The sequence below is a fragment of the Microbacterium sp. 2216-1 genome (assembly GCF_046507855.1).
Lineage (GTDB): Bacteria > Actinomycetota > Actinomycetes > Actinomycetales > Microbacteriaceae > Microbacterium > Microbacterium esteraromaticum_C.
The window spans coordinates 803,204-860,236 of sequence record NZ_JBKFTM010000001.1 but is presented as its reverse complement, the minus strand read 5'-3'; the positions used below and the strand labels follow the sequence as shown (position 1 = coordinate 860,236).

The 57,033-nt window shown below is 68.3% G+C and carries 51 protein-coding genes (2 of these 51 only partly in view); 24 read left to right on the top strand and 27 right to left on the bottom strand.

The genetic code is table 11. From position 1 onward, the window contains the following. The 3 genes in view from aroA to bcp are tightly spaced (at most 25 nt apart) and all read left to right on the top strand, a layout consistent with a single transcriptional unit that may run on beyond the window. Nucleotides 1–1,013, top strand: the 3' portion of a protein-coding gene (gene aroA / locus ACLD0U_RS03875) for a 3-phosphoshikimate 1-carboxyvinyltransferase (RefSeq protein ID WP_410339889.1). 313 nt of this gene lie to the left of the window's left edge; only the last 1,013 of its 1,326 coding nucleotides appear in the window; the start codon falls outside the window, past its left edge; its stop codon occupies nucleotides 1,011–1,013. Next, nucleotides 1,010–2,050 (top strand): ribosome small subunit-dependent GTPase A, encoded by a 1,041-nt coding sequence (rsgA, locus tag ACLD0U_RS03870; protein WP_410339888.1) that lies wholly within the window; start codon nucleotides 1,010–1,012, stop codon nucleotides 2,048–2,050. Before aroA ends, rsgA begins: the two co-directional genes overlap by 4 nt. 25 nt (nucleotides 2,051–2,075) lie before the next feature. Next, nucleotides 2,076–2,552 (top strand): thioredoxin-dependent thiol peroxidase, encoded by a 477-nt coding sequence (gene bcp / locus ACLD0U_RS03865; RefSeq protein WP_410339887.1) that lies wholly within the window; start codon nucleotides 2,076–2,078, stop codon nucleotides 2,550–2,552. 47 nt (nucleotides 2,553–2,599) lie between these two features. Here the strand turns inward: bcp and ACLD0U_RS03860 are convergent, their stop codons facing one another. After that, complete coding sequence (locus tag ACLD0U_RS03860) at nucleotides 2,600–3,025, bottom strand: hypothetical protein (protein ID WP_410339886.1); 426 nt, start codon at nucleotides 3,023–3,025, stop codon at nucleotides 2,600–2,602. Nucleotides 3,026–3,224: 199 nt separating this feature from the next. Here ACLD0U_RS03860 and ACLD0U_RS03855 point away from each other — a divergent pair, with 199 nt between their 5' ends. Beyond that, entirely contained in the window at nucleotides 3,225–3,473 is a 249-nt protein-coding gene (locus ACLD0U_RS03855) for a WhiB family transcriptional regulator (protein ID WP_071641453.1), read from the top strand. A 74-nt stretch (nucleotides 3,474–3,547) separates the two neighbouring features. On the opposite strand, the gene ACLD0U_RS03850 is transcribed toward ACLD0U_RS03855, so the two are convergent. Both ACLD0U_RS03850 and ACLD0U_RS03845 read right to left on the bottom strand, forming a co-directional pair. Beyond that, nucleotides 3,548–5,026, bottom strand: coding sequence for a sensor histidine kinase (locus tag ACLD0U_RS03850; RefSeq protein WP_410339885.1), 1,479 nt, complete (start codon nucleotides 5,024–5,026; stop codon nucleotides 3,548–3,550). 48 nt (nucleotides 5,027–5,074) lie between these two features. After that, the gene (locus ACLD0U_RS03845) at nucleotides 5,075–5,497 is read right to left on the bottom strand and encodes an Rv3235 family protein (protein WP_179411263.1); all 423 of its coding nucleotides are present in this window, start codon (nucleotides 5,495–5,497) and stop codon (nucleotides 5,075–5,077) included. 125 nt (nucleotides 5,498–5,622) lie between these two features. On the opposite strand from ACLD0U_RS03845, the gene ACLD0U_RS03840 reads away from it, so the two are divergent. Beyond that, nucleotides 5,623–6,216 (top strand): hypothetical protein, encoded by a 594-nt coding sequence (locus tag ACLD0U_RS03840; protein ID WP_410339884.1) that lies wholly within the window; start codon nucleotides 5,623–5,625, stop codon nucleotides 6,214–6,216. Nucleotides 6,217–6,238: 22 nt separating this feature from the next. Here the strand turns inward: ACLD0U_RS03840 and ACLD0U_RS03835 are convergent, their stop codons facing one another. Further along, nucleotides 6,239–6,517, bottom strand: a complete 279-nt coding sequence (locus tag ACLD0U_RS03835) for a helix-turn-helix domain-containing protein (RefSeq protein WP_179411265.1) — start codon at nucleotides 6,515–6,517, stop codon at nucleotides 6,239–6,241. Nucleotides 6,518–6,616: 99 nt separating this feature from the next. Here ACLD0U_RS03835 and ACLD0U_RS03830 point away from each other — a divergent pair, with 99 nt between their 5' ends. Both ACLD0U_RS03830 and ACLD0U_RS03825 read left to right on the top strand, forming a co-directional pair. Next, entirely contained in the window at nucleotides 6,617–7,231 is a 615-nt protein-coding gene (locus ACLD0U_RS03830; protein ID WP_274368726.1) for an SAF domain-containing protein, read from the top strand. Next, a complete protein-coding gene (locus ACLD0U_RS03825) occupies nucleotides 7,228–8,439 on the top strand; it encodes a CpaE family protein (RefSeq protein ID WP_410339883.1) in 1,212 nt (403 codons plus the stop codon). The genes ACLD0U_RS03830 and ACLD0U_RS03825 overlap by 4 nt, the downstream gene beginning before the upstream one ends. Here ACLD0U_RS03825 and ACLD0U_RS03820 read toward each other — a convergent pair. Both ACLD0U_RS03820 and secA read right to left on the bottom strand, forming a co-directional pair. Beyond that, on the bottom strand, nucleotides 8,387–9,610 hold the full coding sequence (locus ACLD0U_RS03820; RefSeq protein WP_224817579.1) for a pyridoxal phosphate-dependent aminotransferase: 1,224 nt from the start codon (nucleotides 9,608–9,610) through the stop codon (nucleotides 8,387–8,389). The two genes, ACLD0U_RS03825 and ACLD0U_RS03820, sit on opposite strands and share 53 nt — an antisense overlap. A gap of 53 nt (nucleotides 9,611–9,663) precedes the next feature. Next, complete coding sequence (gene secA, locus ACLD0U_RS03815) at nucleotides 9,664–12,438, bottom strand: preprotein translocase subunit SecA (protein WP_206550132.1); 2,775 nt, start codon at nucleotides 12,436–12,438, stop codon at nucleotides 9,664–9,666. A gap of 212 nt (nucleotides 12,439–12,650) precedes the next feature. Between secA and ACLD0U_RS03810 the strand changes: the two genes are divergently transcribed. From ACLD0U_RS03810 to ACLD0U_RS03795, 4 genes are all read left to right on the top strand, one after another. After that, complete coding sequence (locus ACLD0U_RS03810) at nucleotides 12,651–13,244, top strand: PadR family transcriptional regulator (protein ID WP_206550133.1); 594 nt, start codon at nucleotides 12,651–12,653, stop codon at nucleotides 13,242–13,244. Then, nucleotides 13,241–13,960 carry an ABC transporter ATP-binding protein gene (locus tag ACLD0U_RS03805; protein ID WP_410339882.1) on the top strand — a complete coding sequence of 240 codons (720 nt, stop codon included), beginning with the start codon at nucleotides 13,241–13,243 and terminating at the stop codon, nucleotides 13,958–13,960. Before ACLD0U_RS03810 ends, ACLD0U_RS03805 begins: the two co-directional genes overlap by 4 nt. A 71-nt stretch (nucleotides 13,961–14,031) precedes the next feature. Continuing rightward, nucleotides 14,032–16,680, top strand: a complete 2,649-nt coding sequence (locus ACLD0U_RS03800) for an FtsX-like permease family protein (protein ID WP_410339881.1) — start codon at nucleotides 14,032–14,034, stop codon at nucleotides 16,678–16,680. Nucleotides 16,681–16,854: 174 nt separating this feature from the next. Further along, the gene (locus ACLD0U_RS03795; RefSeq protein WP_224817576.1) at nucleotides 16,855–18,180 is read left to right on the top strand and encodes a hypothetical protein; all 1,326 of its coding nucleotides are present in this window, start codon (nucleotides 16,855–16,857) and stop codon (nucleotides 18,178–18,180) included. A gap of 70 nt (nucleotides 18,181–18,250) precedes the next feature. Here the strand turns inward: ACLD0U_RS03795 and ACLD0U_RS03790 are convergent, their stop codons facing one another. The 6 genes from ACLD0U_RS03790 to mtrA all read right to left on the bottom strand — a co-directional run bounded on the left by ACLD0U_RS03790 (nucleotide 18,251) and on the right by mtrA (nucleotide 27,759). Further along, nucleotides 18,251–21,874 (bottom strand): phosphodiester glycosidase family protein, encoded by a 3,624-nt coding sequence (locus ACLD0U_RS03790; protein WP_410339880.1) that lies wholly within the window; start codon nucleotides 21,872–21,874, stop codon nucleotides 18,251–18,253. A 297-nt stretch (nucleotides 21,875–22,171) separates the two neighbouring features. Continuing rightward, on the bottom strand, nucleotides 22,172–22,825 hold the full coding sequence (gene hpf / locus ACLD0U_RS03785; protein ID WP_179411273.1) for a ribosome hibernation-promoting factor, HPF/YfiA family: 654 nt from the start codon (nucleotides 22,823–22,825) through the stop codon (nucleotides 22,172–22,174). A 111-nt stretch (nucleotides 22,826–22,936) separates the two neighbouring features. Next, the gene (locus ACLD0U_RS03780) at nucleotides 22,937–23,392 is read right to left on the bottom strand and encodes a ComF family protein (protein ID WP_410339879.1); all 456 of its coding nucleotides are present in this window, start codon (nucleotides 23,390–23,392) and stop codon (nucleotides 22,937–22,939) included. A gap of 296 nt (nucleotides 23,393–23,688) precedes the next feature. After that, the gene (locus ACLD0U_RS03775) at nucleotides 23,689–25,395 is read right to left on the bottom strand and encodes an LpqB family beta-propeller domain-containing protein (protein ID WP_410339878.1); all 1,707 of its coding nucleotides are present in this window, start codon (nucleotides 25,393–25,395) and stop codon (nucleotides 23,689–23,691) included. Further along, nucleotides 25,392–27,068 (bottom strand): MtrAB system histidine kinase MtrB, encoded by a 1,677-nt coding sequence (gene mtrB / locus ACLD0U_RS03770; protein WP_374222180.1) that lies wholly within the window; start codon nucleotides 27,066–27,068, stop codon nucleotides 25,392–25,394. Before mtrB ends, ACLD0U_RS03775 begins: the two co-directional genes overlap by 4 nt. Nucleotides 27,069–27,078: 10 nt before the next feature. Next, nucleotides 27,079–27,759, bottom strand: a complete 681-nt coding sequence (gene mtrA, locus ACLD0U_RS03765) for an MtrAB system response regulator MtrA (protein ID WP_206550140.1) — start codon at nucleotides 27,757–27,759, stop codon at nucleotides 27,079–27,081. Between the two features lie 163 nt (nucleotides 27,760–27,922). On the opposite strand from mtrA, the gene ACLD0U_RS03760 reads away from it, so the two are divergent. The 8 genes from ACLD0U_RS03760 to aqpZ all read left to right on the top strand — a co-directional run bounded on the left by ACLD0U_RS03760 (nucleotide 27,923) and on the right by aqpZ (nucleotide 36,293). Continuing rightward, on the top strand, nucleotides 27,923–29,245 hold the full coding sequence (locus ACLD0U_RS03760) for a hypothetical protein (RefSeq protein WP_410339877.1): 1,323 nt from the start codon (nucleotides 27,923–27,925) through the stop codon (nucleotides 29,243–29,245). Further along, a complete protein-coding gene (locus ACLD0U_RS03755) occupies nucleotides 29,242–29,898 on the top strand; it encodes a DUF4129 domain-containing protein (RefSeq protein WP_410339876.1) in 657 nt (218 codons plus the stop codon). The genes ACLD0U_RS03760 and ACLD0U_RS03755 overlap by 4 nt, the downstream gene beginning before the upstream one ends. Continuing rightward, entirely contained in the window at nucleotides 29,895–31,109 is a 1,215-nt protein-coding gene (locus ACLD0U_RS03750) for a DUF4350 domain-containing protein (protein ID WP_410339875.1), read from the top strand. The genes ACLD0U_RS03755 and ACLD0U_RS03750 overlap by 4 nt, the downstream gene beginning before the upstream one ends. Before the next feature lie 11 nt (nucleotides 31,110–31,120). Continuing rightward, complete coding sequence (locus tag ACLD0U_RS03745; RefSeq protein WP_179411903.1) at nucleotides 31,121–32,089, top strand: AAA family ATPase; 969 nt, start codon at nucleotides 31,121–31,123, stop codon at nucleotides 32,087–32,089. 1 nt (nucleotide 32,090) lies between these two features. After that, nucleotides 32,091–33,398: a DUF58 domain-containing protein gene (locus ACLD0U_RS03740; protein ID WP_224817569.1), complete on the top strand. Its 1,308-nt coding sequence runs from the start codon at nucleotides 32,091–32,093 to the stop codon at nucleotides 33,396–33,398. A 60-nt stretch (nucleotides 33,399–33,458) separates the two neighbouring features. Further along, nucleotides 33,459–33,899: a Fur family transcriptional regulator gene (locus ACLD0U_RS03735; RefSeq protein ID WP_410339874.1), complete on the top strand. Its 441-nt coding sequence runs from the start codon at nucleotides 33,459–33,461 to the stop codon at nucleotides 33,897–33,899. Continuing rightward, nucleotides 33,892–35,364, top strand: coding sequence for a catalase (locus tag ACLD0U_RS03730; protein ID WP_410339873.1), 1,473 nt, complete (start codon nucleotides 33,892–33,894; stop codon nucleotides 35,362–35,364). The genes ACLD0U_RS03735 and ACLD0U_RS03730 overlap by 8 nt, the downstream gene beginning before the upstream one ends. Nucleotides 35,365–35,498: 134 nt before the next feature. Further along, the gene (gene aqpZ / locus ACLD0U_RS03725; RefSeq protein ID WP_224817567.1) at nucleotides 35,499–36,293 is read left to right on the top strand and encodes an aquaporin Z; all 795 of its coding nucleotides are present in this window, start codon (nucleotides 35,499–35,501) and stop codon (nucleotides 36,291–36,293) included. 4 nt (nucleotides 36,294–36,297) lie between these two features. Here aqpZ and ACLD0U_RS03720 read toward each other — a convergent pair whose 3' ends face one another. Further along, entirely contained in the window at nucleotides 36,298–37,287 is a 990-nt protein-coding gene (locus tag ACLD0U_RS03720) for a stage II sporulation protein M (protein ID WP_224817566.1), read from the bottom strand. 16 nt (nucleotides 37,288–37,303) lie between these two features. Between ACLD0U_RS03720 and ACLD0U_RS03715 the strand changes: the two genes are divergently transcribed. After that, on the top strand, nucleotides 37,304–38,113 hold the full coding sequence (locus ACLD0U_RS03715) for an RDD family protein (RefSeq protein WP_410339872.1): 810 nt from the start codon (nucleotides 37,304–37,306) through the stop codon (nucleotides 38,111–38,113). 12 nt (nucleotides 38,114–38,125) lie between these two features. On the opposite strand, the gene ACLD0U_RS03710 is transcribed toward ACLD0U_RS03715, so the two are convergent. Next, a complete protein-coding gene (locus ACLD0U_RS03710) occupies nucleotides 38,126–38,332 on the bottom strand; it encodes a DUF3499 family protein (protein WP_179411904.1) in 207 nt (68 codons plus the stop codon). A gap of 85 nt (nucleotides 38,333–38,417) precedes the next feature. Here ACLD0U_RS03710 and ACLD0U_RS03705 point away from each other — a divergent pair, with 85 nt between their 5' ends. Continuing rightward, nucleotides 38,418–38,843 carry a hypothetical protein gene (locus ACLD0U_RS03705; protein WP_224817565.1) on the top strand — a complete coding sequence of 142 codons (426 nt, stop codon included), beginning with the start codon at nucleotides 38,418–38,420 and terminating at the stop codon, nucleotides 38,841–38,843. A 33-nt stretch (nucleotides 38,844–38,876) separates the two neighbouring features. Here the strand turns inward: ACLD0U_RS03705 and ACLD0U_RS03700 are convergent, their stop codons facing one another. From ACLD0U_RS03700 to manA, 4 genes are all read right to left on the bottom strand, one after another. Continuing rightward, the gene (locus ACLD0U_RS03700) at nucleotides 38,877–40,256 is read right to left on the bottom strand and encodes a DUF5719 family protein (protein ID WP_410339871.1); all 1,380 of its coding nucleotides are present in this window, start codon (nucleotides 40,254–40,256) and stop codon (nucleotides 38,877–38,879) included. Further along, nucleotides 40,253–43,183: a glycosyltransferase family 2 protein gene (locus ACLD0U_RS03695; RefSeq protein ID WP_410339870.1), complete on the bottom strand. Its 2,931-nt coding sequence runs from the start codon at nucleotides 43,181–43,183 to the stop codon at nucleotides 40,253–40,255. Before ACLD0U_RS03695 ends, ACLD0U_RS03700 begins: the two co-directional genes overlap by 4 nt. 63 nt (nucleotides 43,184–43,246) lie before the next feature. Beyond that, nucleotides 43,247–43,564, bottom strand: coding sequence for a WhiB family transcriptional regulator (locus tag ACLD0U_RS03690; protein ID WP_179411288.1), 318 nt, complete (start codon nucleotides 43,562–43,564; stop codon nucleotides 43,247–43,249). A gap of 163 nt (nucleotides 43,565–43,727) precedes the next feature. Beyond that, nucleotides 43,728–44,846: a mannose-6-phosphate isomerase, class I gene (gene manA / locus ACLD0U_RS03685; RefSeq protein WP_410339869.1), complete on the bottom strand. Its 1,119-nt coding sequence runs from the start codon at nucleotides 44,844–44,846 to the stop codon at nucleotides 43,728–43,730. Nucleotides 44,847–44,886: 40 nt separating this feature from the next. On the opposite strand from manA, the gene ACLD0U_RS03680 reads away from it, so the two are divergent. Both ACLD0U_RS03680 and ACLD0U_RS03675 read left to right on the top strand, forming a co-directional pair. Next, a complete protein-coding gene (locus ACLD0U_RS03680) occupies nucleotides 44,887–46,296 on the top strand; it encodes an O-antigen ligase family protein (RefSeq protein WP_410339868.1) in 1,410 nt (469 codons plus the stop codon). Then, nucleotides 46,293–47,612 carry an O-antigen ligase family protein gene (locus ACLD0U_RS03675; RefSeq protein ID WP_410339867.1) on the top strand — a complete coding sequence of 440 codons (1,320 nt, stop codon included), beginning with the start codon at nucleotides 46,293–46,295 and terminating at the stop codon, nucleotides 47,610–47,612. Before ACLD0U_RS03680 ends, ACLD0U_RS03675 begins: the two co-directional genes overlap by 4 nt. A gap of 10 nt (nucleotides 47,613–47,622) precedes the next feature. Here the strand turns inward: ACLD0U_RS03675 and ACLD0U_RS03670 are convergent, their stop codons facing one another. From ACLD0U_RS03670 to ACLD0U_RS03630, 9 genes are all read right to left on the bottom strand, one after another. Beyond that, nucleotides 47,623–48,354 carry an ABC transporter ATP-binding protein gene (locus tag ACLD0U_RS03670; protein ID WP_206550155.1) on the bottom strand — a complete coding sequence of 244 codons (732 nt, stop codon included), beginning with the start codon at nucleotides 48,352–48,354 and terminating at the stop codon, nucleotides 47,623–47,625. Then, on the bottom strand, nucleotides 48,354–49,169 hold the full coding sequence (locus ACLD0U_RS03665) for an ABC transporter permease (protein ID WP_410339866.1): 816 nt from the start codon (nucleotides 49,167–49,169) through the stop codon (nucleotides 48,354–48,356). Before ACLD0U_RS03665 ends, ACLD0U_RS03670 begins: the two co-directional genes overlap by 1 nt. Nucleotides 49,170–49,413: 244 nt before the next feature. Further along, entirely contained in the window at nucleotides 49,414–50,487 is a 1,074-nt protein-coding gene (locus ACLD0U_RS03660) for a glycosyltransferase (RefSeq protein WP_410339865.1), read from the bottom strand. Between the two features lie 60 nt (nucleotides 50,488–50,547). Further along, complete coding sequence (locus ACLD0U_RS03655) at nucleotides 50,548–51,999, bottom strand: LCP family protein (RefSeq protein WP_410339864.1); 1,452 nt, start codon at nucleotides 51,997–51,999, stop codon at nucleotides 50,548–50,550. Further along, nucleotides 51,996–52,463: a 5-(carboxyamino)imidazole ribonucleotide mutase gene (purE, locus tag ACLD0U_RS03650; protein ID WP_206551237.1), complete on the bottom strand. Its 468-nt coding sequence runs from the start codon at nucleotides 52,461–52,463 to the stop codon at nucleotides 51,996–51,998. The genes ACLD0U_RS03655 and purE overlap by 4 nt, the downstream gene beginning before the upstream one ends. A gap of 116 nt (nucleotides 52,464–52,579) precedes the next feature. Continuing rightward, a complete protein-coding gene (locus ACLD0U_RS03645) occupies nucleotides 52,580–53,704 on the bottom strand; it encodes a 5-(carboxyamino)imidazole ribonucleotide synthase (RefSeq protein WP_206550158.1) in 1,125 nt (374 codons plus the stop codon). Nucleotides 53,705–53,755: 51 nt separating this feature from the next. Next, entirely contained in the window at nucleotides 53,756–54,295 is a 540-nt protein-coding gene (locus tag ACLD0U_RS03640; protein WP_410339863.1) for a PH domain-containing protein, read from the bottom strand. A gap of 63 nt (nucleotides 54,296–54,358) precedes the next feature. After that, a complete protein-coding gene (locus tag ACLD0U_RS03635) occupies nucleotides 54,359–55,144 on the bottom strand; it encodes a biotin--[acetyl-CoA-carboxylase] ligase (RefSeq protein ID WP_410339862.1) in 786 nt (261 codons plus the stop codon). Continuing rightward, nucleotides 55,145–56,428, bottom strand: coding sequence for a CDP-glycerol glycerophosphotransferase family protein (locus tag ACLD0U_RS03630; protein ID WP_206550161.1), 1,284 nt, complete (start codon nucleotides 56,426–56,428; stop codon nucleotides 55,145–55,147). 95 nt (nucleotides 56,429–56,523) lie between these two features. Here ACLD0U_RS03630 and ACLD0U_RS03625 point away from each other — a divergent pair, with 95 nt between their 5' ends. Beyond that, nucleotides 56,524–57,033: the 5' portion of a glycosyltransferase family 2 protein gene (locus tag ACLD0U_RS03625; RefSeq protein ID WP_410339861.1), read on the top strand. 555 nt of this gene lie beyond the right edge of the window; only the first 510 of its 1,065 coding nucleotides appear in the window; the start codon lies at nucleotides 56,524–56,526; the stop codon falls past the right edge of the window.

Below are 57,033 nucleotides of genomic sequence, written 5' to 3'. Positions count from 1 at the left end.
GACAGGCCGGTACCGTGATGCGCTTCATCGCGCCGCTCGCGGGCATCGCCGACAAAGACGTGCATCTCACCGCGGATGAGAACGCCCTGCACCGTCCGATGGGCGCCATGATCTCGGCACTGCGCGACCTTGGCATCGACGTCGACGACAGCGGCACGTGGTCGTTGCCGTTCACGGTACGCGGTCACGGCCGCATCCGAGGCGGCAGGGTCGAGATCGATGCCTCCGGGTCGAGCCAGTTCATCTCAGGCCTCCTGCTGGCCGCGCCCAAGTTCGACGTCGGACTGCACCTGGTGCACACCGGCAGCACACTGCCGAGCGTGCCGCACATCGACATGACGATCGAGTGCCTCAGCCGCCGCGGCATCCGCATCGAGCGCCCCGCCGTCGGCGAGTGGCTCGTCGAGGCCGGCACCCCGCGCGGCAAGGACGTGGCGATTGAACCCGACCTATCGAACGCAGCCCCGTTCCTGGCCGCGGCGATGATCACGGGCGGCGATGTCACGGTCAGCGACTGGCCGTTGCACTCCACGCAGCCCGGCGCGTTGCTGCCCGACATCCTGCATGCGCTGGGAGCGCACAGCAGCCGGCATTCAGGGGCGCTGACCGTCCGCGCCGGCGACCGCATCCGCGGGCTCGAGCTCGATCTGTCGGCCGCGAGCGAGCTGACACCGACCATCGTCGGCCTGGCGGCGTTCGCCGATGCCCCGACGACCATCCGCGGCGTCGGGCACATCCGCACCCATGAGACCGACCGGATCGCCGCACTGATCGGCAACCTGCGCGAACTGGGCGGCGAGGCCGAGGAGCTGCCGGATGGTCTGCGCATCATTCCCCGGCCGCTGCACGGCGGCACGTGGCGCGCGCACCACGACCACCGCATCGCCACGACGGGCGCGCTGATCGGACTGCGGGTTCCCGGCGTCGAGATCGACGACATCGGCACGACCGCGAAGACGCTGCCGGAGTTCACCCTGCTGTGGGAGCGCATGCTGAAGGGCGCCATCGCGTGAGCTGGCTGGGCGACGACGAACTCGACGATGTCGAGGACTTCGACGAGAGCAGCATCCGCATGCGCCCGAACCCGAAGGCCAATCGCCCCCGCACCAAGCGCCGTCCGGCGCATGAGGATGCCCGGATCGGACGTGTCCTCGGAGTCGACCGGGGCCGCTACAGCGTCCTGATCGACGAGGACGGCCCGGATGAGCGCACGGTGACGGCGGCGCGCGCCCGCGAGCTGCGCCGTACCCCGATCGTCACCGGCGACAGGGCCCGTGTCGTTGGTGACACGTCCGGCGCGGACGGCACCCTCGCGCGCATCGTCGGGCTCCGCGATCGCACGTCGCTACTGCGGCGCAGCGCGGACGACACCGACCAGGTCGAGCGGGTGATCGTCGCGAATGCCGACCAGATGCTCGTCGTGGTCGCCGCAGCCGACCCCGAGCCCCGTGCCCGACTCGTCGACCGCTACCTCGTCGCAGCGTTGGATGCCGGCATCCGCCCTCTTCTCGCGGTGACCAAGACCGACCTGGCCGATCCTGCGGAGTTCCTCACCCACTTCGACGGCCTCGATCTCACGGTGTTCACCAGCGCGCGCGGTCAGATGCCCGTCGACGAGATCGGTGCCGAGCTGGTCGGGCATTCCACCGTCTTCGTCGGTCATTCCGGGGTGGGTAAGTCGACGCTCGTGAACGCTCTCGTGCCCGAGGCGCGCCGCGCGACGGGCCACGTCAACGAAGTCACCGGACGCGGTCGGCACACCTCTTCGTCGACGGTCTCGCTGCGGTACCGCGCCCCCGAGGGCAGCGGCTGGGTGATCGATACCCCGGGCGTACGCTCCTTCGGACTCGGACATGTCGACCCGGCGAACATCTTCGCGGCGTACACCGATCTCGCGCAGATCGCCGAGCACTGCCCCCGCGGATGCACACACCTGGCGGATGCCGTCGACTGTGCGCTCAATGAGGCGGTTGCCGACGGATCACTCAGCGAGACGGGCCGGGCACGCCTGGATTCGCTGCAGCGCCTGTTGACCACGTTCGGCGGCTGAACGGCGGGGCGGATAGGGTGAGTGTGTGACGAACGCGCGCCTGGAACCCGGTACCCCCGCCCCCGATTTCGCCCTGCTCGACCAACACAGCACGACCGTCAGCCTGTCGTCGCTGCGCGGCACGAAGGTGATCCTGTACTTCTACCCGGCCGCGATGACGCCCGGATGCACGACGCAGGCGTGCGACTTCCGCGACAGCATCTCGTCGCTGCAGAGCGCCGGATACACGGTGCTGGGCGTCTCGCGCGACATCCCGGAGAAGCTGCAGGCGTTCCGCGAGCGGGATCAGCTGACGTTCGAGCTGCTCAGTGACCCCGACCACTCCGTCCACAGCGCATATGCCGCCTGGGGCGAGAAGATGAACTACGGCAAGGTCGTCGAGGGCGTGATCCGTTCGACGTTCGTCATCGACGAACAGGGTGTGATCACCCACGCGCAGTACAACGTGAAGGCGACCGGACACGTCGCCCGGCTGCGCAAGACGCTCGGCATCGACGCCTGATCGTCTGCACCGATTCCTGTGTCAGGCGCTGCGGCGCCTGACACAGATCATTTCTCGTCGTCGGCGCGCCGCCCCGGATCGACCGACGGCAGCCGGGGATCGGACTCACCGTCGCGTCGTGTCGCCGAGATCAACACGATCAGCCCCACCAGCGCGGTTCCGCCGACACCGAGTGTGAAAAGCCAGATCCGCGGCTCGACCGTCAGGGACGCCAGGGCGAGAGCCAGCCCGAGCACCTGAATGACGATGCCACCCGAACGCGCCCAGGAGGCGCGACGCAGGGTGCCGACAGCGAAGGCCCACAGTGCGAGAGCGGTGATCAGCGTCAGCACGATCAGCGCGATCGCGCTCGTGGTGGATGCCGCACCTCTCGACCCGAGGGCGAACAGCTCGAACAGCGCGACGGCGGTCAGCGCGAGGCCTTCCACGGCCAGGACGATCGCGGCGAGGATGGCGGGGCCGGAAGGGCGCACACGAACTCCTTCCAAGAGTTGTCTGAAAACCCTTGATCTCAGCTTACTTCTGTAACAGAATAGACAAAGCCATGTGCTCCCACATCGGAGTGGGGCGGGCTGTTGCCTGCATGACCAGGGTAGCCGACCACCCGATCTGCTCCCTAACTCACCCACCGCAGACGCGGTGACCACACCGAACCCCTCAGAGGAGCAACCTATGGATTGGCGCGACAAAGCCGCCTGCCTGACCGTCGACCCCGAACTGTTCTTCCCCGTCGGGAACACCGGGCCCGCCGTCGACCAGATCGAGAAGGCGAAGGCGGTCTGCGCCACGTGCACCGTCACCGAGATCTGCCTGCAGTACGCCCTGGAGTCCGGCCAGGACTCGGGCGTGTGGGGCGGTCTTTCCGAAGACGAGCGTCGCGCACTCAAGCGCCGCGCTGCCCGCGCCCGCCGCGCCGGCTGACACCGAGCTCATACGAAGCGCCGGACACCCCTCGGGGGTCCGGCGCTTCGTCGTTCACGTCGAGCGGACGGTGCTCAGGCGACGATCCACCGCATCGGGATGTCGATGATCACCTGGGTACCCTCGCCCTCAGCGCCCTTCCATTCGATGGTGCCGCTGAGCTCACCCTGAATAAGAGTGCGCACGATCTGCGTCCCCAGCCCCTGGCCCACGCGCCCCTCCGGCAGACCATGCCCTGAATCGGTGACGGTCACGCGCAGGTGCTCTGCGGTGCGGGTCGCCTCGATGCTCACGACCCCTTCCTGTCCTGACAGGCCGTGCTCGACAGCGTTCGTGACCACTTCGGTCAGTGCGAGCGCGAGCGGCGTCGCGTATTCGCTCGGCAGCACACCGAAACGACCTTCACGCTGCGTGCGGGCACGCGTGTTCGGCGCGGAGGCCACCTCTGCAACCAGCTTCAGCACGCGGTCGAACACCTCGTCGAAATCGACGGTCTGCGCCAGCCCGCTGGCAAGGGTGTCGTGCACAACGGCGATCGACTCCACGCGCCGCATCGCCTGCGTCAGCGCCTCACGCGCCTCTTCGGAGTGTGTGCGGCGCGCTTGGATGCGCAGCAGCGACGCCACCGTCTGCAGGTTGTTCTTGACGCGATGGTGGATCTCGCGGATCGTCGCGTCCTTGGTGATCAACTCCTGTTCCTGGTGACGCAGCTCGGACACGTCGCGGCACAGCACGATCGCACCGATGCGTGTGCCGTGGTCCTTGAGCGGGATGGCCCGCAAAGACACGGTGACGCCGCGCGCCTCCATGTCGGTGCGCCACGGCGCACGGCCGGTCACGACCACGGGCAGCGACTCGTCGACCTGGCGCGACGGCGGCACGATCCGAGTGGTCACCTCGGCGAGTGATTCCCCCTCCAACTCGTCGTCGAACCCCATCCGGTTGAATGCCGACAGCGCGTTGGGACTCGCGAACGTGGTGATGCCGTCGACATCGAGACGGATGAGGCCGTCGGATGCCCGCGGCGCGCCGCGTCGGGGCGCCGTCGGCGCCGCAAGATCGGGGAACTCCCCCGTGGAGATCATGTGGAAGAGGTCGTTGGCGCATTCGTCGAAGCTGATCTGCTGCCGGGACGGCGTACGCACCTCACCGAGGTTCGTGTGCCTGGTCAGCACGCCGATGATCGTCCCCTCACTCGACCCCTGCGAACGCATGATCGGGACGGCACGCACACGCGTCGGCGTCTCCTCGAACCAGTCCGGCGAGGAGGAGTCCACGATCGCACCGGATTCGAAGGCCGCCTGCACCTGGGTGCGCCACTGCGGCCTCACCTTCTCACCGACCAGATCCCGGTAGAAGAGGGTTGCGGCGCCGCTGGGCCTCGAGTGGGTGACGGCGATGAACGAGCCATCGGGGGTCTCGACCCAGATCACCATGTCGGCCGACGCGAGGTCGGCCAGCAGCTGACCGTCACCGGCCAGCCGGTGCAGCCATTCGACGTCGGCGTCGGTCAGACGCCCCTGAGCGTGAACGAGATCGCTGAGTGTTGACACCCGTTCAGCCTACTGGTCGGCGCCCCACCGCCCGCGTTCGGCGACAGCTCACAGGACCGCGAGCGACGCAGCCCGCCAGCGCCCGTCGAGCCCCTCGAGGCGGATCGCGACGGCACGGGTGCGCCCGGGCCCGGCCACGACCACCGCGGCCTCGACGGCATTGTCAGTGGGCGAGCTCTGGTGCACGGACAGGATCTGGTAGCTCGGTCGCGTCGGGCTGAGTCCGCGCGCGCTGCGCGCCCGCGCCGCGAGATTGGCGCGCTTCACCAGGTTGCGGAATGCTTCTTCGCCGAACCACCGGGCCAGCTGATCGACCTCGCGCACTCCCGCGAGCACCTCGAGCACTCCGTAGGTGAGGCTGTGCAGCAGCGTGGTGGGATCGGGGAGTTCGCTGACCGAGGTGGGTTGTGGAGCGAAGTACTCACTCAACGTCGTCGTCATCTCGTGGTCCCCCCAGATACAGCTGGTCATCGATGCAATCGTGCGTAGCGAACGTCCCAGAAAGTAGAACACGTCCCCCTCGATCACGGAACCCGCCCCCGCAGATCTGTGGATAACTCAACCGCGCGCGGCGCCGGTGGCCTACTGTCGTTCCCGTGGAATGGGATCACCTCTTCGATGACCTCGAAGGACAGCTCGCTGCGGAGTGGGAGTCCGAGCGCGCCGCCTTGGATGCCGAGTCCGAGCGGCTGCGGATCTCCAAGCTCACCCTGCACGACCGGCTGCGATCGATGACCGCGGGCGAGAACCGCGTCCTGCTGGAACTGACCGGCGGCGAGCACTGGGATGCTGTGCTTCGCGTGATGGGTGCTGACTGGGTCGGGGTGAGTGCGAGCGGCGACCCTCGTCTGCGCCTGGTGCCGTTGAGCGCCGTCACCACCATCGGCAGCGACCACGGCGTACTGCTGTCGAGCCTGTCACCCGCGCACGGCGAGGCGGGTCTGCGCGAGCGCATGACGTTCGGGTTCGTGTTGCGCGATGTCGCGCGCCGTCGCACCCCGGTGACGATCGGTCGCGGGGATGCGGACCCGGTGCAGGGCACGATTGATCGAGCCGGCGCCGATCACCTCGACCTCGCGGTGCACGACGTGGGTGAGCCCCGCCGAACACGCGCCGTGCGCGGGTTCCGCAGCATTCCGTTCGCTGCCCTCGCCTGGGTGCGTTTGGAGAGCGCGAGCGGCGTCGTGTGAGCGACGCCGCCACGGACGATCGTCAGTTGCGACGGAACGGCGTGGTGCCCCACACCTCGGGAAAGCTGGCTTCGTCCGCCTGTCGCCACAGCGCCATGCGCCGTGCCTCCTCGGACTGCGCGGCCAGGTATTCGGCGATGCTGGATTCTTCGATGCGCCAGCGCGGAGGCGAGCCGAGCTGCGCCCCGCGCAACTGCCCCTCGTGCACAAGCGCGACCACGTCATCGACCTCGATGCTCAGCAACTCAGCGACCTGCGCGGGCGCGAGGAAGCGAGGTGCGGGATCGGATGCTTCGGGCATGCTCTCATTCTCCCCCCACCAGCGGGTCGCGGCACAGCGGGAACGCGGGCATGTGGATAACTTTTCTGCCACGCCCGCGGAATCTGTGACGATGTCTGCATGATGCACTCCCGCGCCCGCAGGCCCGTATTCGGCGATATCCGATTCGTGATCGGCGTCGTCCTGGTCATCGTCTCCGTCGCGGGCGTCTGGCTGCTCGTCTCTTCTTCTCGCCAGACCGCGCCCATGCTGCAGACCACCCGCACGGTCGTTCCCGGCGACACGATCGGCTCGGCGGATCTGCAGGTCGTCGAGGTGAGCCTCGGCGCGCTCGGCGACGAGTACCTGGCACCACACGACCTGGAGCCCGGGTCGATCGCGATGCGCACGATCCCCGAGGGCGAGCTGCTGCCCCGCTCCGCGGTCGGTGACGCGGCGGATGCCCGCTTCACCACCATCGTCGTCGGCAGCACGGCGGTGTCGGAGGGGATGACCGCGGGGACGAAGGTCGAGGTGTGGCATGCCCCCGCGCAGGAGGACGGACGCACATACGACGAGCCGAGGATCCTCGTCGGCGATGCCGTCGTCGTCACCGTCGCCGAGCAGGACGGGATGCTGTCGAACAGCCGCACCGACGTTGAGCTTGCCATCGAACGCAGCGCGGTCTCCGATGTACTCGCCGCTCTCACCGGCGGCGACGCGATCTCACTCGTACCGGCCGGAGCGGGCTCATGACCTCAGTGCTCATCGCCATCGCGCACGACGACGCCCGGATGCTGGCATCCGATCTCGAACTGGAGGGGTGCGACGTCCGCGCTGTCTCCCCCGATGAGCTGTCCGCTGTCTCACTCGCATCCTTCGATGCCCTTCTGCTGACGCCGAGTCGCACCCTGCTCACCGCAGATCTGGTCGGGGCCTGCGACCGCGCGGGCGTGCGACTTGTGCCGATCGGACCTGCCGACTCGCGTCTGGCTGCGCGGTTCGGGCTCCCCGCTCCCCTGCCGTACGACACGCCCGCTGCGCACATCGTCGCGACACTGTCGGCTCCGCCGGACGCCGCTTCCGCCGACTGCACGCCGCATCGCCCGCCCCGCGTGATCGCGGTGTGGGGTCCGCACGGTGCGCCGGGTCGTACGACGGTTGCGATCCAGCTCGCGGTCGAGCTGGCTCGCGCGGGCCGGCGCACCGCCCTCGTGGATGCCGACAGCGTCGCACCCTCGGTGGCGCTGCAGCTCGGGCTGGGCGACGAGTCGCCGGGACTCGCTGCGGCGTGCCGACGAGCCGAGCTGGGCAGCCTCGACGTCGCCGAGCTGACGCGTCTGGCGTCGATGGTCGAGACCTCGGGCGGCACTATCGACGTGCTCAGCGGGTTGAATCGGCCAAGCCGATGGCCTGAGCTGGCCGCAGGCCGTCTGCGAACGACCCTGAGTGTGTGTCGCACGTGGGCGGAGGACACCGTGGTCGATGTCTCCGCCGAGTTCGACGAGGACGATGATCCCCTCGACCCCGGTGCCCCGGCACGCCACGCGGCGACAGCGGCGGCGCTGCTCGACGCCGATGAAGTGGTGGCCGTGCTCTCGGCCGACCCACTGGGAGTGAGCCGCTTCATCCGTGGTCATGCCGAGCTGCGGCATCTGATCGGTGGGACGCCCGTCACCGTCGTGGCGAACCGCGTCCGTCCCGGTCCGCTCGGCATCGATGCGCGCGGCCAGGTGCGCCGCACTCTCGAACGCTTCGCCGGCATCGATGAGGTCGCCTTCGTTCCGCACGATGCCAGGGCTGCGGACGCTGCTGCACTGCACGCACGCGCGATCGCGGATGTCGCTCCCCGCTCTCAGCTGGTCGCCGCCGTCCGTCGGGTTGCCAACGCTCTCGACGTCCGGGCGCCAATTACTGCCGGTAGCTCGCCAAGAAGTTCCCGAGCCGCTCGACAGCCTCACTGAGCACGCGCGCTTCGGGCAGCGTCACGAACCGCAGGTGGTCGGGTGTCGGCCAGTTGAAGCCCGTGCCCTGCACGAGCAGGATCTTCTCGGACACCAGCAGGTCGTACACGAGCTTCTCGTCGTCGCGGATCTCATGCACGTTCGGATCGAGCCGCGGAAATGCGTACAGGGCGCCTTCAGGTTTGACGCAGCTGACCCCGGGGATCGAATCCAGCCCCTGCCACGCGATGTCGCGCTGCTCGTGCAGACGCCCCGACGACGCGATGAGCGCGTCGATGGACTGCACCCCGCCGAGGGCGGCCTGCACGGCGTGCTGGGCCGGCACGTTGGGGCACAGTCGCGTCGAGGCGAGCAACGTGATGCCCTCCAGGAATCCCCTGGCATGCGAGCGCGGACCCGTGATGACCATCCAGCCCGATCGGTACCCTGCCACGCGATAGGTCTTCGACAACCCGTTGAAGGTGAGGCAGAGCAGGTCCGGCGCCAGCGTTGCGGTCGGAATGTGCTCGACGTCGTCGAACAGGATGCGATCGTAGATCTCGTCGGAAAGCAGCAGCAGCTGGTTCTCGCGAGCGATCTGCACGATCCCCTCGAGCACCTCGCGCGAGTACACCGCGCCGGTGGGGTTGTTCGGGTTGATGATGACGATCGCCTTGGTCTTCGGTGTCACCTTGGCGCGGATGTCTTCGAGGTCCGGCTGCCAGCCGTTCTCCTCGTCGCACAGGTAGTGCACCGGGGTGCCGCCAGCGAGCGAGGTCATCGCCGTCCACAGCGGGTAGTCCGGCGCGGGGATGAGCACCTCATCATCCTCGTCGAGCAGTGCCTGCATCACCATCGTGATCAGTTCGGACACCCCGTTGCCGAGGTACACATCATCGGGGTCGAATCGCGGGAAGCCCTCGATCTGCTCGTAGCGGCTGACGACGGCCCGTCGCGCCGAGATCACACCCTTGCTGTCGCTGTAGCCATGTGCGCTGGGCAACGCGGCGAGCATATCGCGCACGATCTGGTGCGGAGCCTCGAATCCGAAGATCGCCGGGTTGCCGGTGTTCAGTTTGAGAATCTGGTGCCCCTCGGACTCCAGTCGCGCCGCCTCGACCAGTGCCTTGCCGCGGATCTCGTAGAGAACGTTTTTCAGCTTGGAGGACTGGTCCAGTGTGCGGCGGGTCATCCGCCAAGGATACCGGGGCGCGCGGGCGCCCCGGTCCACTGCTACCTCGGGGCTCAGTCCTTCTTGCGCTGCTGAGCCCGGCGCTGCTGGCGGTTCTGCGCGGGGGCCTCGCCGCCAGCATCCGCCGCCTGGCCGAAGGCACCACGCGCGTCGCCGCTATCGGCTGCCGCGCGCACGCGCGCGGTCGAGGCACGCTGCACCTGGCCGCGCTCGTTGCGCACCTCGACATCGCCGGCATCGTTGGGAGCCGAGTACTCCAGCTTCTGCTCGGGCTGCGAGTCGACGAGCCCCTTGGCCTCGACCTCGGTGTGGTCGTCGCCGGCCCGGCGCACCTGCACCTCGAGGTTGTAGAGGTAGCCGACCGACTCCTCCTTGATCTGCCCCATCATCGACTGGAACATCGCGTAGCCCTCGCGCTGATACTCGATCAGCGGGTCGCGCTGGGCCATCGCCCGCAGGCCAATGCCGTCCTTGAGGTAGTCCATCTCGTAGAGGTGGTCGCGCCAGCGGCGGTCGAGCACCTGCAGAACGACACGACGCTCGAGCTCGCGCGTGGCAGCCTCGCCGAGGGTCTCCTCGCGCTTCTCGTATGCGACGAGGGCATCCGAGAGCAGCTCGCGCTTGAGAGCCTCCGCGCTGATCCCCCCCTTGCGGTCACCGGCCTCAGAGACGACCTCGTCGATCGTGACGTCCATCGGGTAGAGCGTCTTCAGCTCGGTCCAGAGCGCGTCGAAGTCCCAGCTCTCCGCGTGCCCCTCGGCCGTGTGGTCGTCGACGACGCCGGCGATGGCGTCCTCGATGAAGTGCCGCACCCGGTCAGCGATGTCATCGCCGTGCAGGATCTGTCGGCGGTCGGCGTAGATCGCCTCGCGCTGACGGTTGAGCACGTCGTCGTACTTGAGGACGTTCTTGCGCATCTCGGCGTTGCGCGCCTCGACCTGGGACTGGGCGCTGCGGATGGCGCGGCTGACCATGCCCGATTCGATCGGAACGTCGTCGGGGAAGTTCGTGCGGGCCAGGATCGCCTCGGCCGCGCCCGACTGGAACAGGCGCATCAGGTCGTCGGTGAGGCTGAGGTAGAAGCGGCTCTCGCCGGGGTCGCCCTGACGGCCCGAGCGTCCGCGCAACTGGTTGTCGATGCGGCGGGACTCGTGGCGCTCGGTGCCGAGCACATAGAGGCCGCCGGCCTCGGCGACGCGCTCGCCGTCCTCCGAGACCTTCTTCTTCATGGCCTCGTAGGTCTCCTCCCACGCGGCCTCGTACTCCTCCGGCGTCTCCTCGGGGTCCAGCCCCTTGCCGCGCAGCTCTTGAACGGCGAGGAACTCGGCGTTTCCACCGAGCATGATGTCGGTGCCTCGACCGGCCATGTTGGTGGCGACGGTCACGGCGCCGAGCTTTCCGGCAAGGGCGACGATCTCGGCCTCACGCGCGTGGTTCTTGGCGTTGAGCACCTCGTGCTTGATGCCCTTCTTCGCCAGCAGGCGCGAGAGGTACTCGCTCTTCTCGACGCTGACGGTTCCGACCAGCACCGGCTGGCCGTTCTCGTGACGCTCGGCGATGTCCTCGACGACCTGGGCGAACTTGACCTGCTCGTTCTTGTAGACGAGGTCCGGCTGGTCCTTGCGGATCATCGGCCGGTTCGTGGGGATCGGCACGACGCCCAGCTTGTAGGTCGACATGAACTCGGCAGCCTCGGTCTCGGCCGTACCGGTCATGCCGGCGAGCTTGTCGTACAGGCGGAAGTAGTTCTGCAGCGTGACGGTCGCGAGAGTCTGGTTCTCGGCCTTGACCGGCACGTTCTCCTTCGCCTCGATGGCCTGGTGGATGCCCTCGTTGTAGCGTCGCCCGACCAGGATGCGGCCGGTGTGCTCGTCGACGATCATGACCTCGTCGTTCATCACGACGTAGTCGGTGTCCTTCTTGAACAGCGCGAGTGCCTTGATCGAGTTGTTCAGGAACGAGATGAGCGGTGTGTTCGCCGACTCGTACAGGTTGTCGATTCCGAGGTAGTCCTCGACCTTCTCGATGCCGGGTTCGAGCACGCCGACCGTGCGCTTCTTCTCGTCGACCTCGTAGTCGACGCCGGCCTCAAGCGTGCGGGCGATCTTGGCGAACTCGGTGAACCAGCGGTTGGCCTCTCCCGAGGACGGCCCCGAGATGATCAGCGGGGTGCGTGCCTCATCGATGAGGATCGAGTCGACCTCGTCGACGATGACGAAGTGGTGGTCGCGCTGGACGAGGTCTTCCTGTCGCCACGCCATGTTGTCGCGCAGGTAGTCGAAGCCGAACTCGTTGTTGGTGCCGTACGTGATGTCGCACAGGTACTGTTCGCGCCGGACGGCGGGCGTCTGACCCGACACGATCGTGCCTGTGGTCATGCCAAGCGCGCGGTAGACACGGCCCATGATCTCGGCCTGGTAGCTCGCGAGGAAGTCATTGACCGTGACCAGGTGCGCACCCTTGCCGGGGATCGCATTGAGGTACATCGCCAGCACAGCGGTGAAGGTCTTGCCCTCACCGGTCTTCATCTCGGCGATGTTGCCGAGGTGGAGGGCTGCACCACCCATGAGCTGGACGTCATAGGCGCGCATACCCAGCGTGCGCTTGCCGGCCTCTCGCACCGCGGCAAAAGCCTCGGGCATCAGCTCGTCGAGCGTCGCGCCGTTCTCATAGCGCGCGCGCAGCTCTGCGGTCTCGCCGCGCAGCTCGTCATCGGTGAGCTTCTCGAAGTCGTCTTCCAGCGCGTTCACGGCCTTGACGACCTGCTTCAGGCGCCGGAGGACGCGGCCTTCACCGGCGCGCAGCAGCTTCTCGAGAGGATTCGCCACGGATGTCTCCCTTGGATGTTCGGCCCGGCGACCGTTCCACGCCGGACATACCGTGCCATGCTACCGGCCGACGCGCGGCGGATGCTGTGGATGGGCACGTTCGGGAACGCTGAGGGCGAACGGATGCCCCGCACCACACTGTTGCACCCGTGCACGTTTCCCCGTATACATATACGCAGAAATGCAATACCGGGAAACGATCGGAGCGCATCATGTCCGTCCGCCAGAGCCTGCTCGCCATCCTCGATCAGGGGCCGTGCTACGGCTATCAGCTACGCGCGGAGTTCGACCGACGGACCGGGTCGACCTGGCCACTGAACGTCGGCCAGATCTACAACACGCTGGAGAGACTCGAACGCGATGGCCTGGTCGAGAAGGGCGATACCGATGACCTCGGTCACGTCTACTACGAGATCACCGGGGCCGGCCGGCTCGAGGTGCAGGCGTGGCTGGAATCTCCAGTGCAGCGCGGTACCGGCACCCGTGACGAGCTGGCGATCAAGCTGGCGGTCGCAGCGACTCTGCCCGGGGTGGATGTCAGCGCGGTCATTCACAAGCAGCGACGCGCGTCGCTCGCGCAGCTGCAGGAACTCAACCGCGCGAAGTACGCGGGTTCCGACCCGGACGGGCCGGAGGAGCTGGCCTGGTCGCTGGTGGTGGACTCGATGATCTTCGCTGCCGAGGCGGAGGTGCGCTGGCTCGACCACACCGAGCAGCGGCTCAGCCTGCATCCCGGGCACGTGTTGCAACTGCAGCTGTCCGCTGAGCGCCCCAAGCGCGGTCGCCCGTCGAAGGCGCGTTCATGAGTGCGCCGGTGCTGCGAATGATGGGCGTATCGCAGCAGTACGGGGTCGGCGAACTCGCAGTCTCCGCTGTCAGCGGCATTGATCTGGAGGTCGCCCCCGGCGAGCTCGTGGCCGTGATGGGCGCCTCGGGGTCGGGCAAGTCCACACTGCTGTCCATCGCCGGCGGCCTACAGGCACCGACAGTCGGCGAGGTGGTGGTCGACGGCCAGCACCTGAGCACTGCGAAGCATGACCAGCTCTCGGCGCTGCGTCGCCGCGCGGTGGGATTCGTGTTCCAGGACTACAACCTGATCCCCACCCTCACGGCCATGGAGAACGTCACCCTGCCGATGGAGCTCGACGGCGTCGACCGGCGCACAGTTCGAAGAGCAGGGCGGGACGCCCTGAATCTGGTCGGTCTAGCCGATCGCGGCAACGCCTACCCCGATGATCTCTCGGGTGGCCAACAGCAGCGGGTGGCGATCGCCCGGGCGATCATCGGCGGGCGACGCCTTATTCTGGCCGACGAGCCGACCGGTGCGCTGGATTCGGTCACCGGGGAACAGGTAATGAGGATGCTTCGCGGACGAATCGACGCGGGCGCTGCCGGGATCCTGGTCACGCACGAGGCGCGGCATGCGGCGTGGGCCGATCGGATCGTGTACCTGCGCGACGGCCGCATCGTCGACGAAGCTCGTCGCGAAGATACGGATGCGATCCTGGCGGCCCGCGCATGAGCAGGCGTGCCCGACCGAACCTGATACTGAAGCTCGCCGGCCGGCAGTTACTGCGCACAAGGGGCACCTCGATGCTGGTCGCAGCCCTCATCTCGGTGCCTGTGGCGGCGGCTGCCGGGGCGCTCACTTTCGGCGAGAGCAGGACGCCCTCCCCACAACAGGCCGTCACCCTCGAGCTCGGTGAGTCCCAGTCGTGGATCCGGATCACCGGTGGACCCGATCCGAGCAGGGTACAGGCTATCGATTCCCCCCGAATCACGTCGGTTGACGCAGCAGAAGACTCCACGCCGGCGAATCCCGAGCTCCCAGCACCGACGGATCTGCGCGAGGCCGGACTGCCGGCAGACACCGAGACCATCGCGATCACCGAAGACCACGAGCGGATGACCACCCTTGATGGTGTCGCAGGGTTCCCGGTGCTCTACGGCGACAGCTGGGATCGCCGCCTCGAGGGCCGCTACCAGGTGATGTCCGGGCATGCACCTCGATCGTCGACCGAGGCGATGGCATCGCCCGAGCTACTCGACCGTATCGGCGCGGAAGTCGGCGACGATGTCGAGCTGCCCGATCGCGAACGGTCCTATCGGGTCGTCGGCGTGCTGCGTGCGATGGACGGTGACACCCATCGTGAGGTCCTGTTCCTGCCCGCTTCTGCCGCGCCGGTCAAAGACGATCCGTCGGCTTTCGACACGGTCTGGTTCCTGCCGGACTGGCAGCCCGATCTCGCAAGCCTTGGCGAACTCAATCATGCGGGCTACATCTCTTACAGCCGCGACCTCGTGCTGAATCCGCCGGCGGGCGCGGACACCACGAGGACAATGGACAACGGCGAGAGCAGTTGGATCTCCCTGGCGCTGATTTCACTCGGCTTGGTGTTCAGCGGACTGCTCGTCGGTCTGCTGTCTACCGCGGCGATGACCGTCAGCACGCGCCGACAGCAGCGCTCGCTGGCGGTGCTGACCACGGTCGGAGCGCGCCGATCCGATGTTCTCCGCACCGTACTGATGCAGGGCACGCTGCTCGGCCTGGCCGGCGGCTTCATCGGCGCCATCGTGGGGATCGCCGGTGTCGCGGTGGCGCTCGCTGTGCTCGACCCGGGCGTCAAGAACATGTTCTGGTCTTCGTGGGGCCTGAAGGTACCCTGGGCAGTCGGCGGCGTCGTCCTCTTCGCTGTGCTCGTCGGACTAGCGGCCTGCATCCTCCCGGCCCGCGGTGCGACCAGAAGGGACCCCATCGCCGCTTTGCGTGGCGCACGGCGCCCTGTGGTCATGTCGGTGCGGCGCCCCATCTGGGGGGTGGTGTTCGCGCTGGCGGGCGCCGGGCTTGTGGTGACGGGCGGCGTGGTCTTCGGCTTCAACGGCTCGCAGCAGCTGTGGAACGGCGGCCTGCAGACATCGGCGATGTGGTCATCTGTCATCGGCGTGCTCATGCTCCTGCTCAGCGTCACTCTCACCGGACAGGGTGTTCTCGGCCTGCTCGCGCGGCTGCTTTCACGATTCGGTTCTGCAGCCCGATTGGCGTCGCGGGATGCGGTCGCGAACTCGCCACGCACGGTGCCTGCGTTCGTGTCCATAGCGGCGAGCACGTCAGTTGCGTCCTTCGTGCTCTGCGCTGTCGCCCTCACCGCCGCACAATCCGAACGCCAGTACTCTTGGGCTGCACCAACCGGCAGTGTGATCGTCTCGAGCTGGGGCCAGGGTCCGCCCTCTTCGGCACCGGCGTTCCTGACCGACGCAAACCCGGCGCGCATCATTCCGGTCTCCGCCTCTGTCGAGCCGGGACTGGACGCCGACGGCGGCATCATCGGAGAAAGCCCCGAGGTCGCCTACCTCTCGATGTGGGAACCGGATGTCTCCCAGTGGATCGAGATGCCATCGCAACCTGTCATCGTCATGGACCCGAACGATGTGGAGGCAGCGACCGGTATCGTTCTGGACGCAGAACAGCGCAGAGACTTCCAGGACGGCGGAGCGCTCGCGATGGCCTCGGAACATGACTTCCCTCCGGGTGGCACGCGCTTCGTCGATGACGATGCAACCGTGCGGATTGCGGTCTGGGATGTGCGCGGACTCTACGGCACCGAAACCCCGTCAGATCCGCTGCGCACCGTGGACTTTGCCGCTGATGTGCACACCGGCGCCGGCTCCGCGTACCCCGTCATCCTCTCCCCCGCTGCTGCCGAAAAGGTCGGCGTCCCGCTGCAGGTAACGAGGTGGCTGGGGGTTCTCCCCTCGCCACCGTCGGACGCCCAGCTGGATCGATGGCGCGTGGATGCCGAGACCGCGAGCACCGGCGGGGTCCACTTCGATGTGTGGGTCGAAGACGGTCCTGACGCGCCGCTACCGTGGCTGATCCTGGTGCTCGGGGTCCTCAGCATCATCGTCATCGCCGCTGCAGCCATCAGCCTCGGCCTCGCCCGCATCGAACGCCGTGAGGACGATGCGACTCTCGCGGCCGTTGGCGCCACCGAGAGACTCCGCCGCGGAGTCTCGGCATGGCAAGCCGTCATCATCGCGGGCGTGGGCTGTGTGTCGGGAGTGATGCTCGGCGTGATCGGAACATGGGTGCTGACTCAGGCCGCGCCGAGCACGCGGATGACCGATCTACCGGTGCTCTGGCTGCTGGGCATCGCCATCGGCCTGCCCGGTGTGATCGCACTGGTTGCCTTGATCGTCCGTCCCCTGCATCCCGACCTCACCCGCCGCACGGTGATCGCCTGAGCCCCAGCATCCCCCACCCACTCCACCGAGACCCCCACCTGCTGTCGACACCCCTGGTTATGGACGCCCATAGCCAGGGGTGTCGGCGGTAGCACGGGGTGTCGGCGCGGGCGTTCGCCGAAGGCGCACCCGCCCACAGCGTCGGCATCGCCTGCTCCCCGTAGGATCGTGGGCATGGCCGGTTTCTGGGGCAGACGTAAACGTGAGCAGGAAGCGCAGCAGGCGCAGGACGCAGATCTGGCGCGCCAGGCGCAGCAGGCGCTGGTCGCGGCGGATGAGCGCATCCGCACGGCCGGCGATGAGCTGGCATTCGCCCAGGCCGAACTCGGCGACTCGCTGACGGCCGACCTGGGTGCGGCGCTGCACGCGGTGCGCACGCACCTGCGCGAGGCGTTCCAGCTGCACCAGCTCAACCACGACGAGATCCCGGACACTGAAGAAGAACTGCGCACCCGCAATGCGCGCATCGTGCAGCTGTGCGAGTGGGCGGACGGCCTGCTCGACGAGAAGACCTCGGCGCTCGCCGACACGATCGCGAAGGTGCGCAACGCTCCGCAAGTGGTGGCGCGTGTGCGTGCGGATGCTGACGCACTGAGCAGCCGGGTGCCGCAGGCGCGCACCACGATCGAGCGTCTGTCGTCCCGATACGCCGAGTCCGCGATGCACCGCATCTCGTCCGCCGCCGAGGAGTCCGAGCAGCTGATCGCGTTCGCCACACACGGCGCCGATGTCTCTGAGCGTCGCCGTGCTGCACAGCAGAATCAAGAGGCGAACCTCGCGCTCGAGACGGCGACCGAGGCCGTGCGCCGCGCCGGCGCCATCCTCGACGCGGTCGAGGACTTCGAAATCGAGGCGCTGCGTGCCGAGTCGACGCTCGCCGATGTCGTCGCCGATTCGCGCGAGGACATCGCCGCGGCCCGCAACGCTCCGCAAACGCCCGAGGTGGTCGCGGCCACCACCGCGCTGGATGCTGCACTGCGGGCGCTCACGCCGACCGGCCAGCCCAACGACCCGTTCGCCGAGCTCAGCGATCTGCGCACGGCCAACGCCGCGCTGGATGCGGCCATCGATAAGGCGAACTACCGCGCCCAGCATCCGCTCCCCTCGCTCGAGCACGTGCAGCACTCGCTCGACGATGCCGACCGCCAGCTGGGGGTTGCTCGCGGCCTGATCGCGGGCCACCGCGGGTGGATCGGCGCCGATGCCCGCACCCGCCTGGCCGAGGCTGAGCGACTGCGCACCGATGTGCCCGCGCTGCTCCCCGCCGAGGAGACCCGCGAGCAGGCGCTCTCGGCCGCCCGCCGGGTCGCGCAGCTGGCATCCGAAGCCCTGCAGCTCGCGCAGCGCGACATCGACTCGGCCCGCCCGCAGGATCAGGGCTGGGGCGGCAACCAGGGGTGGGGCCCGGGCGGCCGACGCGGCGGCGGTAGCGGCGACATCGTCAGCGGCGTACTCGGCGGACTCGTCATCGGCAGCATCCTCGACGGCATCTTCGACTGACGCCGCCACTCGCATTCAGATGAAGGCGCCGCCGGGCTGAGCCCGGCGGCGCCTTGCTGTGTGCGGCTACTCAGGCCGTGCGGCGGCGCACCACCATCAGCGCGCCTGCGGCCGTCAAGACGAACGCGACGAGCAGCACACCAATCACGCGCAGGGTGTCAGCACCCGTCGTGGCCAGTTCGCCGTCCGAGCCGGCATCCGCCGCGCCATCGTCGGAATCGACCGGCCCCTCCGGATCGGTCGGATGCTCCGGATCGACGGGCTTCTCCGGATCGGTCGGCACCTCGGGGTCCGTCGGAACCTCCGGATCGGTCGGCACCTCCGGATCAGCGCCGACGGTGATGATGTGCTCGACGTGCTCGCCGCCCACCGTCAGCCGGATCGTCGCGGTTCCCTCGCCGGTCGCCGTGAGCATTCCCGTGACCGGGTTCACTCGCAGCACAGCCGCCGGCACAGCCTCAGCGGCGCTGAACGCCCGCGCCCCGCTGGGCACGACCGAGCCGTCATCGACGACCACCGCATCGCCGCCCCACTGGGCGCTCATCGGCCACCCCACCGGCACGATGCGGCCGCCGTCCTGCGAGATCGTCGCATCGATCGACACGCTCTCGCCGACCGTCATCGCCGCAGGGATCGGCACACTCGCCCCGAGGGTGACCGCATCGACGCGCGGCGTGACCTCTGCCCGCATCCAGTCGGTGCGGCTGACCACCGGATCAGGCGCGTCGCCGACGACACCCGCCCCGGGCTCGATGCCGAGCATCGCCCAGCCGGTGAAACCACCGTTCTCCGGCAGACCGGAGGGCGACTTGCCGCTGTTTCCGGTGAGCAGGTTCGACACGCCGTCGAAACTCGACGCGTGGAACACCCCAGCGTGCGCGCTCACGGCAGCGATCGACTTGCCCGTGTCCGCGCGGAACTCGGCGAGACGCTCCGCGAACCGGCGCGCCTCCAGGCGATCCGAGATCTGGCTGTCCTTGCTGGGCTTCGGGTCATCGACAGGATGGTGCGCGAAGACCAGCACGCCGGTGATGTCATCGTCATTGCCGGCCGTGTCCAGAGCTTGCTCCAGGAATCGCAGCTGCGTCGGATCGGACCGGTTGAACGACCCGTGTGAGGTGTCCAGCGTCACGATGAGTGTGCTGCCCACGCGTGTGCTGTGTCGCGTCGGACCGAACTCGTCGATGAAGTTCTGAATCGGACCGCCCATCACCTCGTGGTTTCCCGGCACATAGATCCACGGCAGCCTGTCGCCGATCTCCTCGTCGAGGATCCGGCGCGCGAGATCGAAGTCCTCCGGCGCAGCCTCATCGACGAAGTCTCCGGTGATGATGAACATCTCCGGTTCCGCGGCGAGGATCTCGCGGAGCGTCTGCCGAGCGCCCTGCACATTCGGCCCATCCGGGTTGCGCGCGACGAACTGGGCGTCGCTCATCACCGCGATCCGCTGCGTGCGGTCATCGACCGTGCCGTTGGTGACGATCACCGCGTCGTGAACCGCTTGTGTGACGGGCTGTTCGACATCAGGTGCCACGACAGCGGTCAGCCCGGCGAACATCGTCTCACCCTGATACTGGCGCGCCCCGGAGGTCTCCATCATCCGCACCCGCTGGATCGAGAGCGGGAACGCGGTTCCGGTCGGCACCGGGAACCTGACCTGCTGCCACCCCGTCCAGCCGGTGTGGGGGCCGTCGAGGTTCATGGTGGTGCCATTGCCCGTCTTGACCTGCAGCCGCGGCCACGTCGCGTTGCCGTCACCATGAAGCCACATCGTGATCGCCTGCGGCTGCCCCGGCACCTCGATGCCCTCCGGTGCTACGGCATAGGCACCGCGCGTGCCCGTCGAACTGGCGAAGTCGTAGGTGAGCTTCAGCGCCGTCAGACCGTCCGGCCCCTCGGCCGTGCTCAGCGTGCCCGTGGCGCGGTCCGAGCGGAAGATCCACTCGGTCGCGTCGGCCAGATCGGTGATCCCCCGCTCTTCCAGTCCGACGGTCACGGCGACATCAACGCGATGCTCACCGACCGAGAAGCTCACGGTGGCGGCTCCGGAGGCCGTCTCCGGCACAATCGTGAAGGCGTCCCGACCATCGGATTCCACCCGCACATCTGCACCCGAGGTGACGGTGATGTCGCGCGCTTCCATGGGCGCGGTGAACCCATCGGCATCCACACCCGTGATCCGCACCGTCGCCGTGGACGCGGCATCCTCCAACGCGATCACGCTGCTGCTCGCCCGCAACTGGTGCAGAGCGCCGAGCACGCGCAGCGAGGCCGTGGACGAGTGCCCTTCGGCGGCGAACGTGACGGGCGCTCGTCCGGCGGTGACCCCCGTCACGACCGCGGTCGCGCCATCGAGCACGGTCAGCTCAGCATGATCACCGGTCACGTCGAACTCTCCCGTCGCGGGAACAGCCGTCAGGTTGGCATCCAACCCCGTGGCCGAGAGCGTGCGCGAGAGTCCGGGGAAGACGTTCGTCGCGGTATCCGCGTCGATCACGGGCGTGACCGCCACGCCCTCGACGCCGCCCTCCGGCGCCGTCGACGAGAACACCAGGCTGTTGGGTACGCTGCGCAGCACTCCATCGGAGGGAGCATTGGCGACACTCAGCTCGGTCGTTCCCGGTTCACGCAGCAGCAGCGAGCTGGAGCCGCCGCCGTCGAGATTGACGGCGTTGTGCGCACCGAGCTCGACGAGGAACTCACCGAGCTCATCCAACCGCATTCCGCGAGAGTGGCTCTGCCGGCCATCGATCGAGACGATGTAGACCGTCGTCCCGTCGGCGCTCACCCCCGCGGCCGTGCGCGGCTCGCTCGAGCCGTTCTGACCGACGACCGTGCCGTCGACGACGAGTCGCTGGTTGCCGCTGATCGCCATGTCCACGTCAGCATCCGCGCGCACCGTCACAGGTAGCGGGTCGCCGACGGCGACACCGGCGAGCAGATCGACAGCCGCTCCCCGCGCGAGCAGGATCCCGGTGCCGGTGGGGATGGCGGCCGGTTCGGTGATCTCAGTCAGATCGGAGCTGAGACGGGCAACCTGCCCGTCGCGGATCTCGACGCGCAGGAAGGAAGGGTCGATGTTGGCCGGTCCGCCGATCGCCCGCGCCAGCGGATACTCCCCCCAGATGGACGTGAAGTACCCCAGCCCGCCAGCCGGGATCGAGATGCTGTTCACCCCCGCGACGGCGTGCGTCACCTCGCTGATCTCGACTGTGGCCGCCGAGCTCAACCGCTGCACAGCCGCGATGCCGGCAGAGAGCGTGAGACTCTCGGTCGGTGCCGGGCTCGTGGTCTTCAGACCATCCGCCACCGAGATATTGGTGCCCTGAGCGACACCGGAGTTGTTGATGTCGAAGAACGAGCCGTTGACCGCTGCGACAGCGCTCTCTCCCAGCGCATGCTCCGTCAGCGGTGCGGGCCGACTCAACGCGCCCGAGTCACTGATGTCCATCTGCAGCGTCGAGGTAGACAGGTCGGCGACCAACACGTCGCCGGTGACCCAGCCCTCCGGCTGCAGACGATCGAAGCTGGTCGCCTCCAGACCGGGGGCGATACGGCGTGTATCAGCCCGCAGCAGGCTGGACTCGCCGTTGTCGAGATCGAGCCCTCCGGTGTCCGGGGCCGCATAGGCTGCGGGCTGCGGGGGTACGGCCACCACACCGACGGTGAGCCCCAATGCGAGCCCAACAACCACCGTGGATTTAAGACGGGATAACGACGACGAAGCCACGAGAACAGTTCACCTTTCGAGTTGTCAAGCGCCGTACGGGGAAGTCCGGTGACGGCCTGAACGGCCACGCCGGGGCGCCACGGCGAAGCTACTCATGCCCGGTGACGCCGGGATGAACCACAGATGACCGGGCGTTCGCGCACACGAAAGGCCCCGGTGAGCGGGTGCTCACCGGGGCCTTTCAGACCTGCTGTGCGGGGCCTTCCCGTCCGGACGACATCTCGGAGTGCGAGGCGCCGCCCGCCGGTCGGGAGCCCGCTGTCAGGACGCGAGTGCCTCGGCGGGTGGTGCCGCGGTCGTGAGCGAGATCACGCCGTAGTCCCAGCCCTTGCGCCGGTAGACGACGCTGGGGTGGTCGGTGCGGGCGTCCACGAACAGGAAGAAGTCGTGGCCCACGAGCTCCATGCGGTCGACGGCTTCTTCGACCGTCATCCACTCCGCATCGAAGTTCTTCGTGCGGATGACCACGGGCGAGTACTCCTCCTCTTCCTCAGCCACGGGCACGGCGCCGGTCGCGACGGCCTGAAGCACGTCGACGGATGCCGGCTGCACGTCGATTCCCGCGAGTGCGCCGATGCCCTTCTCGAAGTGCGGCCCGCGGCTCTGGTTGCGGCTGTCGATGCGCTTCTCCTTGGCGCGTCGCAGCTGCTCGGCCAACTTGTCGAGGGCCATGTCCAGCGCCGTGAACTTGTCGGGATCGATCGCCTCGGCACGAACGACCGGTCCCTTGCCGAGCAGGGTGAGCTCGACCGTCTCATCGGGACGACGACCGTTGCGGTAGGCGCGGTGCGTGACCTTGATCTCGAGTCGCATCGCTCGCGGTGCGAGCGTCTGGATACGCGCTGTCTTCTCCTCGACAACCGTCCGGAACCGATCGGAGATGCTCACTCCGACGCCGACGATGCTCGTTTCCATCACTGCCTCCTTGTCCCGGTCCACCCGGCCAAGGGCGGACCGCGGTCGCCTTGTGACCCCCTACGCTAGTCCCCGTTCCGGCTCATGTCACTACCCGTGAGCCGTGTCTTTTCAGAAGTTTCCGGTGACCTCGATCCGACGTGGTGTCGCGGCGAGCGCAACCGCTCCGATCGGGTTCAGTCCGGCCGCACGCAACGCCCGCGCGGCCTCATCCAGCGTGGCCCCGGTGGTCACGACGTCGTCGAAGATCACCACCCGGGTGCCCGGCGCAGCACCGCCGCGCACGCGCAGGCTGTCGGCGACGTTGCGCGCGCGTGCCTCGCGGTCGAGCGCGCGCTGATCCCCGGTGCGACGTGCGGATGCCAGCATCCGATGCGCACGGAGGCCCGCTCTGCGCACGAGCAGCTCCGGCACGCGGTAGCCGCGCCGCCGGTACGCGGCGCGGCTGGTGGGGACGGGCACGACGGCGGCATCGGCTTCGGCGAGGATGCCGGCGACGGCGGCTCCGAGCGGATGCGCGAGCATCGTCGCGCCATCCTCCTTGAGACGTCGGATGCTCCGCGCCACGACACCTTCGTACGTCAGTGCTGCCCGCACAGCAAGGCCTTGCGGGGTCGATACGCGGATCGGCTGCGGCGCCAACAGCGACCGGCACGAATCGCACAGGAGCGCGCCGGGAAGATCGCATCCTGGGCACGTCGCCGCCAATAGGAAGGCAAGTGCCTCCCGCCCGAGCCGGGCCCAACCGTCGGCGTCCATGCGTTCACACTGGCGCACATGCACACACCGCAGAGGCCGCCAACGCGCATTCCGTGCACAACCCGCCCGATCTCGTCCGATGTGCACGGACGGTCGGCGAGTGTTCAGTACCCGGCGCGGGTTCCCAGCACGAGCACGTCCTCCACGGCCTTCTGCCACGACGAACCGCGCAACGCGTACACGGATCCGTCGTCGGACAGCACACGCAGGCCGGTCGTCGTCCGTGCCCCCGCCAGCGAGACGGCATCCACCGGGGCTGGTGAGGACGAGGCCGGACCACCGATCACATACGTGGTCAGTGTGGAATCGGGCGCAGTGGTGAGCACGGCGACCGAGTCCGAGCCGACCCATGCCAGCCCACGGCCCGGACCGTTGAGCACCGCGATCTCGGGTATGTCTGACGAGAGCGCGAGCGGCACCCCGACTTCATCGCGGATGATCGACGCGACCAGCAGGCGGTGTTGCCCACCGTTCGTGACGATCGCGGCGACCCTCGCACCGTCGGCGGCCACGCGCACGTGGCTGATCTGCTCCGCCCCCGGCCACGCACCCGCGACGGAGTGCGGGACGACATCGGTGCTCCACGCCTGCAGGTCGGCGGGAACACCGCGCGGTACCGACCACACGTACCCGTACGGATCGAGCGACGGCACGATCAGCCCTGATCGGCTGTCAAGCTCGACCGTGCGCCCATCGCGCACGGCGTGCACGTGCCCATCCTGCAGCTGCGTCGCCGCGAGCAGCGCATCGAGTGACACGTCGATCGAGCGCAACGGATCGGCGATCGCGTCGATCTGCGCGCTGAGGCCCGTGACGGGCGCGACCTCGCCAGCAGAGGCCGTGCCGAACGCATCGGAGGTCTGCACCAGCACACCCGGGTCGGTGATCGATTGGTCGAGCGACACGGTGCCGGCATCCAACGGCGCACCCTCGACGAAGAACCTGACCTCGGCGACACCGGTTCCGGCGAGGCTCTCTTCCAGTTGCGTCCTCATCCGCGCGAGCACGGTGCCGGATGCCGACAGCGCCGACCGGGAGAGCGACACCGAAGCGACCCTCGAGGAGTCGATCGGTACGGCGTCGCCGACGAGCGACACATCGGCCGGGAACGCCGTGCGCACTGCGGGGTCGAGCCAGTCACTGGGCGTTCCCGAGATCAGCGAGCGGGTGACGGTACTGGCCATCGCTTCCAGCCGCGGGAACCAGCGCACATCGGGAACGAGGTGACTCCAGTTCGGGTCGAAGTACTTCAGTGAGAACTTCTCATAGACCTGACCGAACGTCCCGATGTCCAGCGTGATGCCGTCCTGTGCCTCGGAGATGCGCCACTCACCGCCTTCGGGCCGGACGAGCCGGTAGGTGGCCTTGGCCGTGCCGCCGGCGGCCGTGTACGCGCCATCGCCGTCCACGCCGGCGATCTGCTCGAGCTGAACCGTGACCTCCGCCGTCGTCGCCGACTCGTCGTCCGCGTCCACCGTCGAGGTGAACTCTCTCGTGAGGATGGATGAGTCGATCGCGACTCCGCTGTCAGGATCCCACTGAGGAGAGAACTCCTCGGTCAGGAACTGATGCGCGATCTCCCAGTTGTTCCGCGGCGTCATCGACGCCTCCAGGAAGCGCGAGACGATCTCCTCGGGCCCAGCCCCCGGTTCGGGGCCGCGCGCGATCGGCGTGAAACTGGTGGCGTCACCGTCCTCACCGACGGGAAGACCTGCGTTGGGAGGACCGGATGTGGGCAACCCGGCGCATCCCGCCAGAAGCAGACCCGCCGCGAGCACCGCGATCAGGCGGATGCCGATGCGCAATCTCATAGTCGTCCCCCCTCGATGTCCGGTGTCGGCGGTATGACGATCGGCTGGGTGGCATCTCCCAGTCCCGGCAGCGTCTCCTGCGGCTCCAGCGGCACGGGCCCCTGTCCGGTGGGCGTCGAATCACCGGAGCGCGGAATCGTGAGGACGAAGTTTGTTCCCACGCCGAGCTCCGACCAGACCTCCAGGTTGCCGCCGTGCAGTTTGGCGTCGCCCAGGGCGATCGACAGGCCGAGCCCGGTGCCGCCGATGGTGCGCCTGCGCGACGGATCCGCGCGCCAGAAGCGGTCGAAGACGCGTTCGGCGTCTTCGGAGCGCATCCCGAGTCCGAAGTCACGCACGCCGACGGCGACGGCGTACTGATTGCTGTCCACCGTGATCACCACGGGCCGCCCTTCGCCGTGCTCGATCGCGTTACCGATGAGGTTTCGCAGCACACGGCGAACCCGTCGCGGGTCGAGATCGACCGGTGAGTACCCACCGGGGGCCACCATGCGCAGTTCGGTGTCGTGCGCCGTCGCGAGCGGACGCAGCTCATCGACGATCTCCTCGGCCAGCTGTGCGAGGCTCGTCGCCTCGACCTCCAGTTGCACCGAACCGGCGTCGTACCGGCTGATCTCGAGCAAATCGGAGAGCAGCAGCTCGAAGCGCTGCACCTGGGTGTGCAGGAGCTCTGCGGTGCGCGCCGTCGTGGGATCGAACTCGTCCTTCTGGTCGTTGATCATCTCGGCCGCCAACCGGATCGTCGTCAGCGGGGTGCGCAGCTCGTGCGAGACGTCCGAGACGAACCGCTGCTGCACGAGCGAGAGCTCCGCCAGCTCACGGATCTGACTCTCGATGCTGTCGGCCATCGCGTTGAACGAACGTCCAAGCGTCGCCAGTTCGTCCTCACCACGGACGGGTAGCCGTACTTCGAGATCGCCGGACGCCAGGCGCGCACTGGTCTCGGCCGCTTCGATGATCGGCCGAGACACCGACCGCAGCACGAGCCACGAGATACCCGCGATGATCGCCACGAGTGTGATCCCCGCCAGCCACAGCGTGCGTTGAACGAACAGCAGCGTCTCATCGGCGTCAGCGAGATCGTACGCGAGATAGATGTCGTACGACCCGACATCGCGGATGGTCAGCATCTGCCCGACGACGATGCCCGCGGTCGTGGTCCCATCGTCCTGAGGCAACGCCACCGACTGCCACGCCTGGCGGCCAGGCACCGTCACGACGCGCGTGCGCAGTTCGTTGCTCAGTGTCGGGAACGGCCGCAGGCTGCGGAACCCCGACGGGGCGAAACCGTCGCCTGCACTCTCGGCGAAGAACCCGACGATCCGGTCGGTGGAGGCGGCGCGTCCGAGCACGCGCTGCGCCTCGCCCCACAGGGCGGCGGTCGCCGCACGATCATCACCGACCTGCGCGGAGTCGAGGAGCTTCTGCGCCTGCAGCACCGACACCTGCGCATTGTGCAGCGCTTCGTCTTTGCGCGATTCGAACAGGTCATTGCGGATGACCAGCGCCATGGCCACACAGGTGATGAAGATCGCCAGTGCCGTGAGCAGCATGGTGATCGCCGTCGCACGGAACCGCACCGAACGCCGCCACTCCAGTCCGAGTGCGATCTGCCACCGGCGCGGAGCCCGCCACAACGATGGCGGCACCGGCGTCGGATTCGTCGCGGTCACCCGCGGTCCCCTATCCGACGCTCCCGGCCCGGTAGCCCACGCCCCGCACCGTCATGACGATCCGAGGGTTGTCCGGATCCAGTTCCACCTTGGCGCGCAGGCGTTGCACGTGCACGTTGACCAGCCGGGTGTCAGCCTTGTAGTGATAGCCCCACACCTGTTCGAGCAGCATCTCGCGCGAGAAGACCTGCTGCGGCTTGGACGCCAATGCCACCAGCAGCTGGAACTCCAGCGGCGTCAGCGCGATCGGCGCGGTGCCGCGCCGCACCTCGTGCGCGTCGACGTCGATCGTGAGATCGCCGATGCGCAGCACCTCGGAAACGCTGTCGGGCGTGGGGCGAAGCCGCGTGCGGATGCGGGCGACGAGCTCTTTGGGATTGAACGGCTTGACGATGTAGTCATCAGCGCCCACCTCGAGGCCGCGCACGACGTCGGCCGTGTCGCTGCGAGCGGTGAGCATGATGATCGGCACGCCCGACTCGCCTCGGATCCGGGTGCAGATCTCGATGCCGTCCATGCCCGGCAGCATCAGGTCGAGAAGGACCAGATCGGGACGCGCGGTGCGCCATTCGTCGACGGCTTGCGCACCGTCGGCACAGAAGAGCACGTCGAACCCTTCGGTGCGCAGGACGATGCCGATCATCTCGGCCAGCGCCGTGTCGTCATCGACGACCAGGATTCGCGAGGTCATATTTCTACCCAGCCTCCGCTTTCTCTGTTCGTGCGGACGGCGGGATCCCCATGCTGCCGCAACGCCGTTCAGCCTACTTGAGATTCGTTCCGGCTCCCAGGAGCCCGCGCACGGCGCGATCGGACGTGTGCCACGATGGGACAGGCACAGGGAGGGAGTGCGCATGAGTGGTCAGACCTGGACCCCGGCACCGAAGAAGGGCGCCATACCGCTGCATCCGATGACGTTCGGGACGATCCTGGGTCGCTCGTTCGCCGCGCTTCGCCACAACCCCAAGGTGTTGTTCGGCTTCGCGGTGGGCGTGCAGTTCGGCATCACTCTCGTGGCGATCGCCGTGACCCTGCTGGTGACGTTCTTCACCGCCGCGCGCATCGAGAGCGTGCCGGCCGGCTCGCCGGATCGGGGCCCGATCATCGCCGGTTCGATCGCGCTGGGCATCGTGGTGGCGATCGTGGTCACCCTGGCCAGCGTCGCCTTCACCGTCATCGTGCAGGGACTGGTGGCCGCCGACGTGTCTTTCGCCGCGCTTGGCCGCAAAGCTCCCCTGCGTCCGCTGTGGCACCGGATGCGCCCGTCGTTCTGGCGACTGTTCGCCTTCGCCCTGCTGCAGGGCTTCGCGGTGTTCATCTGGTTGCTCGCGCTGACCGGGGTCGTGATCGGAGTGATGGCGAGCACCGGATTCGAGGGTGCCGGCATTGCGATCGGCGTCCTGGTGGCTGTGCTGCTCGTGCTCGGCAGCATCCCCCTCCTGGTCTGGTTGGGCACGAAGCTGCTGGTCGTTCCCGCCGCGCTCGTCCTCGAGCGCGCAAGCATCCCGCAGGCGATGGTGCGCTCGTGGCGGCTCATCCGCGGTCGGTTCTGGCCAGCGCTCGGTGTCATGTTCCTGATCGGCGCGATCATGGGTCTCGCCGCTCAGATCGTCAGCATTCCCGGTAGCGTGCTCAGCACTCTTCTCGGCGGCGTGCTGGCACCGACCGGAGCCCAAGACGCGACTGCGGTCATCGTGCTCGTGGCGGCGACGATCCTGCCGCAGGCACTCGTCTTAGCATTGCAGGCCATCACCCTGGTCGTGCAGGGCACCGGGGCGACGCTTATCTACCTCGACAGCCGCATGCGCTACGAGGGGCTGGACCAGACCCTGATCCGCCATGTCGAGCGTTCGTCTGTCGGAGTGGCCGATGAGGACCAGGGCGACCCCTACGCGGTGGATCCGGCTCGTGCGGTCTCGAAGAACCCGCCGCCTGCTCAGCCGACCCCGGCACCGGGGTACGTGGCGTATCCGACACCTCAGCCCGGATACGCACCTCAGCCCGGAAACACGCCTCAGCCCGGATACGCGCCTCAGCCCGGGTACGCTCCTCAGCCCGGGTACGCTCCCGCTACGCCGCCACCGCCGCCCGCTCCCCCGGCACCCCCGGCACCCGCCCAGCAGCCACCCTCGGCACCGCCGCAGAGCTGGGCGGCGCCCGGCAGTTCGGAGTCATGATCCTGCTGTTCGCCAGTGACGTCCTCGTCCCCGACGGCGACGAAGCCCGCGAGCGAGCACAAGATGAGCTGTCTCGCGCGGAGTACCAGGCCGCCACGCCGACCTGGTTCGATCGGCTGGCCGCAGACGTGGCCGAGTGGTTCTTCGGCCTGTTCCGCGGCGACGGCGCGGGTGCGGTCGCTCCGGTCGCGGTGACGATCATCGTCATCATCATCGTTGCAGCCCTCCTCGTCGCACTCGCGATCTGGGGTCGCCCGCGGGCCTCTCGCTCGGTGCGTCGCCGCGCCGAGCTGCTCGGCGAGCAGGATGACCGTACGGCCGCTCAGTTGCGTGCCGAGGCCGAACGCCGCGCGAAGGCACACGACTGGGACGGCGCGGTCGTGCTGCGGTTCCGTGCTCTGGCCCGCAGCCTGATCGAACGCGACGTGATCGAGCCCGCACCCGGCGCCACGGCGCAGGCCATCGCGCGCGAAGCCAGTGTCGCCTTCCCCGGCTTCGGCGATCGGCTGCACTCCGCCGCAACGGCGTTCGACGCGGTGCGCTACCTCGACCGCCCCAGCGATGCCACAGCGTACCGAGTGCTCGCCGAGACTGACGACGACGTGCGTGCGACCACACCGACGGATGCCGCTACCCCGGCGGTTCCGGCATGAGCGCGATGACCGACGACACGACCACGTCGGATGCCACCGTCGGGCGTTCCACAGCTGCGGCACCACCACGAGGTCGTGTGGGGCGCGCCCTGGGCTGGTTGTCGATCGTCGTCATGGTGGTCGTCCTCACCCTCATGACCCTGCGGCTGCTGACCATTGCCCCCGACCTGAGTGGCCCGCTCAACCCCGAGAGCCCCGGCCCGAACGGCGCCAAGGCGATCGCCGAGTTGACCCGGCAGGAGGGCGTGCAGATCGAGATCACGCGCAGCCGCGCCGTCGCCGCGGCCGAGGTCGGGCCGGACAGCACGCTCGTGCTCACCGCTCCGGCCGCGCTCAGCGATGCCGCGGCGCTGGAGCTGATCGAGAGCGCGGATCGCGTCGTCCTTCTCACCAGCAGCGCGCGGATGCTGCGCCTGCTCGACCTCGGCGAGCGGGGCCTCCCGACGGGGCTCGTGTCAGCCGGTTGCGACCTCGCCGAGTTCGCACGCGTCGGATCGATCGACGCCGACCGTGCGTTCACGCCCGCGTCCGGCGTGATAGGCTGCTTCGCCGACGCCAGCGGAGACGCGGCTGTGCTGCGCAGCACGGATACCCAGACGGGCCGGTCTGTCACCATGGTCGATGCCAGTGGCCTGCTCACCAATCAGCATCTGGCAGAGAACGGCAACGCCGCCCTCGGGCTGGCGCTGCTCGCCCAGACCGATGAGATCGTCTGGTACGTTCCCACATTCGAAGACGGCGACCGTACCGACGGTGGCCCCGCAGACCTCGGTGACCTGACCCCGGACTGGCTGACCCCCGTGATCCTGCTGTTGCTGCTCGCGGGCGTCGCCGTGGTGGTGTGGCGCGGGCGCCGGTTCGGGCCGCTGGTCACGGAATCCCTGCCGGTGACGGTGCGGGTGTCGGAGACCATGCACGGGCGCGCGCGCCTGACCGCGAAGTCCGCAGACGCCGCGCACGCGGCATCCGCGATCCGTGACGGAAGCCGGCGTCGCCTCGCCGCCCGACTCTCACTGAGCCCGACAGCAGGAGCACACGAGGTCGCGGATGCCGCCGCCGACCGGTTGCGGGTGCCCCGCGGCTCGCTGCACGAGCTGCTCGCCGGCTCCCCACCGCACAGCGATCACGACCTCGTCGATATCGCCCGCAGACTCGCCGACCTCGAGACGGCCGTCGACGCAGCCGTCCACACCGAAAGGAACCTCCCGTGAGCGACGAGACCATGAACGCCACGACACCCACCGATGACGACTCGCTGCGTCAGGCGATGCACCGGGTGCGCACCGAAGTCGACAAGGCCGTGGTCGGCCAGGCCGGTACGGTCACCGGTCTGCTCGTCGCTCTGCTCGCCCGCGGGCACGTACTGCTGGAGGGCGTCCCCGGCGTGGCGAAGACACTGGTCGTGCGCAGCTTCGCGCGGGCTGTCGGCCTGGACACGAAGCGCGTGCAGTTCACCCCCGATCTGATGCCCGGTGATGTCACGGGTTCGCTGGTGTACGACGCGCGCACCGGAGAGTTCGAGTTCCGTCCCGGCCCCGTCTTCACCCACATTCTGCTCGCGGACGAGATCAACCGCACGCCGCCGAAGACCCAGGCGGCGCTGCTGGAGGCCATGGAGGAGCGCCAGGTCTCGGCAGATGGCGCGAGCCGCACGTTGCCCGACCCGTTCCTCGTCGCCGCGACACAGAACCCGATCGAACACGAGGGCACCTACACGCTGCCCGAGGCGCAGTTGGACCGCTTTCTGATGAAGCTGGTCGTCGGGATGCCCGAGCGTGACGCCGAGGTGTCGGTGCTGCGTCTGCACGCCGACGGGTTCTCGCCCCGCCTGCTCACGGGTGTCTCGGCGGTCGTCACCGCCGACGAGATCCGCGCCGCACAGGATGCCGCGGCCCGAGTGCAGGTCACCGACGATGTGCTGGGCTATGTCGTCGATCTCGCGCGCGCCACCCGCAGTGCGCCGTCGGTCGAGCTGGGAGCGAGCCCGCGCGCCGCGACCGCGCTGCTGGCCGCGGCCAAGGCGTGGGCCTGGCTGAACGCATCCAGCGCCGTTACCCCAGACCACGTGCAGACCATGCTCATGCCGACGTGGCGCCACCGCCTGCAGTTGCGTCCGGACGCGCAGATGGAGGGCGTCACCGCGGATGCCGTGCTGCAGTCGGTCGTGCAGCAGACTCGGGTACCGATCTGACATGTTCGTCTCTGCACTGCTCGCTCCGCTGATCGCGCTGGGCGTCGTCCCGGTCGTGCTGCTGAGCAGCATCGGCGTCTCCCCCTGGCTGTCGACACTGGGGTGGTTGTTGCTGTGCGCCGCGCTGGTCGCGACGGACGTTGTGCTGTCCGCCGCCCCGCGCGCTGTCGCGATCACCCGGCGGGTGCCGGAGCGGGCGCGCCTCGGCGAGCCGGTCACGGCGAGCGTCGCGGTGCAGAACCTCGGCACTCGCACGGTGCACGGCTGGTTGCGGGATGCCTGGCAGCCCACCGCGGGCGCCCCGGACAGCCGTTCCCCCCTGAGCATCCCGCCGGGTGAGCGTCGCCGCGTGCACATCGAGTTGCATCCTCGGCGACGTGGCGAACTGCGCAGCGAGTTCGTCGTGGTGCGTTCGCGAGGCCCGCTGGGGCTGGGCGGTCGCCAGTCCCGGCACGACGTGCCCGGCGCGCTGCGGGTGCTCCCCGCCTTCACGTCGCGCAAGCACCTGCCGTCACGCCTCGCTCGTCTGCGCGAACTGGATGGGAACACGTCGATCCAGGTGCGCGGGCAGGGCACCGAGTTCGACTCGCTGCGCGAGTATGTGCGCGGTGATGACATCCGTTCGATCGATTGGCGGGCAACGGCGCGCGCCGGCACCACGATGCTGCGCACCTGGCGTCCCGAGCGCGACCGCCAGGTGGTCATCGTGATCGACACCGGGCGAACGGCAGCGGCTCGCGTCGGCGACGGGACGCGCCTGGATGCCTCTATCGAGGCCGCTCTGCTGCTGGCCGCTCTCGCGAGCCGTGCCGGTGACCACGTGCATCTGCTGATGTACGACCGCGTCGCCCGGGCGCGCGTGAGCGGTGTCGATGGTGCGAGCCTGCTCCCCGCGCTCACGGACGCCATGGCGCCGGTGCACCCCCGTCTGGTCGACACCGACTGGGCGAGCGCGTTCGCCGCTGTGCGTTCGCTGACGACGCGCCCGTCGCTGATCGTCGTGCTCACCGCGCAGGATGCAGCCGAGTCGGCCCGTGGTTTCCTCGGTGCCTTCCCCAGCCCCTCGCGCGCGACGACGGTGTTGGTCGGTTCGGTCACCGATGAAGAGGTCGAACAGCTCGCTCGGCAGCGAGCGTCGCGCGCCGATGTCTACCTGGCAGCCGCCGCCGAGCAGACGCTGCGAGACGCGCGGACCGTGTCGGATGCCATCCGCCGTGCCGGCGGCGAGGCGATCGCCGCCGACCCCGAAGCGCTACCGCCGCGAATCGCCGACCGCTATCTGGAGCTGAAGGCCGCCGGACGCCTGTAACCTGCATTTAACCGAATAGTTCCTTTATCTGAATGATTCAGAATAAGGTACACTGGAGGCATGTCCTCCCCCGCGCTCGCCGACTTCCCCGCGCTACTGCGCGGGGCCGGCCTGCGCGTGACGACGCAACGCGTGCACGTGCTCGACGCTCTTCGCCGACACCCGCACTCCTCCGCCGACACGGTCTTCGCCGGCATCCGCGACAACCTTCCCGGCATCGCCGCAGGCACCGTCCACGGCATCCTGAACGACCTGACTGACGCCGGCGTCGTCCGCCGCGTCAGCCTGCCCGACGTCGGCAGCGCACTCTACGAGCTGCAGTGCGACGACAACCACCACCACCTGCAGTGCGTGCAGTGCGGTCGTGTCGAAGACGTCGCGTGCGCGATCGGCGCTGCCCCCTGCCTTCACCCCTCTCACGACCACGGCATGCGAATCCTCGAAGCCGCGGTCACCTACCGAGCCCTCTGTCCCGAATGCGAAAGGAACGGCAATGGCTGACAAGCCCGCAACCACCACTCAGACAGGAACCCCGGTCGCCAGCGACGCGCACTCGCTCACCGTGGGCGCCGACGGCGTCACGGCGCTGCACGACCGCTACCTGGTCGAGAAGCTCGCGTCGTTCAACCGCGAGCGCGTTCCGGAGCGCAACCCGCACGCCAAGGGCGGCGGCGCCTTCGGCGAGTTCGAGGTCACCGAGGACGTCTCGGCATACACCCGCGCCGCGGTCTTCCAGCCCGGCGCCAAGAGCGAGACGCTGCTGCGCTTCTCGTCGGTCGCCGGCGAGCAGGGTTCGCCCGACACCTGGCGCGACGTGCGCGGCTTCTCGCTGCGGTTCTACACCACCGAGGGCAACCTCGACATCGTCGGGAACAACACCCCGACGTTCTTCATCCGCGACGGCATCAAGTTCCCCGACTTCATCCACTCGCAGAAGCGCCTGGGCGGTTCGGGCCTGCGCAACGCCGACATGCAGTGGGACTTCTGGACCCTCTCGCCCGAGTCGGCCCACCAGGTGACCTACCTCATGGGCGACCGCGGCCTGTCGCGCTCGTGGCGTCACGTCAACGGCTACGGCTCGCACACCTACCAGTGGGTCAACGCCGCCGGCGAGCGCTTCTGGGTCAAGTACCACTTCCTGTCCCAGCAGGGCGTCGAGCCGATGTTCGCCGACGACGCCGAGCGCATCGCCGGCGCGGACGCCGACTACTACCGCCGTGACCTGTACCAGGCCATCGAGAACGGCGACTTCCCGAAGTGGGACGTCTACGTGCAGGTCATGCCCTACGAGGACGCCAAGACCTACCGCTTCAACCCGTTCGACCTCACCAAGACGTGGCCCAAGGCCGACTACCCGCGCATCAAGGTGGGCACGTTCACGCTGAACCGCAACCCGCAGAACTTCTTCGCCGAGATCGAGCAGGCCGCCTTCTCGCCCGGCAACCAGGTTCCCGGCACCGGCATCTCGCCCGACAAGATGCTCATGGCCCGCGTGTTCTCGTACCCCGACGCACAGCGCTACCGCATCGGCGCGAACTACAACCAGCTGCCGGTGAACCAGCCGCACGCGGCTGAAGTGCGCAACTACATGCACGAGGGTCAGATGCAGTACCACTTCAACCCCGCTGAGCACCGCGTCTACACCCCCAACTCGTACGGTGCCGTCGGCGGCCCCGAGGCCGACCCGCTGCTCGGTGTCGAAGCCAGCTGGGAGTCCGACGGCGAGCTGGTGCGCTCGGCCGCGACGCTGCGCCAGGACGACGGTGACTTCGTCCAGGCCGGCATCCTGTACCGCGAGGTCTTCTCGGACGAGGAGCGCGAGCGCTTCGTCGAGACCCTCGTCGGGCAGTACAGCGGCCTGACCGTGCCCGCAATCCAGGAGCGCTTCTTCTGGTACTGGGGCCAGGTCGACCAGGCTCTGGGCGAGCAGCTGCGCGCCCGCACCGCTGCGCAGGTCAGCGCGTAGCATCCGCCTCCGAAACCCCTCCGTCGCCGCGCGATGGAGGGGTTTCGGCGTGTGTACCCGGTTCCCGCGCGCGGGATGCTGGATCATCGGAACACGGACGGCGCCGCGCCGCTCGACGACGAAAGGCCAGGGCAATGACCGATTCCTCGATTGAAGCCACCCCCGAACCGGGTGGCCCACTGACTGCACCGCTGGGAACACGCCTCGCCGCCGAGGGCTTCGGCACCTTCCTGCTCGTGTTCGGCGGCGTCGGCACCGCCGTGTTCGCGTCGAACCACTTCACCGAGCCGGGCACCGAGTCGGCCGTCTACGTCGCCATCGCCCTCGCCTTCGGGCTCACCGTGCTCGTGGGCGTGTACGCCTTCGGCCCGATCTCTGGTGGGCACTTCAACCCGGCAGTGACGCTGGGGGCCGCCGCCGCGGGGCGCACGCCGTGGCGCGACGTGGGTCCATACATCGCCGCGCAAGTCGCCGGTGGTGTGATCGGCACGACGGCTCTGACGTTGATCGGGCTGTTCGGTCCCGGCGGGTGGCTCCGGGGGGCGCAGCAGGCCGGGTTCGCGAGCAATGGGTGGGATGCTCTCTCGCCCAGCGGCTTCGGGATGCCCGCCGCCATGATCATCGAAGTGATCCTGACCGGCTTCTTCCTGCTGGTGATCCTCGGGGCGACGCATCCGAAACGGGGCACCGCCTTCGCCGGAGTCGCGATCGGTCTCGCCCTGACCTTGATCCACCTCATCTCGATCCCGGTCGACAACACCTCAGTGAACCCTGCCCGGTCGATCGCCTCGGCGATCTACGGCGGTACCGACGCGCTAGCCCAGCTGTGGGTGTTCCTGGTCTTCCCGATCATCGGCGCGATGCTCGCAGGTCTCGCCTACCGCGAGCTCTTCGACCGGACGACATCGGCGGCGCCGTCACTGAGCTGACACGCTACCCGGCTGTCAGAGTGGGAGTGCCGGCTTCGTACTCGACGAGGTCGCCGCTCTCACCCTGGCGGGCGGCACGCCGCCCGATGACGAGCATGTAGACCAGGAAGACGGCCAGCGCCAGTGCTCCGATCCCGATCTTCACCGGCCACGGCAGCGCCGATCCGGTGATGAATCCCTCGACGAGCCCCGACAGCAGCAGCACGAAGATCAGGCCCATAGCGACCGTCGCCAGCGCGCGTCCCTCCGACGCGAGCGCGTGTCCGCGCGAGCGAGGGCCGGGGACTGCCCACGCCCAGAACACGTGCAGTCCCGCAGCAGCGGCCACGAAGATCGCTGTCAGTTCCAACAGGCCGTGCGGCAGGATGTGCAAGATCATGGTGTCGAGGTGGCCGTAGGCCGCCATCACCGCCGCCGCAACACCCAGCCCGACAGCGTTCTGCACCAGCATCCAGATGGGCCACAGACCGGTGACGCCGAAGAGTACGCACTGCATGGCGATCCACGCATTGTTGAACCACACCATGCCTGCGAAGGACGCCATGGGCTCGTAGTACTCGACGAAGTCCTCCTCGGCGTACTGCTGCAGCACCTCGGGCGCCCCGAGTGCGGCGATGCGCGACGGGTCGGACGCGATCCATGCCGCGGTCAGGGCTCCGATCAGGACGAACAGCACCGCAATGACACCGGTGGTCCAACGGATCCGGTACAGGGCCGCGGGCAGCTGCCGGGTGAAGAACCGCGTCGCCTGGGCGATCACGTTGTCGCCGGCGCCGGTGAAGCGCAGACGAGCGGTTGCGAGGATGGTCGAGAGATAGTCGCCCTGTGGGGAGGTGCCCACCGAGGTCTTGAGTTCGGCGAGGTCGGCGGATGCCGCCCGATAGCGCACGATCAGCTCATCGACCTCAGCGCCGGACAGCCGGCGTCGTCGGCTGAGTTCATCGAGCCGTTCCCACTCGGGGCGGCGTGCGTCGGCAAGAGCATCGGCATCCACCTGATTTACTGTACTCATGTCTGCCGAGATCGCCGATGAACAGGAGATCCTGTCTGGAGAAGCCGTCGCCATCGACGTGCAGCCGGTGGGGTTCGTGTTGCGCGCGGCGGGCGCGCTGATCGACATGCTGTTCGGCTTCGCCGTGTTCATCGGGTTCGTCCTGGTGCAGGTGTGGCTGCTGACGCTGGGGGTCTTGGACGAGCACACCGCTCGGATCCTGTCCATCTGGGCCGCCGTCGTCAGTTTTCTCGTGCTGCCGATCACCGTCGAGATGGCGACCCGTGGCCGCAGCCTGGGAAAGCTCGCCGTCGGGGGCCGCATCGTGCGCATCGACGGCGGCGCGATCACGTTCCGGCACACGTTCATCCGGGCTCTGCTCGGCGTGCTGGAGATCTACATCACGGTCGGCGGCATCGCCGTCATCACGGGCGCACTCGCGGCCCGTTCGCAACGCCTTGGTGATCTCGTTGCCGGCACGTATTCGCAACGTGTGCGCACACCACACCTGGTGCAGCAAGAGCCCGTCATGCCGCCGTCGCTCACCGGGTGGGCGACGGTCGCGGACGTCGCGCGGATGCCGGACCGTCTGGCCCGGCGGATCTCGCAGTTCCTCCTCAACGCCGACCGGCTCTCGCCATCTGCGCGGCTCAGCGTGGGCCGGGAACTGGCGGCCGAGGCTGCGCCGTTCATCTCCCCCATCCCGGATGCGGGGCCCGAGGAGATGCTGCGTGCGGTCACGGTGCTGCGGCGCGAGCGTGAGCGCCGGGCACTGACGCTCTCCGATGACCGTGCCGAACACCTGAGCCGGACGCGGATCCGCGTCTGACCGATCAGACGTTCAGCCGCGCAGCGTCGCGTGCCGCACGACCAGCCACCCGGCCGGAACCGACAGTCGATCGGCGTGCTGTGCACAGAGATCGTGGGCGTGCGGATCGCCAGCCGGGCCGAGTGGACCGAGCGCGGCCATCTGATCGCCGTAGTCATAGGTCAGCGTCGCTGCGGCTTCACGCGCGCACGCCACTTTCGAGCAGAGCCGCTCGTGCACATCGAAGCTGTCGTTCATCCCCCTCAGCGTAGGGCTGAGCGCAGACGTTCACCCGCGGGCGCGCGGCACGGCCTAGACTTTCGGGATGCCTCGCTCTCGCCAGACGCCCGTCCGACGCGGTGCGCGCCACGGCCGCCACGGGCGCCTCGGGCGCAGTGAGGTGGTGCGTCCGCCCCTGCCTCCGCTCGACGGACGTCTCGATCGCTTCGAGATCACGGTCGGCAGTGCCGTGGAGTTCCTGCGCGGCTCCTGGGAGGAACTGCGCGACGTGCGCTTCGAAATGGCCGCGATGCCCACTCACGACCGCGGAGACGGCATCCCGCTGTGGCGTGTGGATCATCTGGGCCGACGGGTGACGCTCTACCGTGTGCCCATCGAACGGTTGCTGCCAAAGGGGCACGACGACGCGCTGCACCGCCGGATGGCGATCGAGAGCGCCGTGTTCCACGCCGCCGCGGAGTACATCGGCCGCGAGCCCTGGGAGCTCGGCCCCGACGGTCGCGATCACTGACCGAAGGTGCGACGCCGCAACGGCGAGACGCACTCAGTGATGCACGATGATCGGTTGTTGCGTCGCCGGCGGTGACCACAGAGGCCATCCCGCGATCGCCGGGGCCCCGGACTCCCCGAGCAGACTGACCGCGGCATGCACCGCTGCCGGAGCCTCCAGAGTGTAGGCGCCCGCTTTCACCGGTACGGTCGCGGTGCCGCCAGCGTCGAGCTCGATCGTGGTGGCATCCGCTCCCTCCAGCGTGACCGTCACCGGTTCGGGGTTCGCGTTGCGCAGGAACAGCGAACCCGGTGCGCCACGAGGAACCTCGAACCGGACAACACCCTGCAGCCGGGGAGCCGGCAGCATCCACGAATAGTCCTGGCTGCGCTCGGCACGATACGTCTGCTTCGCGGCCGCCACCACGGGCTCCGCCGCCTCGATCCGGATATCGTAAGCGCCGGCCGCCAAGTTCGTCAGCGCGATCTCGCTCGGAATCCCCGCCGACAGATCGACGGTGTACTCATCCGTCGCCTCCGCGGCTCCTTCGGCGTACACCCGAACGACCGCCTGTGCCTCGCTGTCTGGGGCGAGCATCCGCAGCACGACACCGGTAGCGTCGTCCCCGGCGCCGTCGGGCAGTGCCCGCACGCCCAGGATCGTCAGCTGCTCCTGCGGCGCACCGAGCCCGTCCTGCAGGTCGATCCCGACGGCTTCCAGCGTGCGTGTGAACGACGACTGCACGGTGGCACGCACCGGCGAGCCGGTCGAGACCACCTCGATGACAGGCCGCTCCTGTCCCGCTGCCACGGATGCCAACGGCAGAGCGATCTGGGTGAGCGGCGGCACGATGGTGGTCGATGTGGCGCGCTGCACGCCGTAGACGGTGAGATCCACGGTGGCGGGCACGCTACCCGGGTTGCTCAGCAGGATGATGTCTGAAGCACCGGTCGAGATATCGCCGCCGACGAGCCAGTGGCGCATACCCGCCGACCGGCACGGTGCGGCCGCGAAACCGCGCAGGTCTTCCTCCTGAAGACGGATGGACTCGGCGGCGGCGACCAGCGGAACGTCTCGCTCCTGCACTCGGGCCGTCACTGTCTGCGCCCCCTCGCCGCCGGTCACATCCGGCATGTCCAGCGGCTCGGTGATGAGGGCATCCTGCTGCGTGTCGATCACCAGACGGGGAAGGCCCGCGGAGACCACCAGGTCGGCTTGACCCGAGTCGCGCCCGAGTGCCCGGAACGACCCGTTGCACACCAGAGTGGTGTCGCCGGGTACGGGCACCACGGTCGTCGTCGCCGGTTCATTGCGCAAGGTCGGCCACGGTGCCGCGACAGCGGTGGTCACGCCGATCACACACGCGACCGCGACGGCCGCCCCCGTGGCGATGCGCGCTCCGGTGGCTGCGAGTCTGAGCGTACGCTGCCTCATCGTCGTCCTTCCGCCTCGGGGCCGTCTTGAAGGGGCGCGGCGGAGCTGTCCGGGGTCGTCGCTCGCGACCCGATCTTCTCCGCGTGCGGTTCATCGTCCCCCCGCGGTCGCCGGGGTTGCGGCAGCGGCTCGTCCGACGCGCGCCCGACCACGCGCGATCGCGCCCGCGCTGCACGGCGGGACGCGCGCGTCGGGATCGCCAACAGCAGCGCCGCGAACACGACGACGATCTGGGCGATCGCGACGAACCGTGCAATAGCCTTCTGCGTTGCGTCCATGCCCGCGCGCTCGGAGACCGGGACATCGACGCCCCAGAGCACGCCGTGGCCGGTTTCGCCGGCCTTGACGAAGCCGGCACGTTCATCGATCGCTGCGACGGCATCATCGTGCATGCCGTGTGCGATGTCGTTGGCGCGGGGTGCTTGCTCGAGCAGCACGAAACTGATCCCCTGTTCGGCGAGCGAGTCGGCCGCATCGAAATCACGTGCCGAGAGCAGGTCGACGGCATCGTGCGCAACGCTGTTTCCGCGCGACTGCGTGGCGGTGCTCAGCATGCTGGTCTGTGCCCCGAGCGTCTCACTGGCCCCCCAGATGACCTGTGCGGCCAGCGATCCGTCGTTCTGCGGCGTGAGCACCAGGGTCGCCCGATCGGGTTCGCTGGCCGCCTGCGCCGCGACCAGCGCGGGCAGGGTGCTGGGCGATGCGTTGCGCACCTCACTGTGCCCGGTGTTCACCGCGAGCAACGCCGGAAGAGCACATGTCGCGACACCCAGCATCGCGACGAGCGAAGCGCCGATGCGCAGCGGTGCGAACGCGACGACGGTGTCCAAGGTGACCAACGACGCCCCCACGACTCCCAGCCAGGCGAGGCTGAGGCCGCTTCCGGGCCACAGCGCGACTCCAGCGCCGTGCACGAACGAGACGACCACACCGACCGCCACCATCGCAGTCGCGATACCCAGTACGGCGACGAACAGCAGCGCGAAGCCGGCCCGCCAACGCGGCGACAGCGCAGAGGCCAACGCCAGGAGTGCGACCGGAGCCAGCAACAACGGCGCCCACACGGCCATCTCGGCGCCGACCAACCATTCCCATCCGGCGCGGTCGGCTGTGGGGAAGCCACCGGCGATCGCCGTGCGGCCGGCGGCGTCCGCGCCGACCTGATCGAGCACGCGCACCACGGCCGGGTCGGCAAGCAGAGCCCACGGGTCACCGTGTCGTATCTGCCAGATGATCAGCGGCGCGAACATGATCCCGGTAGGTGCCAGCAGCCACGACAGGCGTGCGGCAGCGCGCAGTCGCCCGAGCGAGAGCGAGAGGATCAGTGCCACCAGCCACATCAGCACGAATGCCGGAGCCAGAGAGGGTGCGCATGCGAGCGCCGCCGCGATCAGCAGGGAGGCCGCACCGGATGCTCCCCACGAACGATGGGCGACAGAAGCGGAGTGGAAGACCCAGGGCAGCAGCAGGTGCAGGAGGACCGCTGCCGGCCGCCCCTGCACCAAGGCGTCGAGAAAGGTGGGCGCGAGCGCCCACAGGACGCCTCCGAGGATGCGCAGGCCCGACCGATCGGTGATGCGCGTGGAGGCGAACCACCCCCCGAGCACCGCGAGGGGAAGCGCGAGCAGCCACAGCAACACGACGGCGTAGGACGGCGACGCCGGCGAGAGCGAGCCGAGCAGTGCGAGCACTGCCGTGAACGGGTCGGCGGGGCCGACCACGTCGAGCCCGAGGTCGCGCACCCCCCATGCCGTATCCGCCCACAGCGCTGCGACAGTGTCACGCATCGGCAGCAGCCCGCCGCCACCGATCGCGGGCCAGGCGAGCATCGGGACGAACACGACGATGCTGACCAGCAGGGCGCCCAGTACGGCCCAGGCGCCGCCGCCGAAGAACCGCAACTCGCTGACCGCGCCGCGTTCGCTTCCGTGCCCGTCGTCGAGACGCTGCCGGAGTTGGTCGTGCGTGACGCGCAGCGGGGCGATGGATGTCCACGACGCGCGACGGAACGAGCGGATGGCCGCTCGCGACCGGATCACGCCTCTGAATGCGACCATGGCGGCCAGCGCCGCACCCCACTCCGGGGCCACATCTCCAGGTCGCTTGCCGATCAGGTGCAGGATCGATCTCCACAGAGCGAGTGGCAGCAGGCTCAGCCAGTGCAGCGGCACGGCGAGTACCGGCGCGTACGTGAGACGGCGGTGCAGTTGCGCGCGCCGGGTGACCCATGCACGACTGACCGCTCCGCGCGGGAGCGCGGCGGGCCCGTGCGGGCGGACTCCTACGCGGGCTTTGGGAACGAGTACGACTCGAGCGCCGCCGAGTCGGGCGCGCACGCCCAGGTCGAGGCCCTCATCGGCGCCTCGGAGCGCGATATCGGGGCGCAGCACGCTCGGCGCTTCGCCCCGGATGAGCATGCCCCGAACATCCGCGCCGAGGGCGTCCTCGGTCGCATCGTGCTGCCCTTGGTCGAGTTCCCCTGCGGTCAACTCCACTGATCGTCCGAAGCGGGTCATGCTGACCCCGAGGGACTGGATCTCGCGGTCGTCGTCCTGACGGACGAGCTTCGGCGCTGCGATCGCAGCGGACGGCGAGCGTTCCAGGGCCCCGATCAGCAGGTGAAGGGCGTCGCGACGGGGCACTGTGTCCTGGGCGAGCAGCCACACAGCCGCCCCCTTCGGGATGCGAGGCCCGGCAAGCGCGACAGCCTCCGCGTAGGTGGTCGCAGGGCGCGCCTCGATAATGCCCTCGACGATGTCACCGATCCCCGAAGCCGCACGCACGGCTGATCCGTCGCCGAGCACCACGACGGTGACTGCGGTCGGGCGGGTCGTCTGGTCGCGGATCGCGTCCAGGGTGTGCAGTAGCTGTGCGCTGGCGGATTCTCCGGTGCGTACGACGGCGATGGCATGGACTCGTGCTGGCATGGCACTTGTCAGCCTAGGCAGGTGCGGGCGACGCGCCGGACAGGGCGTCCGGCGCGCCCGCGATCAACTTGCGCGACGCTTGAGCTTGCGGCGCTCGCGTTCACTGAGGCCACCCCAGATCCCGAAGCGCTCGTCATTGTTCAACGCGTATTCCAGGCACTCCCCGCGCACGTCGCACGACGTGCAGATGCGCTTGGCATCCCGAGTCGAGCCGCCCTTCTCGGGGAAGAACGCCTCCGGATCCGTCTGTGCGCACAGCGCATCCGCCTGCCAGGCGAGTGCGCCATCGTCCTCCTGCTCGACCCGGCGTACTCCTGGTACTCCCAGATCAACCGGATCGACGAACCAATTCTCGGGAACGTCTGAGCGGTAACCCGTCATCTCGATCTCCCAACCCTGCTTAAGCCCCCCTCGGGCCGTTCTTCACCTAATTACACCCGTGTCATTCGCCATGGTCAAGTCGCAGATCGTAAACCCTCAAGAGGGCGTTTAAGGTTCATTGCGCACTGTCGGCGTGTCGCGGAGCCGCGTGGGGCCTTGAGGATCAGACGCGACCGGGCTGCGCGATGAACGCCTCGCCGTGACCGTGCAGGGTGATCGAGCTCTCATCCGCCGTAATGAAGACCGCGGAACCGACAGCGATCGGCGCGGTGGCGCCGGAAGCGCATTCCACCGCCACCCGACCCGACGTCGCCAGCACCATCGTCGGACCTGTGACGTCGAATGCCGCGACGCCGTCCAGCTGGACGCGGCGCAGCGCGAAATCCTCGACCGGCGCAGCATAGTCGGTCACAGCGTCCGCCCCGGTCTGCACGGGCACAGTGCCCGGGGTCGTATCGACGATCGCAAGCAGTTCGTCGACGTCGATGTGCTTGGGCGTGAGGCCACCGCGGAGCACGTTGTCACTGGCGGCCATGATCTCGACCCCCAGCCCGGCGACGTACGCGTGCAGCAGACCGGCGCGCAGGAAGATCGCCTCACCGGGACGCAGCACCACGAAGTTCATCAGCAGTGCCACCACGACACCGGCATCGCCGGGATTGCGCGCGGCGATGGAGCGCACGGCCGCAAGCGGCTCGGCGAAGTCGTCTGAGTCCGCCTGCACGACAGCTGCGATGATGTCGTCGATCTCGGTCTGCGCGTCCCCCGACAGCACCCAAGCGATCGTGTCGCGCAGTGCCTGCGCATCGTCGGCACAGGACAGGCGCGCGCGCAACGCGACGACGCCCGGAGCATCCGGCAGCACCGACAGCAGGCGTCGGGTGTCTTCAAGCGGGCGCAACCCGGCGAGAGCCTCGAAGCGATCGCTGAGCGCCACGATCAGTTCAGGCTTGTGATTGTCGTCGCGGTAGTTGCGGGTCGGGTCACCGGCATCCATCCCCGCCTCACGCGCGAATCCCTCACGTGCCTGCTCACGTGTCGGATGCACCTGGATCGACAGCGGCGCTGCGGCGGCGAGCAACTTGAGCAGATACGGCAACGTGCCACCCGTCACCGTCTCGAGAGTGCCGCCCCCGGCAACGTCGGAGGGGTCGCCGGGGTGATCGCCGAACCACACCTCCGCCTCGGGTGCGTCGGACGGCTCGCGCCCTTCCAAGCCCGCGATCAGCGAGGTTGATCCCCAGGCGTAGTCACGCGGTGCGTTCGTGATGGTCAGCAGCATGCTCCCAGCGTAGGACGTGCCGCGCGGTAGCCTGATCCTGATGGCCGTGTACACCAAGCATCCCGCCGCGGCGCCTCCCGCCGCCCCCGCCCGCGAGACGACGCGGCATCTGATGGTGCGCGCGTTCTGCGTACTCCTGCTGTTCTCGGTCTTCGCGCACACCGCCGTGTACAACCTTGTCGGACCGGTGGGCGCCGTGATCGTCATCATCATCCTGACGCTCGCGGCACTCGCGATCTGGATCCCCGCGATCGTACGGGGCCAGCCGAGCGTCTTCCGGTGGCGACGCCTGCCGTGGGTGGCGCTGGCATACTCGGCGCTCGCCCTTGTGTCGACCTTCTGGTCACGGTGGCCGGGCGCGACCCTCTTGACGTGGTTGTTGCTCGCCGCGGTGACGGTGACCGCGCTGTTCGTGGCGACAATGCTCACCTGGAACGAGATCGCGCGCGCGCTGAGCACGACGATGAAGCTCATCCTCGGGCTGTCGCTGCTGATCGAGCTGTGGGTGGCGCTGGTGCGGCACGAGCCCCTGTTGCCCAACTTCGTCGAGATCCCCGAGAGCGGAATCGACCCCCACCTGTACTGGGTGCGCGGCAACCTCTTCAACGACGGGCGCATCCAAGGCGTCGTCGGCAACGCCCATTCCCTCGCCGTGATGTGCCTGTTCGCGCTGATCGTCTTCGCCGTGTTGTTCGCCGCGCACGCACGGCGTCGCACGATGCTCGTGCTCTGGAGCGCACTCGCTGCGGTTCTGCTTGTCAAAGCGGCCTCAACGACGGTGTATCTGAGCATCATCGTCGTCCTCGTCGTGCTCGCCGCGGCGCTCATCGCTCGCGCGGCCTCCGGTCCAGGGCAACGACGGCTGATGTACGCCGCCTTCACCGCCGTCGCCGTCATCGGCGTCAGCGCCGCCGTCGTGCTGCGCAATCAGGTGCTGTCAATCTTCGGGAAGAGCGGCGACCTGACCGGACGCTTGGATATCTGGCAGGCGGTCTGGGAGCGCGCGGTGACCCGCCCGATCTTCGGCAATGGGTTCTCCTCTCCCTGGGTCCCCTGGGCGCCCGGCTTCGACGGGTGGATCGTGGATCATGGGCTGACCGTCTTCCACGCGCACGACATGTGGCTCGACGTGTTCCTTCAGCTCGGCGTCGTCGGCGTGGTGCTTATGGCGCTCGCCTGGCTCGCACTCACCTGGCGCGCGTGGTTCTTCGCGGTCGACCGCCCCCGTTGGGATCTCGATGCGAAGCGACCGTACTCCCCCATCTCTCTGCTGCCGTTGCTGTTCGTCACTGTGCTGCTCTTCGAAGGGCTGGTCGAGTCCGCTCCGATCATGCTCTGGGGTTGGCTGCTGCTGGTGCTGCTGTCGTTCAAGATGAAATCCGCGCCGCTGGTCGGATTCGGCGAACACGCGCCCGAACTGACGACGACACCCACGCGGCGGATACCATGACCCCCCGGCGACAGCTGCTCTCGCTGCTCGCCTCAGCCGAGTTCGCTCGCGCCTACACGCTCACGTCGTTGACCGCGGCATTCCTGTCGTATCTGATCGCGCGACTCATGTCGCCGGTGACCCTCGCGACGATCATCAGCGCGCTGTCGATCATCGGGCTCGTCATGCTGATCGCCCGCCGCGCTGAACTCTCTCTGCTGCGCCTGGCTCCGACGTCCTTGCTCGGGTTCATCACGGTCGCCCTGGTGAGCGTGGTCTGGAGCGAGAACCGCTGGGACACATTCACAGGCTGGCTCACCCTCCTCGGATACGCGATCATCGCTGTGACGATCGGACACGTCCGCGACACGCTGCAAACGGTGCGTGCGATCGGTGACACCCTGCGCTGGCTGCTGAGCATCTCCCTTGGGATGGAGATCCTGTCGGGGGTTCTGCTCGACACACCCTTCGCGATCTTCGGCATCGAGGGCAACCTCGCCTTCGGGGGGCCGATCCAGGGACTCTTCGGCACCCGCAACATGCTCGGTTTCATCGCCGTGATCGCTCTGATCACGTTCGTCGTCGAATGGCGCACCCAGTCGATCACGCACACGGTCGGCGTCTTCTCGGTTTCGCTGGGGGCGCTCCTCGCGCTCTTCTCCGCCTCACCGACCGCTCTCGTCCTCGCCGCCACCGTAGGAGCAGCGACGAGCGCGCTGGCCATCATCCGGCACACACCACCGTCGTATCGCATCACGGCGCAGTGGGTGCTCGGAGCACTCGTGGCCGTTGCGATGGTGCTCGCGTTCGCGCTGCGTCGACGGATCATCCGCGTCCTGGATGCGGACAGCGACTTCTCCCTCCGCGCCGATCTCTGGGACATGGCGCTCGACTTCATCGCGCAGCAGCCCGTCACCGGCTACGGCTGGTTCGGCGCGTGGGAGCGCGGAGAGTATCCGTTCACCTACATCAACTTCCTGCTCGGCGAGCAGCATCGCTCGGCGCTGAACGCCTACTTCGACATCCTGCTGCAGCTCGGCTGGATCGGGCTGGTGCTGTTCCTGGTGATGGGTGGCGTCGCCATCGTGCGTTCATGGCTGGTGGCCGGCATGCGCCGCTCCGTGGTGTACGCCTGGACCCCGCTGGTGTTGATCACACTCGCGGTCGAGTCCTTGTTCGAGAGTTCCACACTCACCGGTGTGGGCTGGTTGCTTCTGGTGCTGTGCGTCTTGCGTGCGGGACAGAGCCGCTCGTGGCGTGAGAACACCGATGCGGCCCATACGGGCGCGATACCAACGCTGCATCCCGAGAGCGATACGCGCGATACCGACCGATAAGCGCGTCGGGTCAGCGGTAGTCCGCGTTGTAGCGATCGAGCACGTCGCGGATCGGCCCGTCCAACACGAGTTGTCCCTTGTCGAGGTACAGGCCGCGTTCGCAGAACCGCCTCAGATCGCGCTCGTTGTGGCTGACGAAGAACAGCGTCCGCCCCGATGCAAGCATCTCATCGATCCGCTTGTAGCACTTGTCCCGGAACGCCTTGTCGCCGACGGCAAGAACCTCGTCGACGAGCATGATGGGCTCGTCGAGCTGGGACACGACAGAGAATGCCAGCCGCACCTTCATTCCGTTCGACAGGTGCTTGTACGGCGTGTCCTGGAACTCCTCCAGCTCGGCGAAGGCGATCATCTCGTCGTAGCGCGATGCCACTTCCGCCTTCGACATTCCGTGCAGCCCGGCGGTGAGGCGCACGTTTTCGCGCACGGTGAGGTCGCCAACGAATCCGCCGGTGAGCTCGATCAGTGGCGCGACGCCACCGTTGACGCGCACACCACCTTCATCGGGTAGCAGCACCTGGGCGACGAGCCGAAGCAACGTCGACTTTCCCTGCCCGTTGCGGCCGACGACGCCGATCGCCTCGCCGGGCGCGACGGTGAACGAGACATCGCGCAACGCCCAGAACTCGCCCGGTCGGGACCTGCGACTCACGCCGGCGAAGAGGTCCTTGAACGTGCGGGAACCGCGGCGGTTACGCCGGAAACGCACTCCGAGCCCCTGCACTTCGATGGCAGCAGACATCACAGCTCCTTCAGGACGGGACGCTCAAGGGAGCGGAAGACCCAGATTCCGAGCGCCAGGACGATCAGGCTCATCACAGCGCTGATGATGACCACACGCGCATCCCATTGATCGGGGAAAAAGGCCATACGGTACAACGTCATGATGCCTGCCAGAGGGTTGAACATGCCGATCGCGTCGAACGGCTCCGGCAGGTCCTTGACACTGTAGATGATCGGAGTGGCGTAGAACATGGCACGAAGAATGAGTGCGGTCGTCCGTTCGAGGTCGGTGTACAGCGCGCAGAGCGGCGCGACCAGCAGCCCGAGGCCGATGAGCAGAATGGTCTGCAGAATCATCGCCACGGGTAGCCAGAGCACTCCCCATCCGATCTGCGCGATGTGCGCCGGGTTGGTCTCGGTGAGCCGATTGATCAGCACGAAGATCAGCAGGACCGGCATCGAGAAGACGAACTCGAGTCCCTTGCTGAGCACGATGCGATTGACCCAGATAGAGCGCGGGATCGACGTAGAGCGCACGAGACGCGCGTCCTTCTTGAAGGCGCGGGTGAAGTCGCCCACCGCCCCGTTGAACCAGACCCAGGGCAGAAGCGCGCTGATCAGGAAGATGATGTACGGCTGCTCGCCAACCGTCCGCTGAAAGACCTGCGTGAAGACGAACCAGTAGATAGCGCTCATCACCAGCGGGTCGAGAACCGACCACAGGTACCCCAGCGCACTGGTCGAGTAGCGCACCTTCAGGTCACGCGCCGACAGCAGCCACAGTGAGTGGAAGTAGCGTTTGGGCGTGCCAGGGGCTCCTGCCGTGGTCGCCACGTCAGTTGCCTCCGCCGACGACGTATTGCTTCTCGCCTCGGACGTTCGCACCGCGCGCGAGCGGTACCTGGATGAACAGGCGCATCGTCAACCCCTCAAGACTCCTAGACGTCGCTTGCGCCACCCATCAAGGGGCACTAGCCAATATCCAACTCTATCGCAGCGACCCTGCGACCCTGGGAAATCCCTACGCGCGCTGCCGACGGTACCGACCACCCGTGCGCACGTGGCACTCCGCCAGCGGTTACAACTCGGCATGCAGCGCCCACACCCGCTCGGCGGAGCTCGCCCACGAAAAGGCGCGGGCACGGTCGGCGGCGAGTACCCGCTGCCGCTTCTCCCCCGCGCCGAGCGCGTCTTCGAGGGCATTCGTGATCTCATCCGCCGGCACGACCAGTCCGCCGTCGGCGATGACGTCGCGATGCGTCCCCGAGTCGACGGCAACGACGGGCACGCCCAGTTCCATCGCTTCGACAGCGCGCCAGGGCCATGCCGTCGAGGAGGAGGTCGCCACCACGGCGGCCGCTCCGGCCAGAACAGATGCCCGGTCGGCGTCGCCGAGGCGTCCACGGATGTGCGCGCGCCGTTCGGCCAACCCGGCCGTCGCGGCGGCATCCGCGATCTGTGGCTCCGTGCCCTCAGCCGCGTCGAGCACGACAACGTCGATATCCGTTCGCGCTGCCGCGGCCAATCCGCACCCCAACGACTCGACGTCACCCGCTACGACCACGTACCGTTCGGGCAGTTGCAGGTCTTCCCGACGCTGCGCCGCGTCGCTCGGCTCTGCGAACCCCTGCGGGGCTGCGCCGGCGATGACCCGGATGCGGTCCGACAACCGCCCCAGGCCCGCGACGCGCTCGGCCATGGTGTGCGAGGGCACGACGACGGCGTCCGCGTGCTTCACCGCGCGCTTGAACATCGCCTTGTGCCAGCTGACGGCCGCCTTCGACAACCGATGCGGCGCCTCCCAGGCGTGCAGATCCCACAGCGTGACGGTGGTCTGATCGTTGTCGTGCAGCCGGTCGTGACGCACCAGCGGTGCCATCAGACTCGGAGCGTGGATCAGTCCGCCTCCAACCCCCGGGGTGATCCCCAACTGCCATGCACCGGCGAGTTCGCGACGCCCGAGCGCCAGCATCCGCACGTCGTGCACGCCGGGCATCTGCAGGTCGGTGCCGCTCGGCACGATCGCCGAGACGGCGCAACCGCGCGGCGCTGTCTGCACCAATCCGACGGCCAGTGCCCGCGCCGCACGCGCCTGATCGGCGTCGACGACCTGCACCGTCTGATCGAGAACAACCCGCAACTGCACACTCATGTCGTCATGCTATCGGCGCCTTCCTGAGAGCCTCCGACGCACCGCCGCGGGTGCGTGAGGTCACTCGGATGGCGCGTCCGTCTCGGGCGGATGCAGGGCATCGCGCACCATCTGATGGATCAGCTCGAAGTCGGGGTTGTCCTCGACGATGCCGTTGTCTGGCACGAGCTCGATCTCGGTGACGGGCTGCTCTTTCGCCTTCATCATCAGGTCGAAGAACTCGGGCAGCTTGTCCTGCGGAAGGTCGGTCTCCATCAGCTGCGTACCCGCCGCCGCGATCTCGTTGAAGCGCGCGACGACTGTCTGCGGCGTGAACTGCTGCAGGATGGCGACCTGCAGTTCACGCTGGCGCTTCATGCGGTCGTAGTCGCTGGTGGTGTAGCGCGATCGGGCGTACCACTGCGCCGTGTCACCGTCCATGTGCTGCTCGCCCGCCTCGATCCACCCGATCGCCCAGTCCTCGGCGGGCTGGCCGCGGTAGGCCGGACCGCCTCCCTTGGGCAGCCGCTCGGTGACGGTGATGTCGACGCCGCCGAGTGCGTCGATGAGCGCTGCGAAACCATCCATGTCGACGAAGACGTAGTAGGGGATCTCGATACCGAGCACACCCTCGGCGGCATCCTTGGTCGCCTCGATACCGGGAGCGGACCCGTGCGTCGCCGCATCGGGATACAGCCCCGTTCCCTTGTCGTCCCGACAGACCTCCGCAGCATTGCGGATGTGGTTCATCCACGGTTCCCAGCCGCAGGTCTGGTCGGAGTGCCCTTCGAAACCGTTCGGGTACAGCTCGCGCATGGGGCTGCCTTCGCTGAACGGCGCGCCGGCAAGCTCTCGTGGGATGCCCGTCATCGTGACAGCGCCGGTATCGGCGTTGACCGAGACGACAGAGATACTGTCGAAGCGCATCGAGTCGCGTCCGTCGCCGCTGTCGGCGCCGAGCAGCAGGATGTTGTAATAACCGTCAGTGGGCGGCAGGCTGGGCCCGCCACTGCCGAACAGCGTCGTCAGCGCCCCGCGGCCCGATGCCACTGCCGTCGAGGCGTACACCGTGGCTGACGACACCAGTGCCATCACCAGCACGGATACCAGTGGGATCGCCCACCGCGAGATCGGCGGCAGCCTGACCAGGCGCGCCTGACGCAGAGTGTCGATCGTGAGCACGATCCACAGCGCCACGTACGCCAGCAGCAACACCTGCACGAGCGTCAGCATGAACCAGGCCAGCGGTCCGGCGAAGAGCCAGACGAGCGCGGGGCGGGCGAACAGGCCGAGTCCCGCGGCGATCAGCAGCAGGAACCAGCCGATCAGGGTCGCACCGAGGCCGAAGCGGCCGAGCCGCCGGTTGCCGGCGAGCACTTGCGCCGAACCGGGGATAAGCACGTTGAGCACCACCAGCCACCAGCCACGTCGCCCCATCAGGTCGACGTCGGTGACATCGGGGTTGAGCAGCGGCCGCGTCTCGATCAGCGGGCGTGAGCCCTGATCGGAGGAACGCGGTGCCGCCAGGGTCACAGCGAGTCCTTCAACCGCTGGTTCTTCTGCTCCACCTGACCTTCGAGCTCACGCGCGTATGCCTCGACGCGGTCGGCGAGCTCGGCATCGGACGTGCCCAGGATGCGCGCGGCGAGGAGCCCTGCGTTGCGGGCCCCGCCGATCGACACGGTTGCGACGGGGATTCCGGCCGGCATCTGCACGATCGACAGCAGCGAGTCCATGCCGTCCAAATACGCCAGCGGCACAGGGACACCCACGACGGGCAGCGCGGTCACCGAGGCGATCATGCCCGGCAGGTGGGCGGCGCCTCCGGCGCCGGCGATGATCACGCGGATGCCACGGCTGCGCGCTTCCCGACCATAGCTCATCAGCTTGTCGGGCGTGCGGTGGGCCGAGACGACCTCGACCTCGTGCGGGATGCCGAAGTCGGTGAGCGCCTGGGACGCGTCACTCATCACCCGCCAGTCGGAATCGGAACCCATCACGACGCCGACCAGCGGCGAGCTCGAGGAATGCAGTGGCTCAGTCACTCGTACAGGCTACGGCGCCCCGCTGGGAGAACGGCGCAACGGCGCGCGCTCGCAGCGACGCGGATCACTCACTCGAAATGCACTGCGGCGGCGCGGGCGGTGTAGACGACGTCATCGAGATCAGCGCCGGCGACGTTGATATGGCCGACCTTTCGTCCCGGACGCGGCGCCTTGCCGTAGGTGTGGATCTTGGCCTCGGGATGCTGCTGCATCGCCGGCGCGAAGCACGAGGTGAGCGTGCCCTCGGCGGGTCCGCCGAGGATATTCACCATCACGGTCCAGGGCGCTCGAGGTGCGGTGCTACCCAGCGGCAGATCGGCGACGGCCCGCAGGTGCTGCTCGAACTGGCCCGTCACGGCGCCGTCCTGGCTCCAGTGTCCACTGTTGTGGGGGCGCATGGCCAGTTCGTTGACCAGAATGCGCTCGTCGTCGGTCTCGAACAGCTCGACAGCCAGCATGCCTGTAGCGCCGATCCCCTCGGCGATCTGCCGCCCGATCTGCTCGGCGACCTCGGCAAGACGCTCCGTGGCGTTCGGCGCGGGGGCGATGACCTCTGCGCACACGCCGCCGCGCTGCACCGTCTCGACGACGGGGTACGCGACCACGTCGCCGCTCGGGCGCCGCGCGATCTGCTGCGCGAGTTCACGGGTGAACGACACCATCTCCTCGGCCAGCAGCGCCTCCCCCTCCGGCACCTGCTCGAACCAATCGGCGGCCTCGAGGCCCGCGCGTACGACGCGTACACCTTTGCCGTCGTACCCGCCCCGCGGAGTCTTCACGACGGCTCGGCCGCCGTGATCGTTGATGAACGCTTGCAGCTCGCGGGCATCGTGCACGGCGGCCCAGTCCGGCTGCGGCACACCGAGCTCGGCGAGGCGTGCACGCATCACGAGCTTGTCCTGCGCGTACTGCAACGCATCGGGCCCCGGATGCACCTGCACGCCGTCGGCGACAAGGGCGCGCAGCACTGACTGAGGCACGTGCTCGTGGTCGAAGGTGATGACGTCGACGTCACGTGCGAAGGCGCGCACCGCATCGAGATCGCGGTAGTCACCGACGGCCGTCGCGGCCAACGCTGCCGACATCCCCTCGTCCTCGGCGAGCACACGCACGTCGAGTCCGAGTTCGACCGCCGGAGCAATCATCATTCTGGCGAGCTGTCCGCCACCGATCACACCTACGCGCACCGACATCCGCGCCCCTTTCGTCGTTCCCATTCTCGCGCACTCCGAGAGCGCGAATGGTCAGAACGTTCCGGGCTCCGCGTCGCGGTGGGCGAGGATCTGGTTGACCTCGACCTGATCGGCCAACGCCTCGTGCACGAGGTTGACGCTGGGGACGTTCACCAGGCGCAACGGTGCGTCGACACCGTTGCTGAGGATGACTGTGCCGGCGCCCCACAGGCGCTGCAGCAGCCCGCGGCGCACGGCGATCGAGTAGCCGCGCGTGTGCGAGAGCTCCTGACGGCTGCGCGCGCTGAGCCCGTCGCGGACGATCACTCGCCGGGTGGTGATCGTGTACGTACGTGACAGCCAGCGCAGGTACGGAACGGCGACAAGAAGCACCACGAGCAATGCCGCGGCGGTCAGGAGCATCCAGTTCTCATACGGAGAGGGCAGGTTGCCGTACAGGTAGGCCGTCGCGCCGAACACGGCGATCAGCACGAGTGCCGACCAGAACAGCCGCCGGGCATGGCCACGGAAGCGCGCGACGATCAGTTCCTCGGCGGGCGCGCCGGGCGGGGGCATCATCGGACGCCCTCCGAGCATCACCGGCTGAGTCATGCCTCCATTGTGCCGTCAGGATGCGACATCCCCGGCACCCGCAGGGCGTGTCAGCGTGCCGCGTCAGGCCAGCCGCGCGTGCACGACATCGCCCGACGACACCGCACGTTCGCTCTCTGCACAGCCCGCCTCGGTGGATTCCTCGGCCACGACGAGTCTGCCGTCGTCGGCCAGGCGCACCGCGCGTCCGAGCATCGATGTGCCGTCCGGCAGCGAAACAGCCACGTCGCGCCCCAGCGTGATGCACCGCGCGGTCGCCTCGGCGTGCAAACCCGACCGGACGGCGTCGCCCGCTTTGCCCAGCTCGCGCACGATCGCGTCGAGTCGGTTCAGATAGTCGGCGACCAGCCGATCAACATCCGCAACGGCATCCTGGCAGGCGAACGACGTCGCCGTCGGAACCGGAAGCTGCGCGTGTGTCATCGCGGTGTTCACCCCAGCACCGACGATCACCGCGTCACCGACGACTTCGGCGAGGATGCCACAGATCTTGCGGCCGCCGACGAGCACGTCGTTGGGCCATTTCAGGCCCGCTTCATGGCCGGGCAGCTGTGCGGCGACGGCATCCGTCATCGCCACCCCAGCGGCCAAAGGCAGCCATCCGCGCGCGTCGACACTCTCCGGCAGGTCTCGCAGCAGCACCGAGATCGCCAGCGCGGCTCCGGCAGGCGTGTCCCAGGTGCGGTCGAGCCGCCCCCGCCCCGCGGTCTGCGAGTCGGTGACCAGCACCGACAGGTGCGGCCAGGCGGTGGCATCCGACGCGCGCCCACGCAACTCGGCGTTCGTCGATCCGCACTCCGGAAGCACCAGCAGACGACCGGCGGTCCCCGAGGCGCGCTGCAGGTCCATTCAGCCCGCGTCCTCGTCGAGATCGGCCGCGTCATGCTCGGATGCGGCGTCCGCGGGGACATCATCGCGCGCATGCCACTCATCCCACTTCTGCATGAGCTGCTCTATCGCGGCATGGAACTTCGCCGTGGCAGCGCCCGGCGTCGTGTCGCCGAAGTAGTGCGTCACCCAGGTGTCCAGGCGCGCGATCGCCGCCTCGTCGCCCCGCACGCGATCGACCTCGGCGACGATATCCGCGGCGCCCTCGACCGTCAGCCATTCACATGCTGATAGATAGCCCTTGGTGTCGATGGATGCCCGCTCGTCGGCGGGCCGGGTGATCATCAACGGCTTGCCCGAGGCGAGGCGATCGTAGACCATCGCCGAGATATCGACGACCGCGACGTCAGCAGCGGCGAGCTGCCACCCCAGCTCGGGGCCGTCATCGTGGATGTGGTGAGCGCGCGGGTCTGACGCGTTCGCCTCAGCGATCGCGGCGAGGATGCGCTGGTGCGCCGCGCCGTAGGCGTCATCGACCACGCCGCTCCGCGGGTGCGGCCGGTAGATCAAGCGGTGCCGGCCCGTTGCCAGCAGCCCACGGACGAGTGTCTCGCCGTGAGTGGCGATCGATCCGTAATGTGCAGAAGGGCGATCGCCCTCCCAGGTCGGCGCGTACAGCACGACGGTGCGCTCGTCCGGGGTGTAGGGAAGGGTGCCGGAATAGTGATCGGCCTGCGGCCGGCCGATCTCGATCGTGCGGCGGTCGATGTCGTAGTCCCAGAGTGTGCGGCTGAGCCGGTCACGGGCGGCCTGACCGGCAACCAGGGCGTAGTCGTACGCCTTGTACTGGTTGGTGGTCATGTACATCTTGTCGGACTCACCGTGGTTGATGAACACGTGCCAGCGGCGGCCGTACCGGAACATCTGGAAGTTGCGAGTGTTCTGGTTCACGTACAAGACGATCCGGATGTCTTGCTTCGCGATGAACTTCTCAAGATTGCGCACCGTCGGCACGAACGCGACCGGCGGCCCGTCCTCGGCGATGAGATGCTCGGCGCCGGTCGCACTGCGCGACAGCACAACCACCGGCCAGCGCTCGGCCAGTTGCACCAACGGGCGGTACCACTGGCGCATCTGGTACATGTTGACCGCACCGTCGGCGAAGTACACCGCGATCTTGTAGGTGTTGCGCGGGTGCGGGCCCTTCTGCGAGAGCGTTCGTCTGACCCTCTGCACAGCAGCGCGAGAGGCGAGTGCCTCTCTCAGCAGCCGGTACGACTTCTTTCCATCCGAGACAACACCCATCCCTCCAGAATACGGCGCTTCCTCGAACGACCCCGTCTCGGCCGTGCCGGCGCCGGCATCCGGGCGCGGCGCCCGCCGCATGACATGATCGAATCGTGCACGAGACAGACCGCCCATCGCCCGACGGGGTCTCCTTCGTCATGCCCGTGCTCAACGAGCGCGACTACCTCGAACACGCCGTGCACTCGGTGCTCGCGCAGGACGTCGACGGGCCGACCGAACTCATTCTCGCCCTGGGCCCCTCGACCGACGGCACCACCGAGCTCGCGCAGCGCCTCGCTTCGGCCGACCCGCGCGTGCACCTGGTCGACAACCCCGCCGCGCACATCCCCGTGGGCCTGAACGCCGCCATCCGTGCCAGCCGGTACCCCACGGTCATCCGCGTCGACGCGCACTCCGAGCTCTCCCCCGGCTATGCGCGGCAGGCGCTGGAGACGCTGGAGCGCACGGGTGCAGCGAACGTGGGCGGCATCATGCGCGCCGACGGGCGTACTCCGTTCCAGAGCGCCGTGGCACGCCTGTACAACTCCCCCGTCGGTCTCGGAGGGGGCGCGTACCACGGCAGCGAGCGCGAGGGTGAGGCCGAGTCCGCTTACCTCGGCGTG

Bases quoted from the DNA above. Each gene is read 5' to 3' on its own strand.
- ACLD0U_RS03705 (WP_224817565.1), top strand. From the start codon at position 38,418: ATGCCTCGCTCTCGCCAGACGCCCGTCCGACGCGGTGCGCGCCACGGC.
- ACLD0U_RS03755 (WP_410339876.1), top strand. From the start codon at position 29,242: ATGATCCTGCTGTTCGCCAGTGACGTCCTCGTCCCCGACGGCGACGAA.
- ACLD0U_RS03855 (WP_071641453.1), top strand. From the start codon at position 3,225: ATGGATTGGCGCGACAAAGCCGCCTGCCTGACCGTCGACCCCGAACTG.
- ACLD0U_RS03700 (WP_410339871.1), bottom strand. From the start codon at position 40,256: ATGAGGCAGCGTACGCTCAGACTCGCAGCCACCGGAGCGCGCATCGCC.
- ACLD0U_RS03730 (WP_410339873.1), top strand. From the start codon at position 33,892: ATGGCTGACAAGCCCGCAACCACCACTCAGACAGGAACCCCGGTCGCC.
- purE (WP_206551237.1), bottom strand. From the start codon at position 52,463: ATGGGTTCCGATTCCGACTGGCGGGTGATGAGTGACGCGTCCCAGGCG.
- ACLD0U_RS03845 (WP_179411263.1), bottom strand. From the start codon at position 5,497: ATGACCAGCTGTATCTGGGGGGACCACGAGATGACGACGACGTTGAGT.
- mtrA (WP_206550140.1), bottom strand. From the start codon at position 27,759: ATGACCTCGCGAATCCTGGTCGTCGATGACGACACGGCGCTGGCCGAG.
- ACLD0U_RS03750 (WP_410339875.1), top strand. From the start codon at position 29,895: ATGAGCGCGATGACCGACGACACGACCACGTCGGATGCCACCGTCGGG.
- hpf (WP_179411273.1), bottom strand. From the start codon at position 22,825: ATGGAAACGAGCATCGTCGGCGTCGGAGTGAGCATCTCCGATCGGTTC.
- ACLD0U_RS03695 (WP_410339870.1), bottom strand. From the start codon at position 43,183: ATGCCAGCACGAGTCCATGCCATCGCCGTCGTACGCACCGGAGAATCC.
- ACLD0U_RS03680 (WP_410339868.1), top strand. From the start codon at position 44,887: ATGGCCGTGTACACCAAGCATCCCGCCGCGGCGCCTCCCGCCGCCCCC.
- ACLD0U_RS03805 (WP_410339882.1), top strand. From the start codon at position 13,241: ATGAGTGCGCCGGTGCTGCGAATGATGGGCGTATCGCAGCAGTACGGG.
- ACLD0U_RS03745 (WP_179411903.1), top strand. From the start codon at position 31,121: ATGAACGCCACGACACCCACCGATGACGACTCGCTGCGTCAGGCGATG.
- ACLD0U_RS03715 (WP_410339872.1), top strand. From the start codon at position 37,304: ATGTCTGCCGAGATCGCCGATGAACAGGAGATCCTGTCTGGAGAAGCC.
- ACLD0U_RS03640 (WP_410339863.1), bottom strand. From the start codon at position 54,295: ATGACTCAGCCGGTGATGCTCGGAGGGCGTCCGATGATGCCCCCGCCC.
- ACLD0U_RS03645 (WP_206550158.1), bottom strand. From the start codon at position 53,704: ATGTCGGTGCGCGTAGGTGTGATCGGTGGCGGACAGCTCGCCAGAATG.
- ACLD0U_RS03670 (WP_206550155.1), bottom strand. From the start codon at position 48,354: ATGTCTGCTGCCATCGAAGTGCAGGGGCTCGGAGTGCGTTTCCGGCGT.
- manA (WP_410339869.1), bottom strand. From the start codon at position 44,846: ATGCTGCTGACCATCACGAACGCACCGCGTGACTACGCCTGGGGATCA.
- ACLD0U_RS03630 (WP_206550161.1), bottom strand. From the start codon at position 56,428: ATGGGTGTTGTCTCGGATGGAAAGAAGTCGTACCGGCTGCTGAGAGAG.
- ACLD0U_RS03660 (WP_410339865.1), bottom strand. From the start codon at position 50,487: ATGAGTGTGCAGTTGCGGGTTGTTCTCGATCAGACGGTGCAGGTCGTC.
- ACLD0U_RS03810 (WP_206550133.1), top strand. From the start codon at position 12,651: ATGTCCGTCCGCCAGAGCCTGCTCGCCATCCTCGATCAGGGGCCGTGC.
- ACLD0U_RS03740 (WP_224817569.1), top strand. From the start codon at position 32,091: ATGTTCGTCTCTGCACTGCTCGCTCCGCTGATCGCGCTGGGCGTCGTC.
- ACLD0U_RS03835 (WP_179411265.1), bottom strand. From the start codon at position 6,517: ATGCCCGAAGCATCCGATCCCGCACCTCGCTTCCTCGCGCCCGCGCAG.
- ACLD0U_RS03830 (WP_274368726.1), top strand. From the start codon at position 6,617: ATGATGCACTCCCGCGCCCGCAGGCCCGTATTCGGCGATATCCGATTC.
- ACLD0U_RS03800 (WP_410339881.1), top strand. From the start codon at position 14,032: ATGCTGGTCGCAGCCCTCATCTCGGTGCCTGTGGCGGCGGCTGCCGGG.
- ACLD0U_RS03775 (WP_410339878.1), bottom strand. From the start codon at position 25,395: ATGAGATTGCGCATCGGCATCCGCCTGATCGCGGTGCTCGCGGCGGGT.
- ACLD0U_RS03795 (WP_224817576.1), top strand. From the start codon at position 16,855: ATGGCCGGTTTCTGGGGCAGACGTAAACGTGAGCAGGAAGCGCAGCAG.
- ACLD0U_RS03820 (WP_224817579.1), bottom strand. From the start codon at position 9,610: ATGACCCGCCGCACACTGGACCAGTCCTCCAAGCTGAAAAACGTTCTC.
- aqpZ (WP_224817567.1), top strand. From the start codon at position 35,499: ATGACCGATTCCTCGATTGAAGCCACCCCCGAACCGGGTGGCCCACTG.
- ACLD0U_RS03675 (WP_410339867.1), top strand. From the start codon at position 46,293: ATGACCCCCCGGCGACAGCTGCTCTCGCTGCTCGCCTCAGCCGAGTTC.
- ACLD0U_RS03690 (WP_179411288.1), bottom strand. From the start codon at position 43,564: ATGACGGGTTACCGCTCAGACGTTCCCGAGAATTGGTTCGTCGATCCG.
- ACLD0U_RS03760 (WP_410339877.1), top strand. From the start codon at position 27,923: ATGAGTGGTCAGACCTGGACCCCGGCACCGAAGAAGGGCGCCATACCG.
- ACLD0U_RS03825 (WP_410339883.1), top strand. From the start codon at position 7,228: ATGACCTCAGTGCTCATCGCCATCGCGCACGACGACGCCCGGATGCTG.
- ACLD0U_RS03735 (WP_410339874.1), top strand. From the start codon at position 33,459: ATGTCCTCCCCCGCGCTCGCCGACTTCCCCGCGCTACTGCGCGGGGCC.
- ACLD0U_RS03635 (WP_410339862.1), bottom strand. From the start codon at position 55,144: ATGGACCTGCAGCGCGCCTCGGGGACCGCCGGTCGTCTGCTGGTGCTT.